53 protein-coding genes are annotated in these 45,162 nt (G+C 64.0%); 12 read left to right on the top strand and 41 right to left on the bottom strand.

Annotation, left to right across the window (positions count from 1 at the left end; translation table 11 throughout):
* Nucleotides 1-49 precede the first annotated feature (49 nt).
* Complete coding sequence (locus ACSBQT_RS16065) at nt 50-931, bottom strand: bifunctional methylenetetrahydrofolate dehydrogenase/methenyltetrahydrofolate cyclohydrolase (protein ID WP_410710517.1); 882 nt, start codon at nt 929-931, stop codon at nt 50-52.
* Entirely contained in the window at nt 931-2,205 is a 1,275-nt protein-coding gene (gene glyA, locus ACSBQT_RS16060; protein WP_410710518.1) for a serine hydroxymethyltransferase, read from the bottom strand. The genes ACSBQT_RS16065 and glyA overlap by 1 nt, the downstream gene beginning before the upstream one ends.
* 168 nt (nt 2,206-2,373) lie before the next feature.
* Between glyA and purU the strand changes: the two genes are divergently transcribed.
* From purU to putP, 6 genes are all read left to right on the top strand, one after another.
* Nucleotides 2,374-3,225 (top strand): formyltetrahydrofolate deformylase, encoded by an 852-nt coding sequence (purU, locus tag ACSBQT_RS16055; protein WP_410710519.1) that lies wholly within the window; start codon nt 2,374-2,376, stop codon nt 3,223-3,225.
* A gap of 205 nt (nt 3,226-3,430) precedes the next feature.
* Nucleotides 3,431-5,053, top strand: coding sequence for a phenylacetate--CoA ligase family protein (locus ACSBQT_RS16050; protein ID WP_410710520.1), 1,623 nt, complete (start codon nt 3,431-3,433; stop codon nt 5,051-5,053).
* The gene (locus ACSBQT_RS16045) at nt 5,040-5,462 is read left to right on the top strand and encodes a hypothetical protein (protein WP_410710521.1); all 423 of its coding nucleotides are present in this window, start codon (nt 5,040-5,042) and stop codon (nt 5,460-5,462) included. Before ACSBQT_RS16050 ends, ACSBQT_RS16045 begins: the two co-directional genes overlap by 14 nt.
* Complete coding sequence (locus ACSBQT_RS16040; protein WP_435002094.1) at nt 5,459-6,625, top strand: hypothetical protein; 1,167 nt, start codon at nt 5,459-5,461, stop codon at nt 6,623-6,625. Before ACSBQT_RS16045 ends, ACSBQT_RS16040 begins: the two co-directional genes overlap by 4 nt.
* Complete coding sequence (locus ACSBQT_RS16035; protein WP_435002093.1) at nt 6,622-7,776, top strand: hypothetical protein; 1,155 nt, start codon at nt 6,622-6,624, stop codon at nt 7,774-7,776. Before ACSBQT_RS16040 ends, ACSBQT_RS16035 begins: the two co-directional genes overlap by 4 nt.
* 119 nt (nt 7,777-7,895) lie before the next feature.
* A complete protein-coding gene (putP, locus tag ACSBQT_RS16030; RefSeq protein WP_410710524.1) occupies nt 7,896-9,416 on the top strand; it encodes a sodium/proline symporter PutP in 1,521 nt (506 codons plus the stop codon).
* Nucleotides 9,417-9,888: 472 nt separating this feature from the next.
* Here putP and rplQ read toward each other — a convergent pair whose 3' ends face one another.
* The 6 genes from rplQ to infA form a co-directional block, all read right to left on the bottom strand.
* Nucleotides 9,889-10,440 (bottom strand): 50S ribosomal protein L17, encoded by a 552-nt coding sequence (gene rplQ / locus ACSBQT_RS16025; protein ID WP_264801034.1) that lies wholly within the window; start codon nt 10,438-10,440, stop codon nt 9,889-9,891.
* A gap of 23 nt (nt 10,441-10,463) precedes the next feature.
* Nucleotides 10,464-11,462, bottom strand: a complete 999-nt coding sequence (locus tag ACSBQT_RS16020) for a DNA-directed RNA polymerase subunit alpha (protein WP_025777903.1) — start codon at nt 11,460-11,462, stop codon at nt 10,464-10,466.
* A 153-nt stretch (nt 11,463-11,615) separates the two neighbouring features.
* Nucleotides 11,616-12,020, bottom strand: coding sequence for a 30S ribosomal protein S11 (gene rpsK / locus ACSBQT_RS16015; RefSeq protein WP_025777904.1), 405 nt, complete (start codon nt 12,018-12,020; stop codon nt 11,616-11,618).
* A 51-nt stretch (nt 12,021-12,071) separates the two neighbouring features.
* Nucleotides 12,072-12,440, bottom strand: a complete 369-nt coding sequence (gene rpsM, locus ACSBQT_RS16010) for a 30S ribosomal protein S13 (RefSeq protein ID WP_025777905.1) — start codon at nt 12,438-12,440, stop codon at nt 12,072-12,074.
* Between the two features lie 212 nt (nt 12,441-12,652).
* Complete coding sequence (rpmJ, locus tag ACSBQT_RS16005; RefSeq protein WP_009884960.1) at nt 12,653-12,766, bottom strand: 50S ribosomal protein L36; 114 nt, start codon at nt 12,764-12,766, stop codon at nt 12,653-12,655.
* A 58-nt stretch (nt 12,767-12,824) separates the two neighbouring features.
* On the bottom strand, nt 12,825-13,046 hold the full coding sequence (gene infA, locus ACSBQT_RS16000) for a translation initiation factor IF-1 (RefSeq protein WP_009379245.1): 222 nt from the start codon (nt 13,044-13,046) through the stop codon (nt 12,825-12,827).
* Nucleotides 13,047-13,412: 366 nt separating this feature from the next.
* Between infA and ACSBQT_RS15995 the strand changes: the two genes are divergently transcribed.
* Complete coding sequence (locus ACSBQT_RS15995; protein ID WP_410710525.1) at nt 13,413-14,558, top strand: MalY/PatB family protein; 1,146 nt, start codon at nt 13,413-13,415, stop codon at nt 14,556-14,558.
* Nucleotides 14,559-14,616: 58 nt separating this feature from the next.
* Here the strand turns inward: ACSBQT_RS15995 and ACSBQT_RS15990 are convergent, their stop codons facing one another.
* On the bottom strand, nt 14,617-15,501 hold the full coding sequence (locus ACSBQT_RS15990; protein ID WP_410710526.1) for a PaaX family transcriptional regulator: 885 nt from the start codon (nt 15,499-15,501) through the stop codon (nt 14,617-14,619).
* Nucleotides 15,502-15,579: 78 nt separating this feature from the next.
* On the opposite strand from ACSBQT_RS15990, the gene ACSBQT_RS15985 reads away from it, so the two are divergent.
* Nucleotides 15,580-15,819, top strand: coding sequence for a hypothetical protein (locus ACSBQT_RS15985; protein ID WP_410710527.1), 240 nt, complete (start codon nt 15,580-15,582; stop codon nt 15,817-15,819).
* A gap of 9 nt (nt 15,820-15,828) precedes the next feature.
* On the opposite strand, the gene map is transcribed toward ACSBQT_RS15985, so the two are convergent.
* The 27 genes from map to rpsL all read right to left on the bottom strand — a co-directional run bounded on the left by map (nt 15,829) and on the right by rpsL (nt 33,286).
* Nucleotides 15,829-16,665 (bottom strand): type I methionyl aminopeptidase, encoded by an 837-nt coding sequence (gene map, locus ACSBQT_RS15980; RefSeq protein ID WP_410710528.1) that lies wholly within the window; start codon nt 16,663-16,665, stop codon nt 15,829-15,831.
* Nucleotides 16,662-17,228: an adenylate kinase gene (locus tag ACSBQT_RS15975; RefSeq protein ID WP_410710529.1), complete on the bottom strand. Its 567-nt coding sequence runs from the start codon at nt 17,226-17,228 to the stop codon at nt 16,662-16,664. The genes map and ACSBQT_RS15975 overlap by 4 nt, the downstream gene beginning before the upstream one ends.
* A 49-nt stretch (nt 17,229-17,277) precedes the next feature.
* The gene (gene secY, locus ACSBQT_RS15970; RefSeq protein WP_264801029.1) at nt 17,278-18,579 is read right to left on the bottom strand and encodes a preprotein translocase subunit SecY; all 1,302 of its coding nucleotides are present in this window, start codon (nt 18,577-18,579) and stop codon (nt 17,278-17,280) included.
* Nucleotides 18,580-18,925: 346 nt separating this feature from the next.
* On the bottom strand, nt 18,926-19,378 hold the full coding sequence (gene rplO / locus ACSBQT_RS15965) for a 50S ribosomal protein L15 (protein WP_101546948.1): 453 nt from the start codon (nt 19,376-19,378) through the stop codon (nt 18,926-18,928).
* 1 nt (nt 19,379) lies between these two features.
* Complete coding sequence (gene rpmD, locus ACSBQT_RS15960; protein ID WP_025777914.1) at nt 19,380-19,562, bottom strand: 50S ribosomal protein L30; 183 nt, start codon at nt 19,560-19,562, stop codon at nt 19,380-19,382.
* Nucleotides 19,562-20,245, bottom strand: coding sequence for a 30S ribosomal protein S5 (rpsE, locus tag ACSBQT_RS15955; RefSeq protein ID WP_216657189.1), 684 nt, complete (start codon nt 20,243-20,245; stop codon nt 19,562-19,564). Before rpsE ends, rpmD begins: the two co-directional genes overlap by 1 nt.
* Complete coding sequence (gene rplR / locus ACSBQT_RS15950; RefSeq protein WP_092015640.1) at nt 20,242-20,622, bottom strand: 50S ribosomal protein L18; 381 nt, start codon at nt 20,620-20,622, stop codon at nt 20,242-20,244. Before rplR ends, rpsE begins: the two co-directional genes overlap by 4 nt.
* A gap of 2 nt (nt 20,623-20,624) precedes the next feature.
* The gene (gene rplF / locus ACSBQT_RS15945; protein ID WP_025777917.1) at nt 20,625-21,161 is read right to left on the bottom strand and encodes a 50S ribosomal protein L6; all 537 of its coding nucleotides are present in this window, start codon (nt 21,159-21,161) and stop codon (nt 20,625-20,627) included.
* Between the two features lie 17 nt (nt 21,162-21,178).
* Nucleotides 21,179-21,577 (bottom strand): 30S ribosomal protein S8, encoded by a 399-nt coding sequence (gene rpsH, locus ACSBQT_RS15940; RefSeq protein WP_025777918.1) that lies wholly within the window; start codon nt 21,575-21,577, stop codon nt 21,179-21,181.
* Nucleotides 21,578-21,644: 67 nt separating this feature from the next.
* On the bottom strand, nt 21,645-22,214 hold the full coding sequence (rplE, locus tag ACSBQT_RS15935) for a 50S ribosomal protein L5 (RefSeq protein WP_039206325.1): 570 nt from the start codon (nt 22,212-22,214) through the stop codon (nt 21,645-21,647).
* The gene (rplX, locus tag ACSBQT_RS15930; RefSeq protein WP_139468550.1) at nt 22,214-22,582 is read right to left on the bottom strand and encodes a 50S ribosomal protein L24; all 369 of its coding nucleotides are present in this window, start codon (nt 22,580-22,582) and stop codon (nt 22,214-22,216) included. Before rplX ends, rplE begins: the two co-directional genes overlap by 1 nt.
* 2 nt (nt 22,583-22,584) lie before the next feature.
* Nucleotides 22,585-22,953 (bottom strand): 50S ribosomal protein L14, encoded by a 369-nt coding sequence (gene rplN, locus ACSBQT_RS15925; protein ID WP_025777921.1) that lies wholly within the window; start codon nt 22,951-22,953, stop codon nt 22,585-22,587.
* 144 nt (nt 22,954-23,097) lie between these two features.
* Nucleotides 23,098-23,385 (bottom strand): 30S ribosomal protein S17, encoded by a 288-nt coding sequence (rpsQ, locus tag ACSBQT_RS15920; RefSeq protein ID WP_410710530.1) that lies wholly within the window; start codon nt 23,383-23,385, stop codon nt 23,098-23,100.
* Nucleotides 23,385-23,636, bottom strand: coding sequence for a 50S ribosomal protein L29 (gene rpmC / locus ACSBQT_RS15915; protein ID WP_025777923.1), 252 nt, complete (start codon nt 23,634-23,636; stop codon nt 23,385-23,387). Before rpmC ends, rpsQ begins: the two co-directional genes overlap by 1 nt.
* 2 nt (nt 23,637-23,638) lie before the next feature.
* Entirely contained in the window at nt 23,639-24,055 is a 417-nt protein-coding gene (gene rplP / locus ACSBQT_RS15910) for a 50S ribosomal protein L16 (RefSeq protein ID WP_025777924.1), read from the bottom strand.
* Between the two features lie 3 nt (nt 24,056-24,058).
* A complete protein-coding gene (rpsC, locus tag ACSBQT_RS15905; RefSeq protein ID WP_139468552.1) occupies nt 24,059-24,874 on the bottom strand; it encodes a 30S ribosomal protein S3 in 816 nt (271 codons plus the stop codon).
* Complete coding sequence (rplV, locus tag ACSBQT_RS15900) at nt 24,874-25,260, bottom strand: 50S ribosomal protein L22 (RefSeq protein WP_025777926.1); 387 nt, start codon at nt 25,258-25,260, stop codon at nt 24,874-24,876. Before rplV ends, rpsC begins: the two co-directional genes overlap by 1 nt.
* Nucleotides 25,261-25,302: 42 nt before the next feature.
* A complete protein-coding gene (gene rpsS / locus ACSBQT_RS15895) occupies nt 25,303-25,584 on the bottom strand; it encodes a 30S ribosomal protein S19 (protein WP_025777927.1) in 282 nt (93 codons plus the stop codon).
* Nucleotides 25,585-25,599: 15 nt separating this feature from the next.
* Nucleotides 25,600-26,436, bottom strand: coding sequence for a 50S ribosomal protein L2 (gene rplB / locus ACSBQT_RS15890; RefSeq protein WP_025777928.1), 837 nt, complete (start codon nt 26,434-26,436; stop codon nt 25,600-25,602).
* A gap of 30 nt (nt 26,437-26,466) precedes the next feature.
* Nucleotides 26,467-26,766 carry a 50S ribosomal protein L23 gene (gene rplW / locus ACSBQT_RS15885; RefSeq protein WP_025777929.1) on the bottom strand — a complete coding sequence of 100 codons (300 nt, stop codon included), beginning with the start codon at nt 26,764-26,766 and terminating at the stop codon, nt 26,467-26,469.
* Complete coding sequence (rplD, locus tag ACSBQT_RS15880) at nt 26,763-27,416, bottom strand: 50S ribosomal protein L4 (RefSeq protein WP_264801027.1); 654 nt, start codon at nt 27,414-27,416, stop codon at nt 26,763-26,765. Before rplD ends, rplW begins: the two co-directional genes overlap by 4 nt.
* Before the next feature lie 5 nt (nt 27,417-27,421).
* Nucleotides 27,422-28,096, bottom strand: coding sequence for a 50S ribosomal protein L3 (gene rplC, locus ACSBQT_RS15875; RefSeq protein ID WP_101546942.1), 675 nt, complete (start codon nt 28,094-28,096; stop codon nt 27,422-27,424).
* An 11-nt stretch (nt 28,097-28,107) separates the two neighbouring features.
* A complete protein-coding gene (gene rpsJ / locus ACSBQT_RS15870) occupies nt 28,108-28,416 on the bottom strand; it encodes a 30S ribosomal protein S10 (protein ID WP_009379191.1) in 309 nt (102 codons plus the stop codon).
* Between the two features lie 510 nt (nt 28,417-28,926).
* Entirely contained in the window at nt 28,927-30,120 is a 1,194-nt protein-coding gene (tuf, locus tag ACSBQT_RS15865; RefSeq protein WP_410710531.1) for an elongation factor Tu, read from the bottom strand.
* 116 nt (nt 30,121-30,236) lie between these two features.
* Entirely contained in the window at nt 30,237-32,342 is a 2,106-nt protein-coding gene (gene fusA / locus ACSBQT_RS15860) for an elongation factor G (RefSeq protein WP_410710532.1), read from the bottom strand.
* Nucleotides 32,343-32,441: 99 nt separating this feature from the next.
* Nucleotides 32,442-32,912, bottom strand: a complete 471-nt coding sequence (gene rpsG, locus ACSBQT_RS15855; protein ID WP_039206341.1) for a 30S ribosomal protein S7 — start codon at nt 32,910-32,912, stop codon at nt 32,442-32,444.
* Complete coding sequence (rpsL, locus tag ACSBQT_RS15850) at nt 32,912-33,286, bottom strand: 30S ribosomal protein S12 (RefSeq protein ID WP_025777935.1); 375 nt, start codon at nt 33,284-33,286, stop codon at nt 32,912-32,914. Before rpsL ends, rpsG begins: the two co-directional genes overlap by 1 nt.
* Before the next feature lie 556 nt (nt 33,287-33,842).
* Between rpsL and ACSBQT_RS15845 the strand changes: the two genes are divergently transcribed.
* Together ACSBQT_RS15845 and katG are read left to right on the top strand one after the other, a co-directional pair.
* Nucleotides 33,843-34,319: a Fur family transcriptional regulator gene (locus ACSBQT_RS15845; protein ID WP_410710533.1), complete on the top strand. Its 477-nt coding sequence runs from the start codon at nt 33,843-33,845 to the stop codon at nt 34,317-34,319.
* Nucleotides 34,320-34,439: 120 nt separating this feature from the next.
* Complete coding sequence (gene katG / locus ACSBQT_RS15840) at nt 34,440-36,647, top strand: catalase/peroxidase HPI (RefSeq protein ID WP_410710534.1); 2,208 nt, start codon at nt 34,440-34,442, stop codon at nt 36,645-36,647.
* 106 nt (nt 36,648-36,753) lie between these two features.
* Here katG and ACSBQT_RS15835 read toward each other — a convergent pair whose 3' ends face one another.
* The 5 genes from ACSBQT_RS15835 to ACSBQT_RS15815 all read right to left on the bottom strand — a co-directional run bounded on the left by ACSBQT_RS15835 (nt 36,754) and on the right by ACSBQT_RS15815 (nt 43,219).
* Nucleotides 36,754-37,437, bottom strand: a complete 684-nt coding sequence (locus ACSBQT_RS15835; protein WP_410710535.1) for a hypothetical protein — start codon at nt 37,435-37,437, stop codon at nt 36,754-36,756.
* A 91-nt stretch (nt 37,438-37,528) separates the two neighbouring features.
* Entirely contained in the window at nt 37,529-39,040 is a 1,512-nt protein-coding gene (locus ACSBQT_RS15830; protein WP_410710536.1) for a sensor histidine kinase, read from the bottom strand.
* Nucleotides 39,037-39,753, bottom strand: a complete 717-nt coding sequence (locus ACSBQT_RS15825) for a response regulator transcription factor (RefSeq protein ID WP_410710537.1) — start codon at nt 39,751-39,753, stop codon at nt 39,037-39,039. Before ACSBQT_RS15825 ends, ACSBQT_RS15830 begins: the two co-directional genes overlap by 4 nt.
* Before the next feature lie 15 nt (nt 39,754-39,768).
* Entirely contained in the window at nt 39,769-41,961 is a 2,193-nt protein-coding gene (locus tag ACSBQT_RS15820) for an ArnT family glycosyltransferase (protein ID WP_410710538.1), read from the bottom strand.
* Complete coding sequence (locus ACSBQT_RS15815; RefSeq protein ID WP_410710539.1) at nt 41,954-43,219, bottom strand: glycosyltransferase; 1,266 nt, start codon at nt 43,217-43,219, stop codon at nt 41,954-41,956. The genes ACSBQT_RS15820 and ACSBQT_RS15815 overlap by 8 nt, the downstream gene beginning before the upstream one ends.
* A gap of 147 nt (nt 43,220-43,366) precedes the next feature.
* On the opposite strand from ACSBQT_RS15815, the gene ACSBQT_RS15810 reads away from it, so the two are divergent.
* Both ACSBQT_RS15810 and ACSBQT_RS15805 read left to right on the top strand, forming a co-directional pair.
* On the top strand, nt 43,367-44,053 hold the full coding sequence (locus ACSBQT_RS15810; protein WP_410710540.1) for a DUF1707 SHOCT-like domain-containing protein: 687 nt from the start codon (nt 43,367-43,369) through the stop codon (nt 44,051-44,053).
* Nucleotides 44,050-45,075 carry an ATP-dependent 6-phosphofructokinase gene (locus tag ACSBQT_RS15805; RefSeq protein WP_410710541.1) on the top strand — a complete coding sequence of 342 codons (1,026 nt, stop codon included), beginning with the start codon at nt 44,050-44,052 and terminating at the stop codon, nt 45,073-45,075. The genes ACSBQT_RS15810 and ACSBQT_RS15805 overlap by 4 nt, the downstream gene beginning before the upstream one ends.
* Nucleotides 45,076-45,162 lie beyond the last annotated feature (87 nt).

Genomic DNA, 45,162 nt, shown 5'->3' with positions numbered 1-45,162 from the left:
CAGCAACCTCGCGCGAGGTTGCTGGGCCGCCGTCAGGTAGCAATAGGGGTTAGTTGGCTGAGCGCTGGGCGGTGTCGACGACGTTCTTGAGCAGCAGAGCTCGAGTCATCGGTCCGACGCCTCCCGGGTTCGGTGAGACCCAGGACGCCACCTCGGCGACCGCCGGATCCACGTCTCCGACGATCTTCGACTTCCCCGTCTCCGGGTCCGTCTCACGCGAGACTCCCACGTCGAGGACGATCGCCCCGGGCTTGACCGCCTCCGCCTTCACGATGCGAGCCGCACCGGCGGCCGCCACGATGACATCGGCCTGAGCCAGCAGCTCATCGAGGTTGCGCGTGCCGGTGTGCGTCAGGGTCACGGTCGCATTGTGCTCACGCCGAGTCAGCAGTGCTCCGATGGACCGGCCCACTGTGACCCCGCGACCGATGACCACGACATGCTTGCCGGCCAGATCGATGCCGTTGCGGTTCATCAGCTCGATGACACCGCGCGGAGTGCACGGCAGCGGAGTGGTGATCTCCGAATTGACATTCAGTACGAGCCGGCCGAGGTTCGTCGGATGCAGGCCGTCGGCGTCCTTGGCCGGATCGATGGCTTCGAGGATCGTGTCCGTGTCGATATGGTCTGGCAGCGGAAGCTGCACGATGTAGCCGGTGCAGGCGTCATCGTTGTTGAGCTCGTCGATGACGGCCAACAGCTCTTCCTGACTCACCGACTCGGGCAGGTCACGGCGGATCGAGCTGATCCCGACCTCGGCGCAGTCACGGTGCTTGCCTGCGACGTACCACTTCGAACCGGGGTCCTCCCCCACCAGCACTGTGCCGAGCCCCGGCACGATTCCGGACTCTGCCAGGGTCGCCACCGCCTCGGTGAGTTCGGCCTTGATCTGCTTCGCGCAGGCTCTGCCGTCGAGGATCTGCGCACTCATCAGTACTGCTCCAGTCCTTCGTAGAGGGGGAAGTCGTCGCTGAGCTTCTTCACGCGTGCGGAGAGTGTCTCGACATCGGCACCGGGCTTGAGCGCCTCGGCGATGACGTCGGCGACCTCGGTGAACTCGTTGTCGCCGAATCCGCGGGTGGCCAGTGCCGGGGTGCCGATGCGCAGCCCCGAGGTGACCATCGGCGGACGCGGGTCGAAGGGCACGGCATTGCGGTTGACGGTGATGCCGACCGAGTGCAGAAGATCTTCGGCCTGCTGTCCGTCGAGGGCGGAGTTGCGCAGGTCGACGAGCACGAGGTGGACATCGGTGCCGCCGGTGAGCACTGTGGCTCCGGCGTCGGCGACGTCGGAGGCCAGCAGGCGCTCAGCCAGGATCTGAGCACCGCGCACGGTGCGTTCCTGACGTTCCTTGAACTCGGCGGAGGCCGCGAGCTTGAAGGCCACGGCTTTCGCGGCGATGACATGCATGAGCGGTCCGCCCTGCTGTCCCGGGAACACGGCGGAGTTGAGCTTCTTCGCGTACTCCTCCTTGCCGAGGATGAAACCGGAACGGGGCCCGCCGATGGTCTTGTGCACCGTCGAGGACACGACATCGGCGAACGGCACCGGGTTCGGGTGCAGACCGGCGGCGACGAGTCCGGCGAAGTGGGCCATATCGACCCACAGCTTCGCACCGACTTCGTCGGCGATATCGCGGAAGGCCTGGAAGTCCAGCTGACGGGGGTACGCCGACCAGCCGGCGACGATGACCTCGGGGCGGTGTTCGAGAGCCTTCTCGCGCACCTTGTCCATATCGATGCGGTAGGTATCGGGGTCGACCTCGTACGAGGCGACATCGTAGAGGCGTCCGGAGAAGTTGATCTTCATACCGTGGGTGAGGTGACCGCCATGGGCCAGGGACAGCCCGAGCATCTTGTCACCCTGACGGGCCAGAGCGTGCATGACAGCGGCGTTGGCCGAGGCACCGGAATGGGGCTGGACGTTCGCGTAGTCGGCGCCGAAAAGGCTCTTGGCGCGGTCGATGGCGAGGTTCTCCGCGACGTCGACGTGTTCGCAGCCGCCGTAGTAGCGCTTGCCGGGATACCCCTCGGCGTACTTGTTCGTCAGCACAGACCCCTGTGCTTCCAGCACGGCGCGGGGGACGAAATTCTCCGAGGCGATCATCTCGAGCGTCGACCGCTGGCGGCCCAGCTCGAGGTCGAGGACTTCGGCAATCTGCGGGTCGATGTCGGCAAGCGAAGCCTGCATCGAGTTTTCGGTCATGAGTACTCTCCTGTGGCATCCGATGATGGGAGCGAGGCGGCGCGCAAACCGCGGCCGTCACCCGGCACCATGCTAACAGCGACGCCGCCTGCGTCCGGGGCCGCAACCGCCATCCGGATGCCGACCCGGAATGGGTGTTGAGCGCAGCCACCGATTAGGATCGAGTCCATGAGCTGCGAATGGATCCTGAGAGTCACCTGCCCCGATTCGACCGGCATCGTCCATGCCGTGACCGGGGTGCTCGCGGGCTTGGGCGGCAACATCACCGAATCCCAGCAGTTCTCCTCCCCCGATTCCCGTCAGTTCTTCCTGCGCCTGCAGTTCTCGACGCCCGCGGAGACCTCGGCCCGGACCGTGGAAGACGCCCTCGCCGAGGTGGCTCCCCGGTTCGCGATGACCGTGAGCCTGCAGCCGGTGGAGAAGAGGACCCGCACCCTGATCATGGTGTCCAAAGCCGCACACTGCCTCAACACTCTGCTGTTCCGGCATTCGGCCGGTCAGCTGCCCATCGACATCGTCGGCGTCGCCGGCAACCATGACGATCTCCGTCCGCTCGCCGAATTCCACGGCCACGATTTCCACCATATTCCGATCACCCGGGACACGAAGGCCGACGCCGAGGCGAGGCTCTCGGCTCTCGTCGACGACCTCGATGTCGAACTCATCGTCTTGGCCCGGTACATGCAGATCCTCTCCCCCGAACTCTGCGACCGCCTCGAAGGGCGGGTCATCAACATCCACCATTCGTTCCTGCCGAGCTTCAAGGGCGCGAAGCCCTACCATCAGGCGCATGCCCGCGGCGTGAAGATCATCGGAGCGACCGCCCACTATGTCACCAGCGACCTCGACGAGGGGCCGATCATCGAACAGGACGTGGCCCGAGTCGATCACAATCAGGCGATCGCCGATTTCGTCCGGCATGGTCAGGACGTCGAGGCGGCGGTTCTCGCCCGGGCCGTCGCATGGCATGCCGAGGGCCGAGTCCTCATGGACGGCCACCGCACCGTCGTCTTCGACTGAGCCATCCCCTCGCCGAGGCGGCGCGCCCCTGTCCGGAGCCGCCTCGGTGAGTGGATCGGCCGTTCCGATCCACGACGCCGAAGTGATCCGTCGTTCGGTGGGCCGCCTCGGTGAGGGTCGATGTGCGGGACTCTGTCTGATGCGGTTCTGACACATCTTCGGATTTTCCATATCGCCGCTCCTGTTGCTGGGTTAGCCTCGGAACATGAGAGAGACCCACCTCACACCGGAAGCTGAACTCCGTCGTCTGCCGATCCCCCGCGGGCCGGTGAATCTGGCCCGACAGGCCGTGCTGCGCCTGGCGAACGTCGGACTCACCGCCGCCTACGGCGCCTACCGTGCCCACCCCGCGATCTGGCGGTTCACTGCCCGCCATTACAACCCGCGGCTCGAGCCCTTCGCGAAACTCAATGCGTGGATGATCTGTCAGCAGGCCTCCCTCGATGTGCCCGCATACCAGGACTACCTGGCGCGTTCCGGATTCGAATTCCGGTGGTGGGACCTCGAGGCCTACACACCGACGTCGAAGGACGAGTTCGTTCGCCGCTACAGCGAAGAGCATCGCTGCTGGGACGGGAGGATCGACCGCATCGGCACCGTCGTCGATGAGTCCTCGGGTTCCTCGGGCACCCCATTCAACTGGATGCGGTCGAAGAAGGAGCTCGACACGGTCCATAAGAACGTCGCCGGCTACGTCACGATGCTCTTCGACCACAAGGACCTGTTCTGCATCAACGCCTTTTCGATGGGGGCCTGGGCGACGGGGACGAATACGGGACTGGCCATGGCCAAGGTGGCGATGGTGAAGAACACCGGCCCGGATCTCGAGAAGATTCTCGACACGATGCAGCACTTCGGACCGAACCACACCTACCTCATCAGCGCCTATCCCCCATTCCTCAAACATCTCGTCGATCGGATGGACTCCGAACCCGAGAGATGGGCCGACTTCCGGCTCAACGGGTTCGTCGGCGGAGAGGCGATGACGGAAGGTCTGCGCGACTACCTCGAGGGGCGCTTCGACCGGGTGTACTCCGGGTACGGTGCCAGCGACCTGACGATCGGGATGGCAGGCGAGTCCGATCTCTCGGTCGTCATCCGTCGGGCGCTGGCTCATGATCTCGCCTTCCGCGCCGATGTGCTCGGCCCCGACGAGTCACGGGTGCCGATGGTCTTCCAGTACAACCCCTTGGAGACCTATTTGGAAACCACCGACGACGGGGAGCTGGTCGCCACGATCAACTCGGCAGCGGTGATGAGTCCGCGGCTGCGCTACAACATCGGCGACGAGGCCACGCTCATCGATTTCCCGACCATGGTCGAACTCACCCGGCGCCATCCGGAACTGGCGCGAGCATGTTCGGCGGCGTTCGCCGGCAATGGGATGAAGCTGCCGTTCGTGCTGCTGTTCGGGCGCGCGGATTCGACGATCTCGTATATGGGAGCCAACATCTATCCCCTCGATATCGAGAACGGGCTCTACCGCGACAATCCCCGGGCCCACCTCATCGAGTCCTTCCGCATCGAGCTGCGTGAGATCGCCGGTCATGAGCAGCGCCCGGCTCTGCACATCCAGCTGCGGGAAGAGGCCCCGTCCATGGACCTTGAGGCGCGGCAGGATCTGGCAGAGACGATCCAGGCCGGCGTGCTCGACCACCTGGCGTCGGTGTCGAGAGACTTCGCGCAGAGCTTGGAAGAGGACCCGACCACCGCGGAGATCCACGTCGAGATCCACGATCATGCCACCGGTCCGTTCGAAGCGGCGAACACGAAGATCAAGAACGTCTACGTTCAGAGAACACAGGAGGGCGACGATGCGATCGAATGATTTCTCTCAGGCTCCCCCGCAGGCCCGCGCCGAGGCGTTCTTCCTCGGCGCGAACCGCTACCGCAATCCGCTGGCGATGGTGGGCCAGCTGCGCAGGTGGCCGCGGGTGGCCAAGGGGCTGAAAGCCTCGGCCGGATATCTGTGGCACCGCAGCTATTACGAGTTCCCCGACAGGATCGGGCTGATGGTCGCGTTCGCCACCCATGACGACCTTCTGGCCTATGCTCGCACCCCCGAACATCGGGAGATCATGAAGTGGCTGGTCGGCAGCGGCAAGGACTCCCCCGCCCGAGGCGGCTTCATCCGGATCCTCACCGCTGACGAGTGGGGATACACCAACGGCGAGTTCCGAGCCGAGGACGGCCACCTGGGCATGATCGACGAATTCACGAAACTCAGCACCGAATGAGACCGCGACGGGTGACCTCCCGGGCCGAACTCGCCGAGTTCATCGACCTGGCCCCACGACTGGCGCGGACACGGAGTGAGCAGGACTATTTTGTGCCTCTCTTCGCCGCCGATATCCGCGACTGGTTCGCAGGGCGAGGGTGGTTCGACGAACCAGTCGAGCTGTGGCTCGTCGACATCGAGCCGGGGAAGGCGGTGGCCCGAGTCATGTGCCACCGGTCGGCCGCCTTGGCGGCCGAGCTGGGTTCCGCCGACGATTCCGTGCCGCCTCTGTTCTTCGGAGCCGTTGAAGCCGCCGACTCGGAGGCGCTGGGCGCAGTGATTGCGTTTCTGCTCGAGCGAGCCGGACAGGTGGGAGCATCACGGATCTTCGGCCCGGTCTCTCCCCTGCCGAACGTCACCGGCGGACTGCTCACCCACGGTGTCGACCATCCCGGCTTCTTCGACACGGTATGGAATCCCGATTTCTACTGGTCGACGTTCGCCGCGGCCGGGTTCGATGCCTGGGGGCCCGCACATACGTGGGAAGTGCCCGTCGGATCCATTCCCGCGGCCAGAGCAACCGCGGTCGCCCCTGCCGAATGGCATCGTCTCGGGCTGCGCCGCCGCCGTGTCTCTCGTCTGGGTCTGCGCGGTTTTGCCGACCGGCTGCTGCCGACTCTCAATGCGGCCTTCTCCGCTCTGCCCTATTACACCGACATCGCCTCCGAGCAGCTGCGCTCACAGATGCAGGGCCTGCCCGCCCTGATGGATCCGGATCTCATCGTCGATATCACCGGTGCGAACGATCTCGCCGACGCCCCGCCTCGCTGCTTCGCTCTCGTCATCCCCGACCCGGTGCCGATCCTGCGCCGCCACGGCGGCCGCCTCGGTGTGCGAACCGTCCTCGACCTGCTCCGGCACCGGCAGACGATCAAGGACGCCGTGCTCATCATCCAGGGCACCGACCCCTGCCATCAAGGTTCGGGCCTGCTCAGCCTTGCGATCCGCGAACTCAACTCCGCACTGGTCGCCAAGGGATATCGACGACTGCGGGTCACGTTCATCGCCGAGGACAATCCCGCCTCGGCAGCTGTCTTCGCCCGCTCCGGCGGCAGGCAGCTGCACCGGCTCGTGTTCGTCGACCGAACTCTGCTTTCATCCCCGCCCGAGGAGCGCCCTTGACACTGACCACCGCCCTCGTCGAATCTCTCTTCACCGTCGCCGCTTCCGCCCCATCCGCCCACAACACTCAGCCGTGGGTGCCCGAAATCACGGACTGCACACCGGAGGTCGCCGAGGTGCGGGTCGGCGTGGACCCTGCCCGTCTGCTGCCGCACGGGGACCCGCGCAGCGAGGATCTCCACCTGAGCATGGGCTGCTGGGTGGAGTCGCTGGCGATCGCCGCCGCCGAGGCGGGGGTGCGCACCGAATCGGTCACCGTCCGAGGGCGCGGCCCCACCGTGGACATCCGGGTGCGCCTCGCCACCGCGGAATCCACGGCGAACCCAACCGACACGGACACGATGCCGTCGGAAGGCGTTGCGTGGCCCAGGTTCGGTGTGGCCGACCTCCACCACCGTCAGGTCGACCGCGGACCCTTGGACCGGGCAGAAACCCGTTTCGCCGAGGCGGCCGAAACCTGCCGCAGTGCCATGGCCGGCACAGCGGTCGACCTGGTGGAGATCCCGGACTGCGCCTGGCGCGGATGGCTGCGTCGCGCCTCGCTGCATTCCTTCGGCGACCGGTCCGTGTTCGCCGAGACACTGAGGTGGCTGCGCTTCGATCCCGACGACCCGCGCTACCACCGGGATGGACTCACCGCTGCGTGTCTGCGCATCCCCGCCGCGGGTGCTCGAGCCGCGGCATTCCTCGATCGCCTCTGGCTGCATTCCTGGATCGCCGGTCTGGCATCGGCCGGGCTCACGCCATTTGCGGTGGCCGACTCCGCAATGAGGTCGTTCGCGAAGTCAGACCGCGGGACACGGATCGCTAAGTTTCCGCGTTCACTGCGACTACGCCTCCGCTCGACTGCTGCGACGAAACCCGCTGCGACACGTCGCGAACGACGACATCCTCACCATCTGATCCTGACCGTCCCCGATCGACCGGAGCTGTCGACCGCAGACGAAGTGGGGATCGGACGGATCCTGCTGCGGATCTGGCTGACGCTCGACCGGCACGGCCTGCGCGTCGACGTCCATTCCGAACTCAAGGACAGCCCGACCGTGCGAAGCGAGCTCGCGGACTTCATCAACAGTCGTCCGATCGCGGCTTTCTCGGTCGGGGCCTCCACGACACCGGTCCCCCGAGCACCCCGAGTGTCATCTGCCTAAACCTGCCGTCGGCGGTACTTCCCGGTGTATCCCGACAACAGGCGGGCGCACAGGGAATTCACACCTGCGACCTCTTGTGCTGTAAGGTCGGCTCGGCCTATCGAAGGAGCTGAGCTCAAATGTCGGAAACCACTTTCCGCACGATCGCGATCGTCCTCTACTTCATCGGCATGCTGGCCATCGGCTGGTTTGCCTATCGCAAGACGAAGAACAGTCTCGACGACTATATGCTCGCGGGACGTGGGCTGCGCCCCAGCGTTGCCGCACTGAGCGCCGGTGCCTCGGATATGTCGGGGTGGCTGCTCATGGGTCTGCCCGGCGCCATCTACGTCTCCGGTCTCATCGAAGCCTGGATCGCCATCGGCCTGACCATCGGCGCCTGGGTCAACTGGAAGATCGTCGCGCCTCGACTGCGCGCGTTCACGGAGAAGGCCGGCGACTCGATCACGATTCCCAGCTTCTTCGAACAGCGGCTGAAGGATCGGACACGACTGCTGCGCATCGTCTGCGGCATCATCATTCTGGTCTTCTTCACCTTCTACGTCTCCTCGGGCATGGTGGCGGCCGGCAAGTTCTTCGAGTCGAGCTTCGGACTCAACTACCTCGGCGGAATGCTCCTCGTCGCAGCGATCACGATGATCTACACCCTCTTCGGCGGATTCCTCGGCGCGACTCTCACGGATGTTGCCCAGGGTCTGCTGATGTTCGCTGCCCTGATTGCCGTGCCGATCGTCGCCGTCATCAACGCCGGCGGGCCGACGACGGTGATCAGCAACGTCTCCGCGATCGATCCCGGTCTGCTCAGCCTCTTCGGATCAGACGGCTTCTGGACCTTCGCGACGATCGCGTCCATCGTCTCCGCCCTGGCCTGGGGACTGGGCTACTTCGGTCAGCCGCACATCATCGTGCGTTTCATGGCCCTGCGCACTCCCGCCGATGCCACCGTCGCCCGGCGCATCGGCGTCGGCTGGATGGCGATCTCGGCGCTCGGCGCCGTCGCCACTGCCATCGTCGGCATCTCCTACTTCTCTCAGCACGCGGATATGGAACCCGCCGACGCCGAAACCGTGTTCCTCGACCTTGCGCAGATCCTCTTCCACCCGTTCATCGCCGGCCTCGTCTTGGCTGCGGTGCTCGCAGCGATCATGTCGACGATCTCCTCGCAGCTCGTCGTCACGTCGTCAGCACTCATCGAGGATCTGTTCAAGATCGTTGCCCTGCGAACCGGATCCACGCGCACGCTGCAGGACAAGACCTACGTGCTGCTCGGCCGCCTCGGCGTGCTCGTCGTCGCCGTCATCGCAGTGGTACTCGCGATCTCACCGTCGAACAGCATCCTCGACCTCGTAGCCTTCGCGTGGGCAGGCTTCGGCGCCTCCTTCGGGCCGATCGTCCTGCTCACCCTGTTCTGGAAGCGTCTGAGCAACTGGGGCGCTCTGTTCGGTCTGCTCTCCGGCGCGGTCGTGGCCTTCGTCTGGGGCCAGGTGAGCACTCCGATGACGGATGCGATCTACGAGATCATTCCCGGCTTCATCGTCAACCTCATCGTCGCCGTCGTCGTCAGTCGCTTCACCTACAAGCACGACGAAGCCGCAGACATCGAGTTCGACGAATCCGTGGAACTCTCCCGCGTGAAGTGAGCACCGACACGTGAGGTGAGAGTCGACGCGAACTGAACGAAGGCCGGGGCGTGGCTGCGCCCCGGCCTTCGTCATACCGAGCCATCAGTATGGCCCCTGGGCTAGCCACTGTCGGTGCGCTGACAGGATCGCGGTACGTCTGTATCTGCCCGTTCAATCAGAAGAGGCGCCGCCGGTCACTCGTATGGTGACATTATGTTGAGAGCCTCAGGTTGCGTACCGGGACAATCGCTTTTCGTTCCAATCATCTGAATCGAAACCGATGATTGGAACGAAAAGTGATCATTCACGCCGAGGCAGCCGCACAGGTGCGCGGAAACTGACCCCGCCGAGGCGGGCCGATCGATTCGCACATCGGCGCCGAGCGGCGCACAGGCGGTGAATACACTTCAGGCGGGCACCTGTGTCGGTGCCCGCCTGAAGTGTGTGGCTCACGGCTGCGGAGATCCGAGCCGTCAGCCGGTCGAGGAGCTTACTTCTCCTCGGCAGCCTCGGAGGACTCTTCAGCGGTCTCGGCGTCAGCCTCGACTGCCTCTGCCTCGACTGCGGCGTCTTCGGCCGGAGCCTCGTCGACGACCTCAGCCTCAGCCGGCGCCTCTTCTGCCGGAGCGGCAGCGGCGGCGGTGGCCTGTTCGGCTTCCTTCACGGTTGCCTGCTTCGGCGAGTAGGGCTCGAGGACCAGTTCGATGACGGCCATCGGGGCGTTGTCGCCGGGACGGGGGCCGATCTTGGTGATACGGGTGTATCCACCGGGACGCTCGGCCATCGTTTCGGCGATCGAGGTGAAGAGCTCGTGCACGATCGACTTGTCGGAGATCTGGCCGAGCACGCGACGACGTGCGGCCAGGTCACCCTTCTTGGCGTTCGTGATCATGCGCTCGGCAACCGGGCGCAGGCGCTTGGCCTTCGTCACGGTCGTCTTGATCTGCTTGTGCTCGAACAGCTGGGCAGCCAGGTTGTTGAGCATCATGCGCTCGTGTGTGGGCGAACCGCCGAGGCGGGGACCCTTGGTTGGGGTTGGCATTGTCAGTTACTCCTAGGTCTTAATCAGTACTGTTCGTCTTCGACGTAGGACTGGTCCTCATCAACGAGACCGGCTTCGAACCCGGCAGGACTGTCCTTGAGGCTCAGGCCGAGCTCGTTGAGCTTCGCCTTGACCTCGTCGATCGACTTCGAACCAAAGTTGCGGATATCCATCAGGTCGGCTTCGCTGCGAGCAACGAGTTCGCCGACGGTGTGGATGCCTTCGCGCTTGAGGCAGTTGTAGGAGCGCACGGTCAGGTCGAGATCTTCGATCGCCAGCGCCAGGTCGGCGGCGAGTGCCGCGTCCACAGGCGAGGGTCCGATCTCGATGCCTTCTGCTTCGACGTTGAGCTCTCGAGCCAGGCCGAAGAGTTCGACCAGGGTCTTGCCCGCAGATGCGATGGCATCGCGCGGGGTCATCGAGGGCTTGGTTTCGACGTCGAGGACCAGACGGTCGAAGTCGGTGCGCTGTTCGACACGCGTGGCTTCGACCTTGTAGGTGACCTTGAGAACCGGGGAGTAGATCGAATCGACCGGGATCCGGCCGATCTCTGCATCCGCGTTCTTGTTCTGAGCGCTCGAAACGTATCCGCGTCCGCGTTCGATGGTCAGTTCCATGTCCAGACGACCCTCACCATTCAGTGTGGCGATGTGCAGGTCCGGATTGTGGATCTCGACCCCGGCAGGAGCAGAGACATCGGCAGCGGTCACGGTGCCAGGTCCCTGCTTGCGCAGGTAGGCGACGACCGGTTCGTCGAATTCGGACGATACGACCAGGGACTTCAGGTTGAGGATGAACTCGGTGACATCCTCTTTGACTCCCGGCACGGTGCTGAACTCGTGGAGCACTCCGTCGATCCGGATGGATGTGACGGCGGCACCAGGGATCGAGGACAGCAGGGTCCGGCGAAGCGAGTTGCCGAGGGTGTAGCCGAATCCGGGCTCGAGCGGCTCGATGGCGAACCGTGAGCGGTTATCGGAGACGACTTCTTCCGTGAGCGTTGGGCGCTGTGCAATGAGCACGTGGGCTTCCTTTCAGCGAACATCCGCTATATGACGTTCGCACTGCACGTCATGGCCTCAAAGGCCATGAAGAACGGTTCGGGTTATCTGGGAATCCGTTCTGCGACCGATGTCGGGCTCTCACCCGTCATCCGTTGCAGTTCCACGGAAGGATCAGCCGCGGCGGCGCTTGGGGGGACGGCAGCCGTTGAACGGAACGGGGGTGACATCCTGGATGGTTCCCAGTTCCAGGCCGGCGGCCTGCAGCGAACGGATGGCGGTCTCGCGGCCCGAGCCCGGTCCCTTGACGAACACGTCGACCTTCTTCAGGCCGTGTTCCTGCGCCCGGCGAGCAGCCGATTCAGCAGCCATCTGAGCGGCGTACGGGGTCGACTTGCGCGAACCCTTGAAGCCGATCTCACCTGAGGAGGCCCAGGAGATGACAGCACCGGTCGGATCGGTGATCGACACGATGGTGTTGTTGAAGGTTGATTTGATGTGAGCCTGGCCGGCAACGATATTCTTCTTCAGCTTGCGGCGAGGCTTGCGCACTGTAGCGGCGCGTGACTTGGGAGGCATATGTCCTACTCCTGATCGAGGTGGTTGGCCTCAGCCAACCGAGTGAGCGTGTTACTTCTTCTTACCGGCCACGGTGCGCTTCGGTCCCTTGCGGGTACGCGCATTCGTCTTGGTCCGCTGACCGCGAACCGGCAGACCGCGGCGGTGACGCAGGCCTTCATAGCTTCCGATTTCGACCTTGCGGCGGATATCGGCGGCCACCTCACGACGGAGGTCACCCTCAACCTGGAATGTGCCCTCGATGTAGTCACGCAGCTGGACGAGCTCTGCGTCGCTCAAGTCCTTCACACGGGTATCAGGGCTGATTCCCGTTTCGGTCAGGGTCTGGCGCGCACGGGTGCGGCCCACACCATAGATGTAAGTCAAGGCGACTTCCACGCGCTTTTCACGCGGGATGTCGACTCCGGCAAGTCGTGCCATGGGTACTGTCTCCTGTTGTTGTTTCGGAGGTGCTGATGCAAACCTGTCCTTGGTCTCCCAAGGTCTCCGGCCCCCGACCGGAGGTATCGTCCTGTGTCCGTTCCCCGGAAGCTCTCACTTCACATGGGTCCGAACGCAGATGGCGAGGTTTGCGCGGGTGTGGTGCTGCTGAGGCTCCGCTGTGGAGCCCCGATCTGCTCGAAACGAGCTGCTCAGCCCTGGCGCTGCTTGTGGCGCGGGTTGGAGCAGATGACGATGACCCGGCCGTGACGGCGGGTAATCTGGCAGTTCTCACAGATCTTCTTGACGCTGGGCTTAACCTTCATCGTTTTTCCTTCTTTCGGTCCCTGCCCGGCCGGACAGGACGCGAATGATCGAAGATCCTTACTTGTAGCGGTAAACGATTCGTCCGCGCGAGAGATCGTATGGAGACAGCTCCACAATGACCCGGTCCTCGGGAAGGATGCGGATATAGTGCTGACGCATCTTTCCGGAGATATGTGCGAGCACCTTGTGCCCGTTGCTCAGCTCAACCCGAAACGATGCGTTCGGCAGAGCCTCGACAACGGTGCCTTCGATCTCAATGACCCCTTCTTTTTTGGCCATATCGTTCGCTAACCTCGTATTCCCGCGAAACCTTCGCGTTCGACGTAATCGTGTATCACCGACTCAATGCCGGTGACCCCTCGGTCTGCAGTCCTCGTCACCACATAAAAGAAGTGGATGGCAGAAGCCGCCCACATCTGAAGAAGGGTGAGTTGAATGAGAACAGACCAATCATCAACCCTACACTACGGAGAAAGAATCTTCCACACGGTGTTCGCTTCTGAGCGTGAAGTCCCTTACAATCCCATCTTCGCCGAGGCGGCGCACCGTTCCATGTCCCCTGACGACGAATGGACCGCACCTCGGTCGCCCCGACTGCTAGCGTGAGAACCGCACCCGACGCAGTCCCCGAAGAGGAGTACACAGATGTCCGATTTCGATGCCATCACCGAGGAGTCCCTGGTTGCGAAGGGCGGCCGCAAGTGGTCGTCCTTCCCCGGCTCCATCGGCGCCTTCATCGCCGAGATGGACTTCGGGGTGGCTCCCGCAGTGCGGCAGTCGCTGCAGACCATCGACGACCGTGACCTCTACGGCTATGCTCCCGCCGACCTGACCGCCGACCTGAGAACAGCGACCTCAGGCTTCTGCTCCGAGCACTACGGCTGGCGGATCCCCGTCGGTCACATCGAACCGGCCAGTGATGTGCTGGCCGCGTTCCTCGGCGTCCTCACCCACCTCACCCCGCCCGACACTCCGATCGTGCTGCCGACACCGGCCTATATGCCGTTCTTCGATGTCGCGCGAGTGACCGGCCGCGAGCTCATCGAAGTCCCGATGCTGCGATCTGAGTCCGGCTGGTCATTCGACCTCGATGCCATCGCCTCCGCTCTGACCCCCGGGGCGACGTTCGTCTTGTGCAATCCGCACAATCCGATCGGCAAGGTCTGCACCGAGGCCGAACTGCTGGCCCTCGCCGACATCGTGGAGAAGGCCGGTGCCCGGGTGTTCTCCGATGAGATCCATGCTCCCGTCGTCTATGCCCCCGCGCGGCACATCCCCTATGCCACTCTCACCGAGGCGACAGCCGCCCACACCGCCACCGCGACAGCCGCCTCGAAGGCCTTCAACATCCCCGGCCTCAAATGCGCCCAGCTCATCCTCACCTCCCCCAGCGACCGCGAGGTCTGGGCGAAGAAGGGGCAGTTCGTCTCGGGAGCCGCGTCGAACCCGGGGATACTCGCCACCACCGCCGCGTACACGCGTGGGAATGACTGGCTGAGCGAAGTGAACGGCTACCTCAAAGGCAACCGCGATCACTTCACCGATCTCGTCGAGTCACTGCTGCCAGGTGCCGCCTATATCGAGCCGGAAGGCACCTATCTGGCCTGGCTGGATCTGCGCGGCTATGGACTGGAGTCGGACCTGTCCGATCACATCCGATCCCGCGCCGAGGTGGCCGTGACCGAGGGTCGACTCTGCGGTGAGGTCGGGGCCGGACATATCCGCTTCAACTTCGCACTCCCCCGACCTCTGCTCACCGAGGCGGTCAAGAAGATCGCCCGGGTCCTCTGACCAGCATGGCCTGGGGCCTCTGACCGGCAAGTCCTAGAAGCTCCACACCAGACGCTGATCAGCCTTCGGGCAGCCATTCGATGAGCTCGAAGGATGAGCTGGCTCCCGCGCACTCGCGGATCAGCTGATCGAAGCGCAGATAGTATTCGAGATTGCACTGCTGCATCAGCGCCCGGAACCGCACGGCCGGCTGAGTTCCGTCGACGAGAGCTTTCGGCAGCAGCGGGTGGGTCATCACTGCACGGGCGACGTCGTAGTACAGATCGAAGAAGCTTCCCAGGCTCAGCCCTGCGCATCCCGTGCCGGGTGCCGAACCACTCGAACTCAATGCGTTCATGCGCTCTTCCAGCGGCGGCAGCTGGGCGAGAGCGGTGTCGAGTTCGAATGCCCGAGTCGTCATCCTGCGTGCCGCCGCGAGAGAGTCGGGCGTCAGCACTCCTGCTTCAGACCAGCATGGAACAGGGATGTCGGGCAGTCTCGTCGAGAGCAGAGTGGACTGGTCTGCGAAGCCGATGAGGATTCCCGGTCTCAGCTGTCTGTATCCCAAGCTCCGAGCAATGTACTGCAGTCGGTCGCGCAGCCCGCGTTCAGCCTCCGGAACCGAATACACGATGGTGTGGAAGCGCCCCACATAGTCGGGGAAGACGTGATCGCCTGCGATGTCACCGAAATCTGAGAGGATGTGTTCGCTCAGACGGTAGATGGAGACCCGCCCGATCCGTTCACTGCTGATGATGCCTCGTTGGACCATCCGCACGAGCTGATTGTGCACACTCGAGGAGGAATACCCGTGTTCGCGCAGCACGCTGACGATGACTGGCCCCGGCAGTCCACTGGCCTGCAGGTATCCGAAAGCGGAGATCACGTCGAAGGCGATCCTCGTTATCCGATACCGATCACCCACATCTGTCCGACGTTTCGGGACATTGTGGACACTCGTCATGGCCAGATCCTACCGTGAAAACACAAGGATCGGTGCCGACAGGACAGAGGTCGCAAGCAAGCGACGAGGAGCCACGACATGGATGACGAGAAGCACACACTAGATCAGCGCGCACATCAGACGGCCCGCACGTCCGGACTGCTGGCGGGAGCTATCACAGCATTCATCGCCTTCTGCGCATTCCAGATCTTCGGATTCACCATCGCCGAGACGGCCACATGGATGTTCGCACTCGCACTGATGGCGGCGTCCGGAACTTTCGCCGCAGTCTACTTCGTCGGCAGGTTTGCCCTGAGAAGGCAGATGCCGGCCGCCTGAGTTCTCCCCTCAGGCGTCTTTCGGAGCCACGGGAGTGATTCCGAACGGCGCCAACCCGGCCGCTCCCCCGTCGACGGCTGTGAGTACCCAGACTCCCCCGTCATGGCGGGCCACGCTGTGTTCCCAGTGGCTCGCCCGTGACCCATCCGCCGTCACGACCGTCCAGTCGTCGGCGAGAGTGCGTGTGTCCGCACCTCCCGTGGTGAGCATCGGCTCGATCGCCAGGCACATTCCGAGCTTGATCTTCGGACCGTTCGAGCGTGCCCGGTAGTTGAGGACCTCAGGCGCCATATGCATGGAGGTACCGATGCCGTGTCCCGTGAATTCCTCGACGAGGCCCAGGTGGGGGAATGATTCGGAGACGAAGTCATCGATGGCGTCGCCGATATCGCTGACCTTCGCACCGGTCGCGAACGCCGCGATGCCTGCCCACATAGCCGCCTCGGTGGCAGAGGACAGCTCGCGGTCGTCGGCAGTGCCTGCTTCGTCACCGCCGACGATTATCGTCAGCGCCGAGTCCCCGTGGAAGCCGTCGACGACGGCGCCGCCATCGATCGACACGATGTCCCCGGCTTCGAGGACGCGGGATCCCGGGATGCCGTGGACGATCTCCTCGTTCACGGATATGCACACGACCGCAGGGAATCCCTGATAGCCCTTGAAGTTCGAGCGGGCGCCGGCGGCGTCGATGACGGCTTCCGCAGCGGCGTCCACCTCGGCGGTGGTGGCTCCGGGAACGGCTGCGGACCGGGCCGCTGAGAGCACTTCTGCTGTCAGCTGCCCGGCCCGATGCATGAGCTCAAGCTCTGCGGGAGTCTTCAGCTCGATACGTGGTCCGAAGATCATCGAATTGTCGAGAGGATGCGTTCGGTGATGTCGTTGACTTCGCCGAGCCCGTCGACCTGGCGAAGCAGTCCGCGGCTGCGGTAGATATCGGTCAGCGGCTGAGTCTGCTCTTCGTAGACGTCGAGGCGATGGCGGATGACGTCTTCGCTGTCGTCGCTGCGGCCCTCGGTCTGCGCACGCGCGAGCAGACGAGCGACGACCTCGTCGGTGTCGGCCGTCAGCTCGACCACGTGCTCGATCGCCTGATCCTCGGCAGCGAGGATCCTGTCGAGTTCATCGACCTGGGCGCTGGTGCGAGGATATCCGTCGAGGAGGAAGCCTTCGGCTGCGTCATCCTGTGCCAGTCGATCGGCGACCATCGAGTTCGTGACCTCGTCGGGCACGTACTCGCCGGCATCCATGTAGCGCTTGGCCAGCTTGCCCAGCTCGGTCTCACCCTTCACATTGGCCCGGAAGATGTCTCCGGTCGAAATGGCCGGGACGCCGAGCGCCTCGGACAGGCGTGCGGCCTGGGTACCCTTGCCGGCGCCGGGAGGGCCGATCAGGATGATGCGTGAACTCATAAGGTGTCCTTCCAATGGGATGTCCGCTGAACGTCAGCGTCCGGTCGAATCAGCGCAACAGACCCTCATAGTGGCGCTGCTGCATCTGCGCGTCGATCTGCTTGACCGTTTCGAGGCCGACGCCGACAACGATCAGCAGTGAGGTGCCGCCGAACGGGAAGTTCTGGTTGGCGTTGATGAGCACCAGAGCGATCAGCGGAATGAGGGCGACGAAAGCCAGGTAGAGCGAGCCGGGGAAGTTGATACGGCTGAGTACGTAGCTGAGGTACTCGGCGGTCGGGCGACCGGCACGGATACCGGGGATGAAGCCGCCGTACTTCTTCATATTGTCCGCGACCTCTTCAGGATTGAAAGTGATCGCGACGTAGAAGTAGGCGAAGAAGATCGTCAGCAGCGCATACACGGTGATGTAGAGAGGATGGTCACCGCGGGTGAAGTAGGTGTTGATCCATTCGACGGCCTTGGATTCCGGGTCGAAGAACTGCGAGATCAGGCTCGGCAGGTAGAGCACCGAGGAGGCGAAGATGACGGGGATGACACCGGCCATATTCACCTTGATCGGGATGTAGGTCGACGTTCCGCCGAACATCCGACGGCCCACCATGCGCTTGGCGTACTGGACGGGGATCCTGCGCTGCGACTGCTCGACGAAGACGACGAGGGCGATGAGGACGAGTCCGACTGCCATGACGATGATGAAGATGTCGACGCCCTGCTCGCGGAAGATCGCACCGAGCGAGGACGGGAAGGCAGAAGCCACGGACGTGAAGATGAGCAGCGACATACCGTTGCCCACACCGTGCTCGGTGATCTGCTCGCCCAGCCACATGATCAGGCCGGTTCCCGCGGTCAGAGTGAGGACGAGGACGGCGATGCCCCACCAGGTGTCGTTGGCGATGAGGTCCTGGCAGCCTTCGACATTGCCGAACAGTGCGCCGGAGCGCACGGTCGCCACGAGGGTCGTCGAGTTGAGGATCGCGAGTCCGATGGTGAGGTAGCGAGTGTACTGAGTCAGCTTCGCCTGTCCAGAGGCGCCTTCCTTGTGGAGGGCTTCGAAGCGAGGAATGACCACTCGCAGCAGCTGGACGATGATGCTCGCGGTGATATACGGCATGATGCCCAAGGCGAAGATCGACAGCTGCAGCAGCGCGCCGCCGCTGAAGAGGTTGATCATGGCGAATCCGCCCTCATTGAGCTGAGGCGAAGCCACGCATTCCTGCACCTTGGTGTAGTCGATTCCAGGCGAAGGAATGAACGAGCCGAGTCGGAAGATGACAAGAATGCCCAGGGTGAAGAGGAGTTTCTTCCTCAAGTCGGGCGTTCTGAAGGCCCTCCGGATTGCGCCGATCAAGCGTCCTCCTCGTTGGGGGATGAAAAGTCAGAGTCGTGGTCGCGACCTGGCGATTGAGACAAATACCTGCAAAAGACTACCAGGGTATGCCCTCCAGGCCGAAACTGGCGAAGCCCTGCGGCGACTCTGCACAACCTGTATTCGAAGCGGTCACAGAGCGGTTTCAGACAGGGTTCGAGATGGCATCGGAGCGGTTTCGGGCAGTCGTCGAGAGGGCGTCTGGGCGGCACCGGCCCGGTATGCGGTCCACCGTTGCCGGCGTTCAGGAACGCAGAGGGGGCGGCCACCGAAGTGACCGCCCCCTTGACCAGCGTTGAAGCCGGGAAACCGTTCCGAGTGGAACGGATCAGGCCTCGTTGGTGCTTCCGCCTGCAGCCTTGATCTTCTCGGCTGCGGAGCCGGAGAACTTGTCTGCAGTGATGTTCAGAGCCACGGTGATCTCACCGGTGCCGAGAACCTTGACGGGCTGCTTTGCGCGCACAGCGCCCTTCTCCACGAGATCGGCGACGGTGACGTCTCCGCCCTCGGGGAACAGGCTGGACAGCTTGTCGAGGTTGACAACCTGGAACTCCACCTTGGCGGGGTTCTTGAATCCACGCAGCTTGGGCAGACGCATGTGCATCGGGGTCTGGCCGCCCTCGAAGCCGTGCGGAACCTGGTAGCGGGCCTTCGTGCCCTTGGTTCCACGTCCGGCAGTTTTACCCTTCGAAGCCTCACCACGACCGACGCGGGTCTTGGCGGTCTTGGCTCCGGGAGCAGGGCGCAGATCGTGCAGCTTCAGCGAGTCGTTGTTCGACATATCAATCGACCTCTTCCACAGTCACGATGTGGCGGACAGCGTTGATCATTCCCCGGATCTCGGGGCGATCTTCCTGCACCACAACGTCGTTGGTCCGCTTGAGACCGAGCGAACGCAGCGTGTCACGCTGGCTCTGACGGTATCCGATTGCGGACTTGCGCTGAGTAATCTTGAGCTTTGCCATCAGGACTTCGCCCCACTTTCAGCAGCTGCTCGCAGCAGTGCGTGCGGAGCAACTTCGTCGACGGGCAGGCCACGGCGTGCCGCAACCTCTTCCGGACGTTCAAGGCCCTTCAGCGCGGCGATCGCGGCGTGCACGATATTGATCGCGTTCGCCGAGCCCAGCGACTTGGACAGGACGTCCTGGACGCCTGCCGCATCGAGGACCGCACGAACGGGTCCGCCGGCGATGACACCGGTACCCGGAGCGGCCGGACGCAGCAGGACGACGCCTGCGGCTTCCTCGCCCTGGATGGGGTGCGGAATGGTCTTCTGGATGCGCGGAACGCGGAAGAAGTTCTTCTTCGCTTCCTCGACACCCTTGGCGATGGCGGCAGGAACTTCCTTCGCCTTGCCGTAGCCCATGCCGACCATGCCGTCGCCGTCTCCGACCACGACGAGAGCCGTGAAGGAGAACCGACGTCCACCCTTGACGACCTTCGACACGCGGTTGATTGTGATGACGTGTTCGATGAACTGGTTCTTGTCTTCACGGTCGTTGCGACCGCCGCGTCCACGGCCTTCGCCGCGTCCGCGACCCTGACCGCCCTGTCCACCCTGGCCGCGGCCACGGGAGGAACGGTCACCGCTGTTGTCGGTGCGGGTCTCAGCAGTTGCCTGCTGTTCCTTGTTCTCTTCAGTGCTCATAGGGCCAATCCTCCTTCACGGGCACCTTCGGCGATTGCCTGCACACGGCCGTGGTAGGCATTGCCTCCACGGTCGAAGACGACGGAATCGATTCCGGCGTCCTTGGCGCGCTGAGCAACCAGCTCGCCCACCTTGCGGGCTTTGCCGGTCTTATCGCCTTCGAATGTCCGCAGGTCGGCTTCCATGGTGGAGGCCGAGACCAGGGTCTTGCCGACGGTGTCGTCGATGACCTGGACGAAGACGTGGCGCGTGGAGCGAGTCACTGACAGGCGAGGGCGCTCGGTCGTGCCGCTGACATGCTTGCGCAGTCGAGCGTGACGACGCTTGCGAGCAGCTGCCCTGCCTTTGCCGTAGCTTTCCTTCTTGCCAAAGGCCATCTTTACTTACCAGCCTTTCCGACCTTGCGACGGACGATTTCGCCGGCGTAGCGCACACCCTTGCCCTTATAAGGCTCGGGCTTGCGCAGCTTCCGGATGTTGGCAGCGGTCTCACCGACGAGCTGCTTGTCGATTCCGTGGACAGCGACCTTGGTCTGACCGTCGACGCTGAAGGAGATTCCCTCCGGCGGCTCGACGACGATCGGGTGGCTGTAGCCGAGAGCGAACTCGAGGTTCGATCCCTTGGCCAGGACACGGTAACCGGTTCCGACGATCTCGAGGGCCTTGGAGTAGCCATCGGTCACACCGACGATCATGTTGTTGATGAGCGTACGGGACAGTCCGTGCAGAGAACGCGATTCGCGCTCTTCGTCCGGACGGGCAACCGTGATGACACCGTCTTCGAGCGATACGGTGATCGGCTCGGCGATGGTGACGGACAGCTCGCCCTTAGGTCCCTTGACGGCGACATCCTGGCCGTCGACCTTGACCTCGACGCCGCTGGGAACGGAGATCGGGTTCTTGCCAATACGTGACATGTTCTTCTCTCCTTCCTTTACCAGACGTAGGCGAGGACTTCCCCACCCACACCCTTCTTGGCGGCCTGACGGTCCGTCAGGAGGCCTGACGAGGTCGACAGGATGGCGATGCCGAGGCCGCCGAGAACCTTGGGCAGGTTCGTGGACTTCGCGTAGACGCGCAGTCCCGGCTTAGACACTCGACGCAGGCCGGCGATCGAACGTTCCCGGTTGGGTCCGAACTTCAGGTCCAGGAGCAGAGTCTTGCCGACCTCGGCGTCTTCGACGCTCCAGCCGGTGATGTAGCCCTCGGTCTTGAGGATCTCGGCGATGTTCGACTTGAGCTTCGAGAACGGCATGCTGACGTCCTCGTGATAAGCCGAATTGGCGTTGCGCAGACGCGTAAGCATGTCTGCGACTGGATCAGTCATTGTCATTTGGGCACTTGCCCTTCCTCGTTACGGTTTCCGCCCACGTACTGTGCTTGGACCTGCAACGTAGCGATTATTTTTGTTTGAACGGGAACCCGAGGTGACGCAGCAGTGCACGTCCCTCGTCGTCGGTTGCCGCGGTGGTGACGACGGTGATATCCATACCGCGGACGCGGTCGATACGGTCCTGGTCGATCTCGTGGAACATGGACTGTTCGGTGAGGCCGAAGGTGTAGTTACCGTTTCCGTCGAACTGACGATCCGAGAGTCCGCGGAAGTCGCGGATACGCGGCAGTGCCAGAGTGATGACGCGGTCGATGAACTCCCACATCCGGGCTCCACGCATGGTGACGTGGGCGCCGATGGGCTGACCTTCGCGCAGCTTGAACTGTGCGATGGACTTGCGGGCACGGGTCACGACAGGCTTCTGACCGGTGATCAGAGTCAAGTCGTTGATCGCGCCTTCGATCATCTTGGAATCGCGTGCTGCGTCACCCACACCCATGTTCACGACGACCTTGGTCAGTCCGGGAACCTGCATGGGGTTGGCGTAGTTGAACTCTTCCTGCAGCTTCGCAACGATCTCTTCGCGGTAAATCTGCTTGAGACGCGGTGCGGGACGGCTGGTGGTTGTTTCCGTCATCAGATCTCCTCCCCGGTGCGACGCGAGATGCGAACCCGAACGGTCTTGGTGCGACCGTCGCGCTCGACGCTCTCTTCGCGGTATCCGACGCGGGTGGGCTTGTTGTCCTTGGGATCAACGAGCGCCACGTTGGACACGTGGATGGGGGCTTCGTGGGTCTCACGGCCACCAGCGGTGCCGCCGGCCTGAGTCTGCGTAGCCTTCTTGTGCTTGATCACGCGGTTGACGCCCTCAACGAGGACGCGGTTGCGTTCGGGGTAGACGGCAAGGACCTTGCCCTGCTTCCCACGATCGCCACCACGGGACTGCCGAGCGCCGGCGATGACCTGGACGAGGTCGCCCTTCTTGATCTTGAGCTTGTTCGCCATGCTCACAACACCTCCGGTGCCAGGGAGACGATCTTCATGAACTTCTTGTCGCGGAGTTCGCGTCCCACGGGCCCGAAGATACGGGTTCCGCGCGGTTCCTCATCGTTCTTGAGGATGACAGCTGCATTCTCATCGAACTTGATGTAGGAGCCGTCGGGACGACGACGTTCCTTGGCAGTGCGAACGATGACGGCCTTGACGACGTCACCCTTCTTCACATTGCCGCCAGGGATCGCATCCTTGACGGTCGCCACGATGGTGTCACCGATCGAGGCGTAGCGCCGACCGGAGCCACCCAGGATCCTGATTGCCAGGATCTGCTTGGCGCCAGTGTTGTCGGCGACTTTGAGTCGCGACTCTTGCTGAATCACTATTTTCTCCTGTCGTCGCGCTGGTTCTCACGCCTGAGCGCGAGCCTTGCGGAACGGATTCATTGACATTTCACCCCGTTCCCGGTAGCCGCCCGCGGCCTGCAGGAGGCCGCGGGCGGGACCGGGTGGGTGGGGTGGCGTTGACTACTTGGCGCGTTCGACGATTTCGACGAGCCGCCAACGCTTCGCGGCCGAAAGGGGCCGCGTCTCGGACACGAGGACGAGGTCGCCGATGCCGGCGGTATTCTCTTCGTCGTGAACCTTGTATTTGACCGACTTGCGCATGACCTTGCCGTAGAGGCGGTGCTTCATGCGCTCCTCAACCTCGACGACGATGGTCTTGTCCATCTTGTCGGATACGACGTAACCACGTGCGGTCTTGCGGGAGTTGCGTTCCGCAGCAGTGGCCTCGGTATTCGTGGTCTCCGCCATCACTTGCTCTCTTCCTTGGCATCAGCGGGGTTCGGACGGATGTCCAGCTCCCGTTCGTTGAGCACGGTGTAGATACGAGCGATGTCGCGACGCACGGCCTTGAGGCGACCGTGGCTCTCCAGCTGGCCGGTGGCCGACTGGAAACGCAGGTTGAACAGCTCGGCCTTGGCCTTCTTGAGCTCCTCCTGCAGACGCTCGTTGTCGTAACCGTCAAGCGCGTCGATGGAAAGGTTCTTCGAACCGATTGCCATTCTCACTCACCACCTTCGCGGGCCACGATACGGGCCTTCAGCGGAAGCTTATGGATCGCCAGGCGCAGAGCCTCGCGAGCAACTTCCTCGGACACACCGCCGAGTTCGAACATGACTCGACCGGGTTTGACATTGGCGATCCACCACTCCGGCGAACCCTTACCGGAACCCATGCGGGTTTCGGCAGGCTTCTTCGTCAGCGGGTGATCAGGGTAGATGTTGATCCACACCTTGCCGCCGCGCTTGATGTAGCGGGTCATGGCAATACGTGCGGCCTCGATCTGACGGTTGGTGACGTAAGCCGGCTCGAGAGCCTGGATGCCGTAGTCACCGAAGGACACCGTCGTGCCTCCCTTGGCGGCGCCGCCCCGGTTGGGATGGTGCTGCTTGCGGAATTTCACTCGACGAGGGATCAGCATTTCTCAGCCCTCCGATCCGGCCTCAGCCGCGGGGGCTTCGGCGCTGTTCTCAGTATTACGGGCCTGGTCGCCACGGCGCGGTGCGCCTTCCTGACCACGTCCGCGGCCTCCACGACCGCGCCCACGGCCACGCGGGCCACGAGCAGCAGGAGCCTTGGCCTGCTCGGCGGCAAGCTCCTTGTCGGTCATGTCGCCCTTGTAGATCCACACCTTGACGCCGATGCGTCCGAAAGTGGTGTGGGCTTCGTGAACGCCGAAGTCGATGTTCGCGCGCAGGGTGTGCAGCGGCACACGACCTTCGCGGTAGAACTCGGACCGGCTCATCTCAGCACCGCCGAGGCGGCCGGAGCACTGCACGCGGATGCCCTTGGCACCTGCGCGCTGGGCGCTCTGGATCGCCTTGCGCATCGCGCGGCGGAAGGCCACGCGGCTGGCGAGCTGCTCGGCAACACCCTGGGCGACGAGCTGAGCGTCGACCTCGGGGTTCTTCACCTCAAGGATGTTGAGCTGAATCTGCTTGCCGGTGAGCTTTTCGAGCTGACCGCGGATGCGGTCTGCTTCGGCTCCGCGACGGCCGATGACGATGCCCGGGCGTGCGGTGTGGATGTCGACGCGGACACGGTCACGCGTGCGCTCGATGTTGACCTTCGAGATGCCGGCCCGTTCGAGGCCGGTGTTCATCATCTGGCGGATCTTGACATCTTCGAGCACGTAGTCGCGGTAGCGCTGCCCCGGCTTGGTCGAGTCAGCGAACCACTTCGACTTGTGATCCGTGGTGATTCCGAGTCGGAATCCATTCGGATTGATCTTCTGGCCCATTAACGGTTCCCCTTCCGGCTCTTGCGCTGAGGCAGGTCGTCACCGCTGGCCAGGACCACTGTCACGTGGCTGGTGCGCTTCTCGATGCGAAAAGCGCGACCCTGGGCACGCGGACGGAACCGCTTCATGGTCGGCCCCTCGTCCACGAAGGCTTCGGAGATGACCAGTTCGTTCTCGTCGAACGCAACGCCTTCCTCGTCGGCCCGGACACGCGCATTGGCGATGCCGGAGGCCACGAGCTTGTAAATCGGATCTGATGCCGACTGTTCTGCAAACTTCAACACTGCAAGTGCTTCGGTCGCCTGCTGACCACGAATGAGGTCGATGACGCGCCGAGCCTTGCGAGGCGTAACGCGCAGGTACCGCGCCTTAGCCTTGGCTTCCATCGCTTCCTTCTCTCTTCTCTAGGATCGAAAGAGTGCCCCGCGTCAGCGGCGGCGACCCTTGCGATCGTCCTTTTCGTGGCCACGGAACGTCCGTGTCGGTGCGAACTCGCCGAGCTTGTGTCCGACCATCGACTCAGTGATGAAGACGGGGACATGCTTGCGTCCGTCATGTACTGCGATGGTGTGTCCCAGGAAGTCCGGGATGATCATCGAGCGACGAGACCATGTTTTGATGACATTTTTGGTGTTCTTCTCGTTCTGACGAGCCACCTTCTGGAAGAGGTGTTCGTCGACGAAAGGACCCTTTTTGAGGCTACGAGGCATAAGTCAGTACTCCAATCAGCGCTTCTTGCCGGTCCGGCGACGGCGCACGATGTACTTGTCGCTCTCTTTGTTCGGCCGGCGTGTGCGGCCCTCCAACTGACCCCACGGGCTGACTGGGTGACGACCACCCGAAGTACGGCCCTCGCCACCACCATGCGGGTGGTCGATCGGGTTCATCACGACACCGCGGACGGTCGGGCGCTTGCCCTTCCAACGCATGCGGCCTGCTTTGCCCCAGCTGATGTTCGACTGCTCGGCATTGCCGACCTCGCCGATCGTCGCACGGCAGCGCGCATCGACGTTGCGGATTTCGCCCGAAGGCATCCGCAGCTGTGCGAAACGGCCGTACTTCGCCACGAGCTGCACGGACGAACCGGCAGAACGAGCGATCTTGGCACCGCCACCGGGACGCATTTCAACTGCGTGCACCACGGTGCCGACTGGGATGTTGCGCAGGGCAAGGTTGTTGCCCGGCTTGATGTCTGCACCCGGACCGGCTTCCACCTGAGCGCCCTGCTTGAGGTTCTGCGGGGCGATGATGTAGCGCTTCTCTCCGTCTGCATAGTGCAGCAGAGCGATGCGAGCCGTACGATTCGGGTCATATTCGATGTGCGCGACCTTCGCCGGAACGCCATCTTTGTCATGGCGGCGGAAGTCGATGACACGGTACTGACGCTTGTGACCGCCGCCCTGATGGCGGGTGGTCACGCGTCCCTGGCTGTTGCGGCCGCCGCGCTTGGGCAGCGGGCGCAGAAGCGACTTCTCCGGTGTAGACCGGGTCACTTCGACGAAGTCGGCGACCGACGAGCCACGGCGGCCCGGGGTCGTCGGCTTGTGCTTACGGATTCCCATGAGTCTTGTCCTTCTTTGACGAAGGATCGCTTAGAGCGATCCACCGAAGATGTCGATCGATCCGTCCTTGAGGGCGACAATGGCACGCTTGGTGTCCTTGCGCTTTCCCCAACCGGTGCGGGTGCGGCGGCGCTTGCCCTGACGGTTCAGGGTGTTGACCTTGGCGACCTGCACATCGAAGATCGTTTCAATGGCTTGCTTGATCTCGGTTTTGTTCGAGTCCTGGTCGACGAGGAAGGTGTACTTGCCTTCGTCCATCAGGCTGTAGGTCTTCTCCGAGACGACCGGTGCGACGATGATGTCGCGCGGGTCCTTGAAGTTCAGACTCATGATGCGTCCTCCGATTTGCGGTTTCCGCTCAGGAACGCGGCCAGAGCTGCCTCGGTGAACACGATGTCATCGGCGAGCAGCACATCATAGGTGTTGAGCTGATCGGCGGTGAGCACGTGGACGTGGGGCAGGTTGCGCACGCTCAGGTAGTTGAGCTCGTCGTCACGATCGAGCACCACGAGGGTGTTCTTGCGTTCGGACAGACCGGCCAGTGCGGCCTTCGCCTGCTTGGTTGACGGGGCGTCGCCAGTGACCAGGTTCTTCATCACGAAGACCTGATCGAGGCGTGCACGATCCGACAGGGCTCCGCGCAGAGCGGCGGCCTTCATCTTCTTGGGGGTCCGCTGTGAGTAGTCGCGCGGGACCGGTCCGTGCACGATTCCACCGCCGTTGTACTGAGGAGCGCGGATCGAACCCTGACGGGCGTTGCCGGTTCCCTTCTGACGGTAGGGCTTGCGACCGCCGCCGCGAACTTCGGAGCGGGTCTTCGTCTTGTGCGTACCCTGACGGGCCGCAGCCAGCTGTGCAACGACGACCTGGTGGATCAGGGGCACATTGGTCGGCACGCCGAAGACCTCGGCGGGCAGATCAACGGAGCCGGCCTTGGCACCAGCGGCATCGATGACGTCGACTGTCTTGACATCAGTCATGACGTTCAGGCCTCCTTCGCGGCCGAGCGAACGAGGACGACTCCACCCTTGGGGCCGGGAACGGCGCCCTTGATGAGCAGGAAGTTGTTCTCGTTGTCCACGGCGTGGATCGTGAGGTTCTGGGTGGTGTGCTTGACAGCGCCCATACGGCCGGCCATGCGCATACCCTTGAACACGCGACCAGGTGTCGCGGCTCCGCCGATCGAACCTGGCTTGCGGTGGTTGCGGTGCTGACCGTGGGAGGCACCGACACCGGAGAAGCCGTGACGCTTCATGACACCGGCGGTTCCCTTGCCCTTGGTCTTCGCGGTCACATCGACCTTGAGTCCGGCTTCGAACGTGTCGACGCCGAGTTCCTGGCCGAGTGCGTAGTCAGCAGCATCAGCAGTGCGCAGCTCGACGAGGTGACGGCGTGGGGTCACGCCGGCCTTCTCGAAGTGGCCTGCAGTCGGCTTGTTGACCTTACGAGGATCGATCTCGCCGAACGCGATCTGCACAGCGGGGTAACCATCGGTTTCCTCGTTGCGGACCTGAGTTACGACGTTGTTTCCGGTGGCCACGACGGTCACCGGCACGAGGTTGTTCTGCTCATCCCAGACCTGGGTCATGCCCAGCTTGGTTCCCAGAAGGCCCTTGACCTTGCGGGTGGTCGGGAGAGCGGATGAACGAGTGTTCGCCATTGCTGCCTCCCTTAGAGCTTGATCTCGATGTTGACGTCGTCAGCGAGGTCGAGACGCATCAGCGAGTCGACTGCCTTCGGCGTCGGGTCGACGATGTCGATCAGACGCTTGTGCGTGCGCATCTCGAAATGCTCACGGCTGTCCTTGTATTTGTGCGGCGAACGGATGACGCAGTAAACGTTCTTCTCCGTTGGCAACGGCACGGGGCCCACAACAGTCGCACCTGCGCGAGTGACGGTGTCCACGATCTTGCGTGCAGCACTGTCAATCACAGCGTGGTCGTACGACTTGAGCCGAATGCGGATCTTCTGTCCCGCCATGGCGTCGTCTCTTTCTTTAGTTGCTTCCGGCCATCAACTCGCAGAGCGTCTGTGACTCGCTGCCGTCTGTGCCGGCTGACCATGACCGACCCCCGAGGTCGGGCGTGTCGGCTAATCCTGGCGGAGAAATTCTCACTTCTCCCCCAAGCGCCGACGGCGCTTCTACTCACTGGCTGCTCGGTCCGAACCCGCATGGTGCAGATTCATCGATCCGATAGTGTTTCGGGCTGTTCGCGGTATCACTACCGCAGTGCAGGGGTCAACGCCCAAAACGCAACCTCACTATCTTGGCATAGAGCACTTCATCCGCGCAATTCCGGGAACGGTTCCTGTGAGGGAACTCTCAAGGACGGAGCGAATCCGATTCGTGCCGGTCGTCCATCAGCCGCCTTTCGATGACTCCCCCGTCTGCAGCATCTGGCCGGTTGCCGGCGGGTGCGGCCCGAACATGCGGAAGGGCCGCAGTTCCGAAGAACTGCGGCCCTAGCCGGTGGTACTCAGTGAGTCAGATCAGGCGTTGATCTTGGTGACTCGACCGGCGCCGACGGTGCGTCCACCCTCGCGGATAGCGAAGCGGAGGCCGTCCTCCATAGCGATCGGCTGGATGAGCTCGACCGACATGTCGGTGTTGTCGCCGGGCATGACCATCTCGGTGCCCTCAGGCAGCGTGATGACGCCGGTGACGTCCGTGGTCCGGAAGTAGAACTGCGGACGGTAGTTCGAGTAGAACGGGTTGTGACGTCCGCCCTCGTCCTTGCTCAGGATGTAGACCTGAGCTTCGAACTTGGTGTGCGGGGTGATCGAACCCGGCTTCACGATGACCTGACCGCGCTCCACGTCTTCGCGCTTGGTGCCACGCAGAAGCAGACCGACGTTCTCACCTGCACGGGCATCCGGCAGGGTCTTGCGGAACATCTCGATAGCGGTGACGGTCGTCTTGGACGACTTCTCCTTGATGCCGACGATTTCGATTTCGTCGTTCGGCAGGAGGACGCCGCGCTCGACACGACCGGTGACGACGGTTCCACGACCGGTGATCGTGAAGACGTCCTCAACGGGCATGAGGAACGGCTTGTCGACATCGCGCTCCGGCTCGGGAACGTTCTCGTCGACGGCTGCCATGAGTTCCTGGACGCTCTTGACCCACTTCTCGTCGCCTTCCAGCGCCTTGAGAGCGGAGACGGCAACGACAGGAGCGTTGTCTCCGTCGAATTCCTGGCTGGAGAGCAGATCGCGAACCTCGAATTCGACGAGCTCGAGGAGCTCTTCGTCATCGACCATGTCGGACTTGTTCAGAGCCACGACGATGTAGGGAACGCCGACCTGACGCGCGAGCAGCACGTGCTCACGAGTCTGGGGCATCGGGCCGTCGGTGGCGGCAACGACGAGGATCGCACCGTCCATCTGAGCGGCACCGGTGATCATGTTCTTCACGTAGTCGGCGTGACCCGGGGCATCGACGTGAGCGTAGTGACGCTTCTCCGTCTGGTACTCAACGTGCGAGACGTTGATGGTGATGCCGCGCTCCTTCTCCTCAGGTGCGTTGTCGACCTGGTCGAAGGCGCGAGCCTCGTTGAGATCCGGGTACTGATCCGCCAGGACCTTGGTGATCGCAGCGGTCAGGGTGGTCTTTCCGTGGTCAACGTGGCCGATGGTGCCGATGTTGACGTGCGGCTTAGTCCGTTCGAAACTAGCCTTTGCCACTGGGTTCCTCCTCGTGGTTGTCAAAAGATATGCGGTTCATATCTTAGACCTTTTGTTGGTTATCTTTCATTCCGGCGACCATGTTCTTGATCACCGGGGCGACCGGAATTCGGAGATTACTCTCCGCCGCGCACCTTCTGGATGATCTCCTCGGCAACAGCCTTCGGGACCTCCGCATAGCTGGAGAACGTCATCGAGTACACCGCACGGCCCTGGGTCTTCGACCGCAGATCACCGATGTAACCGAACATCTCCGAGAGCGGGACCACAGCCTTGACGACCTTCACACCGGAAGCATCGTCCATCGACTGAATCTGTCCACGCCGGGAATTCAGGTCGCCGATGACGTCACCCATGTATTCCTCAGGGGTACGCACCTCGACGTCCATGACCGGTTCGAGAAGAACCGGGTTCGCCCGCTGGACGGCCTCCTTGAAGACCATCGAACCGGCGATCTTGAATGCCATCTCCGAAGAATCGACATCGTGGTAGGCGCCGTCGACCAGAGTGGCCTTGACACCCACCATGGGGTAACCGGCGAGGGCACCGAACTGCATGGCGTCCTGGATGCCGGCGTCGACGCTCGGAATGTACTCGCGCGGAACGCGTCCGCCCGTGATCGCATTCTCGAACTCGTAAATCGTATCGCCTTCGACCTCGAGGGGCTCGAAGGTGACCTGGACCTTCGCGAACTGTCCCGATCCACCCGTCTGCTTCTTGTGGGTGTAATCGTACTTCTCGACAGTGCGACGGATGGTCTCACGGTAGGCGACCTGCGGCTTGCCGACGTTCGCCTCGACCTTGAACTCGCGACGCATGCGGTCGACGAGGATGTCGAGGTGCAGCTCGCCCATTCCGCGGATGACGGTCTGTCCGGTCTCGTCGTCAAGCTCGACCTGGTAGGTCGGATCTTCCTTGACGAACTTCTGGATGGCCGAGGACAACTTCTCCTGGTCGCCCTTGGTCTTCGGCTCGATGGCCACGGAGATCACAGGCTCCGGGAAGGTCATCGATTCGAGAGCGATCGGGTTCGCCGGGTCGCTGAGGGTGTCGCCCGTCGTGGTCTCCTTGAGACCGATGAAGGCGTAGATGTGGCCGGCGAATGCCTCTTCGACAGGGTTCTCCTTGTTGGAGTGCATCTGGAAGAGCTTGCCGACGCGCTCCTTCTTGCCCGACGAGGTGTTGAGCACCTGCTCACCGGACTTGACGTGACCGGAGTACACGCGCACATAGGTCAGCGAGCCGAAGAACGGGTGGGATGCGACCTTGAAGGCCAGAGCCGAGAACGGCTCGTCCGTCGAAGGCTTGCGGGTCAGCTCCTCTTCGTCGTTGCTCGGGTTGTGTCCGATCATCGGAGGCACGTCGAGCGGCGAGGGGAGGTACTCGATGACCGCGTCGAGCATGGGCTGCACGCCCTTGTTCTTGTACGCGGAACCGCACATGACCGGGAAGGCCTCGGACTTGATGACGAGTTCGCGGATGCCGGCCTTGACGTCAGCGGTCGTGAGCTCTTCGCCCTCGAGGTACTTCTCCATGAGCTCTTCCGAGCTCTCGGCGACGTCCTCGACGAGCTGCGCACGGTACTGAACAGCCTTGTCCTTGAGATCCTCGGGGATCTCGACCTCGGTCATGTCCTGACCCATCTTGGTCTCATCGGGCCAGATGTAGGCCTTCATCTCAAGCAGGTCGACGACACCGGCGAAGTCGCTTTCGGCTCCGATCGGCAGCTGGATGACCAGCGGCTTCGCGCCGAGGCGCTCCTTGATGGTGTCGACGGTGAAGTAGAAGTCAGCACCGAGCTTGTCCATCTTGTTGACGAAGCAGACGCGCGGAACATCGTACTTGTCGGCCTGACGCCACACGGTCTCGGACTGGGGCTCAACGCCCTCCTTGCCGTCGAACACAGCGACGGCGCCGTCGAGGACGCGCAGCGAACGCTCGACCTCGACCGTGAAGTCAACGTGACCGGGGGTGTCGATGATGTTGATCTGGTTGTTGTCCCAGTAGCAGGTCGTCGCGGCCGACGTGATCGTGATGCCGCGTTCCTTCTCCTGGTCCATCCAGTCCATGGTGCCGGCGCCGTCGTGGGTCTCACCCATCTTGTAGTTCACGCCGGTGTAGAAGAGGATGCGTTCGGTCGTAGTTGTCTTACCGGCATCGATGTGGGCCATGATGCCGATATTACGGACCTTGTTCAGGTCGCTGAGCACGTCAAGTGCCACGGTGTCTCTCTCTCAATCGATGATTTGCTCGACTCCCCCGTACAGCTGGCCGACGGAACTCGCGGACGAGGTCCGCCGACCGGCGCACAGGGCAGGCGATTACCAGCGGTAGTGGGCGAAGGCCTTGTTGGACTCGGCCATCTTGTGAGTGTCCTCGCGGCGCTTGACTGCTGCGCCGAGGCCGTTGCCGGCGTCCAGGATCTCATTCATGAGTCGTTCGGTCATGGTCTTCTCACGGCGCTGGCGGGAGTATCCCACGAGCCACCGCAGAGCCAGGGTGGTCGAACGAGCCGGACGAACATCGATCGGCACCTGGTAGGTCGCACCGCCGACACGGCGGGAGCGGACCTCGAGGGACGGACGGATGTTGTCGAGAGCCTTCTTCAGGTTGACAACGGGGTCGTTGCCGTTCTTCTCGCGGGTGCCTTCGAGGGCACCGTAGACGATCCGCTCTGCGGTCGAGCGCTTGCCGTCGAGCAGGATCTTGTTGATCAGCTGCGTGACGAGCGGTGAGCTGAAGACCGGGTCAACGACGATCGGTCGCTTGGGTGCAGGACCTTTACGTGGCATTACTTCTTCTCCCTCTTCGCACCGTACTTGCTGCGGGCCTGCTGGCGACCCTTGACACCCTGGGTGTCGAGCGAACCGCGGACGATCCGGTAGCGAACACCGGGCAGATCCTTGACGCGGCCACCGCGCACGAGCACGATCGAGTGCTCCTGCAGGTTGTGTCCCTCGCCCGGGATGTATGCGGTCACTTCGATCTGGCTCGAAAGCTTGACACGAGCGACCTTGCGAAGAGCCGAGTTCGGCTTCTTGGGGGTAGTGGTGTACACACGGGTGCACACTCCACGACGCTGCGGGCTGCCCTTGAGGGCAGGAGCGTCCGATCCTGCTGTATTGACATGCCGTCCCTTGCGGACGAGCTGTTGGATAGTCGGCACTAAGCGTTCTCCATTTGCTTCTCGATAGACCTAATTCCCAATGTCGGCCACGACCGCAGTCGTCTCTGTGAACCGTGGGACATATCCGACCGGACACCGGGTGAAGCTTGGCTCCCGATGCCAGTAACCACGCGAGTCATCGACCCCTGCGCCCGGGTGTGTCGCAAGGACACGGAAGCGCAGCGACGACTTCTCGGCGGCCTGCAGCGACGACTTCTCTCAGGGATTCCGGGCCTCACAGAACACCCGGCAGGATCGATCGACGACGCAGATAACACAATCAGTCGCCTACCAGAATATCTCTCTCGAGCACGTCTGGTCAAAATGGCGATCATCCATCTTACCCCGCCCTGCCGCGGAAATCACGCAGCGCATCGCTCGCCCTGACGATCACGCCTCTCACCTCGGACGACGCCGAACAACCACATCGCCCTCAACTGCAGGCGAACCGCACCACCCGGACACCGGCACTCACAGCGCGACCCACCGGCCGCCTCGGCGAGGACCTGCCGTCACTTTCCTTGACTCGTTCAAGAGAAGCAGGCATTCTGGTGCTGTGAACGGGACGAAGCATGAACACGACGAAGACGCTGCCGCGGCTCTGCGGCAGACGTCGCTGCGTGTGACGAAACAGCGGGTCGCAGTCCTCGACGCCGTGCAGGATCACCCGCATGCGGACACCGAGACCGTGATCCGCTCGGTCCGGGAATCGCTGCCGGCGGTCTCCCACCAGGCTGTCTATGACTCGCTCCACACTCTCACCGAGGTAGGGCTCCTCCGCTGCATCAAGCCTTCGGGCTCTGTGGCTCGGTACGAACGCCGCATCGGGGACAATCACCATCATCTGGTGTGCCGGTCATGCAGTCTCATCGTCGATGTCGACTGCACGATCGGTCAGGCTCCGTGCCTGACGCCGTCCCACGATGCCGGCTTCGTCATCGATCAGGCCGAAGTGACATTCTGGGGCCTGTGCCCTGGCTGCGCGGCCGCCGGTGCCCAGCGCACCGGCGACGATCAGTTCTCGGCCGTGTGACCCCCGCTTCCGTTCATCACCACCCGTCCTCTTCCGAGGACACGACTATGCCCTTTCTGCGAGGGTTGCCCATCCCGTCATCCGAGTCGTCGAACGCGACTCGACTGTGAAAGGAACACGATGACCCAGACGACCACCGGCGGCTGCCCGGTCGCCCACACTTCCACGGATCCGGCTGCGGCGCCGGATTCGGACCAGCTGGTCAACCCCGTCCAGGGCGATGCCAACGCTCAGTGGTGGCCCAACCGCCTCAACCTCAAGATCCTCGCCAAGGGCCAGCCCGCCCGCGACCCGATGGATCCGGACTTCGACTACGAGGCCGAATTCAACAGCCTCGACTACTTCGCCCTCAAGCAGGACATCGCCGACCTGCAGAAGGACAGCAAGGACTGGTGGCCCGCCGACTTCGGTCACTACGGACCGTTCATGATCCGCATGGCCTGGCACTCGGCCGGCACCTACCGCGTCCAGGACGGCCGCGGAGGCGGCGGCGAAGGCCAGCAGCGCTTCGCTCCGCTCAACTCGTGGCCCGACAACGTCGGACTCGACAAGGCTCGCCGCCTGCTCTGGCCGATCAAGAAGAAGTACGGCAAGAAGATCTCGTGGGCCGATCTGTTCATCCTCGCCGGCAACGTGGCGCTCGAGTCGATGGGCTTCAAGACCTTCGGCTTCGCCGGCGGCCGCCAGGACGTCTGGGAACCCGACAACGACGTGTACTGGGGCTCGGAGACCGAGTGGCTGGGCACCGACAAGCGATACGCGGGCAACCGCGAGCTGCAGAAGCCGCTCGCCGCGACCACGATGGGCCTCATCTACGTCAATCCTGAGGGCCCGGAGGGTGAGCCCGACCCGGCGAAGGCCGCGATCGACATCCGTGAGACCTTCGGTCGGATGGCGATGAACGACGAGGAGACCGTCGCCCTCATCGCCGGCGGGCACACCTTCGGCAAGACCCACGGCGCAGCGCCCGAGTCCCACAAGTCCGCCGATCCCGAGGCCGCTCCCATCGAGGAGCAGGGCCTGGGCTGGAAGAGCGACTTCGGCACGGGACACGGCAACGACACCGTCGGCAGCGGACTCGAGGTCACCTGGACCTACCACCCGACACGGTGGGACAACGAGTTCTTCCACATCCTCTTCGCCTATGAGTGGGAGGTGTTCGAGAACGAGGGCGGCCACGTGCAGTGGCGTCCGAAGGACAACGGCGGCGACGACATGGTGCCGATGGCCCAGGGCGACCAGCGTCGCGAGCCGCGCATGCTCACGACCGACCTGTCGCTGCGCGTCGACCCGGTCTACGAGAAGATCTCGCGTCGCTTCAAGGACGATCAGGGCGCCTTCGAGGACGCCTTCGCCCGCGCATGGTTCAAGCTCACGCACCGTGACATGGGCCCGCGCGATCGCTATCTCGGCCCCGAGGTCCCCGACGAGGATCTCATCTGGCAGGATCCGGTTCCGGCCGGCACCCAGCTCGACGAGAGCCAGCTGGAGGCGGTCAAGGCCGCTGTCCGCGATTCGGGTCTGAGCGTGTCCCAGCTGGTGTCGACCACCTGGGCGGCCGCCTCGTCGCACCGTGTCTCCGACATGCGCGGCGGAGTCAACGGCGGTCGTCTCCGCCTCGAACCCCAGCGCAGCTGGGCCGTCAACGAACCGGCCAAGCTCGCCTCGGTCATCGAGGTGCTCGAGGGCATCGCCGAGAGCACCGGCGCCTCCTTCGCCGATGTGGTCGCGATCGCCGGCGCCGTCGGCGTCGAGACGGCGGCGAAGAGCGCCGGTCACGACATCACCGTTCCGGTCTCGACCGGACGCGGCGACGCCTCCCAGGAGCAGACCGACGTCGATTCGTTCTCCTACCTCGAGCCGACTCACGACGGATTCCGCAACTACCTCATCGACGACCTGCCGATGAAGGCGGAGTACCTGCTCCTCGACCAGGCCAGCCTGCTCGGACTCACCACCACCGAGCTCACCGTCCTCATCGCCGGCCTGCGGGTGCTCGGTGCCAATTACGAGGATTCCGATCTCGGCGTCCTCACCGACCGTCCGGGTGAGCTGACGAACGACTTCTTCGTCAACCTGCTCGAACTCGGAAACACGTGGAAGCCGGTCGGCGAGTCCGACACGGCCACCGTCTTCGAGTGCTTCTCCGCCGACGGCGAGAAGCTGTGGACCGGCAGCCGGATCGACCTGCTCTTCGGAGCCAACTCCGAGCTGCGCGCCATCGCCGAGGTCTACGCCTCCGATGATGCGAAGGAGAAGTTCGTCTCCGACTTCGTCAAGGCGTGGACGAAGCTCGTCGAAGCCGACCGCTTCGACCTCAAGCGCTGAGGTCCGCCCGCGGCGAGCTCAGTGGTCTGAGAGGTCCCCTGAACTCACGGCACGAAGCCCCCACCGATTGCGGTGGGGGCTTCGTCGTATCCGGGAGTCCTGTTCGTCACTCGTCCCGGCCGAGGACGGCGAATCCGGTGAACATCTCATCGAAGTGCGTGACTGCCGCGTTCTCGATCGTCGTATCGTTCGTATCCGCCGAGGTTATGTCGGCGTTCGAATCCGATCCGTCGGCATCCGTATCGGATCCCGAGCCGGCAGACGAACCGTTCTGTGTGCTCCCGTCGGAGCCGGTTCCGCTCGAATTCGTCCCGTCCGAGGCGGGTCCGTCCGAGCTGGATCCGTCGGAGCTGGATCCGTCGGAGGCACCGCCGGAATCGGCGCTGCCGCTCTGACTTCCCGCCATGCCGTCGGACTGCCCACCGGGCATTCCTCCGTCCTTCGGCTGACCGCTCGGCGCGCCTCCGCCGCCTTGCTGGCCGCCCATTCCGCCGGGTCCGTTCTGGCCTCCTGGACCCTGGCTCGTCTCCGAATCGTTCGACGCTGTTGCCGCCGACACCCCGATCGCTCCCCCGGCGAGACCGCCGACGACGAACAGGGCCGAACCGGCGAGCACCGCTGGGACGAGCGGGACTCTCCGCTTCTGCTTCCGCGGTCCTGCGGTGCTGCCGAACTGTGTACTCTGCGCAGACTGTTCGTAGGGGTTCACCCACGGCCGCGGTCCGGCCGAACTCTCCGCGCCGTCGTGGTCCCGGATGCCGTCGCGGTCGGTGTTGTGGTTCTCGGTCATGGAATCTCCTCTGGTTGTCAGTGATTCCACTTTCGGTCCGTGCGCTGTAGCCCTTCCCAGCCGCGCCTGTGACCAGCCTGTGCGATTCGACTCAGGCAGCGGGCAGGCGCAGTTCGAAGGTCGTTCCTGCTTCCGTGCTCGACATCGAAATGCTGCCGTGCATGAGATCGACGAGACCGGCGGCGATCGCCAGCCCCAGCCCCGAGGAACCTCCCTTGGCTCCGTCCTGCCGTGCCCGCGAGGGGTCCCCACGCACGAAGCGGTCGAAGACCCGGTCCCGAATCTCGTGTGGGATGCCCTGACCGTCGTCGCTGATGCGGATCGACACGACGTCGCTCGGCAGCTGCCCCGACACCGGTTTCCGCAACGCCTGCGCCTCAACGTGCACGGTGGTGCCCGGGGACGTATGCACGCAGGCGTTCGTGAGTACGATCGACACGACCCGACGGACCTGGTCAGCCGCTCCGCGCACCTCGAGGGCCTCCGGTGGCACGTCGAGGGAGATCCTGTGGTCGGGATTGACCACATGGGCATCCTCGACGAGCTCGACGAGCAGCGATGACACATCGACCGTGTCCTCGCTCGTCGGCTGACGACCGGCCTCGAGTCGGGCGAGGAGAAGGAGATCGTCGACGAGGGAGGACATCCGCATCGCTCCTGAATCGATCTTGCCCAAGGAGGTGGCCACCTCGGCGGGCAGAGCATCACGGTACGGGCGGGTGAGGTCGGCCCAGCCGCGGATCGTCGCGATCGGCGTGCGCAGCTCGTGGGAGGCATCGGCGACGAAGCGGCGCATCTGCTCCGTGCCCCGGTAGCGCTCGTCGAGGGCGGTCCCGACATGGTCGAGCATCCGATTGACCGCAGCCCCGACATCGCCGACCTCTGTCCCGGGAATCGCGAGTTCGGACGGTACGCGCAGCGCGAGCTCAGGCTTTCCGGCACTGAGCTCGAGGTCCGTGACCTCACGCGCGGTGCGGGCGACGTCCCTGAGATCACGCAGCTGGCGATGGATGATCACGGCCATGAGACCGGCGGTGATCAGGACGCCGATGAGAACGACGACCGAGGTCGTCCATGCGGTGCGATCCAACGCGGCATCGACGCTGCCCTGCGGAACCCCGTAGACGGTCCTCGTTCCGTTTTCCTCGAAGGCCACGACTCGATAGACGCCGAACCCGGGCACACGCACGGATTCGTGGCTGGCCTCGCTGGTCCCGGGCTCGACCGACAGCAGAGCCTCGATCGCGTCCGTCGACAGGGACCGGGGTCGGTTCAGCCCCGCCTCGGCGATGAGCCCCTCTCCCCCACCGCCGGAGTCGACGACGGCGAGCGCGCCGTCACCGACTCCCGGCTGGAAGAGGAAACGCAGAGCCGAGTCGACCGCCGACGTCGATTCGGTGCCGGGTCCCGCACCCGGACCCGACCCTGGTCCCCCGCTGCGCGCATGCGAGGTCATCGACGTCAGCTGCTCGTCGAGGTCGGACATCAGAGAGGTGCGCACACTCAGCCACGAGGCTGTGCCGATTCCGGCACCGACGAGCAGAAGCACGAGGCCGGCGAGGACGATGAGCCTCGTCTGCAGCCGCCACCGCCGCAGTCTCACTGCTCCGCCCGCAGAATGTAGCCTGCCCCGCGCTTCGTGTGGAAGAGGTTCGGCAAGTCCGGGAACGGCGCGTCGATCTTCTTCCGCAGGTAGGACACGTAGAGTTCGACGATGTTGCCGTTGCCGCCGAAGTCGTAGTCCCAGACTCGGTCGAGGATCTGCGCCTTCGACAGGACCGCCCGAGGATTGCGCATGAACAGAAGCAGCACCTCGAATTCACGGGCGGTGAGCTCGATCGGCCGGCCGTCACGGGTGACTTCATGCGAACGCTCGTCGAGTTCGAGGTCGCCGACTCGCAGCACATCCTCGTCGTCGGCCGGTCCCGCCGGGACGCTGCGCCGCAGCCGAGCTTCGATCCGTGCGATGACCTCGTCGAGGTTGAACGGCTTCGTCACATAGTCGTCCCCGCCGAGGCGGAGGCCGGTGAGGCGGTCATCGACCTCATCCCTTGCGGAGAGGAAGACCACCGGGGTGTCGATGCCCTCTCCCCTGACCTTCTCGATGACGGCGAAACCGTCGAGGTCGGGCAGCATGACGTCGAGGACGATCGCGTCGAAGTGCTCGCTGCGGGCCAGCGCCACCGCCTCACGACCCGTGCCGACCCCCTCGGCTTCCCACCCGCGAACCCTGCAGGCCATGACGAGGAGCTCAGCGAGATTAGCTTCGTCGTCGACGATGAGGATTCGTGCCGGCGGGTTCTCTGTCGGAGTCATGGATCGATTATCCCCTCAATCTGCGCTGAGATCGTAGAGCGAAACGGAGTCGACGGTCGTCGCCTCATAGTTCGACTCGACCCAGGCCGCGATCTGAGACGAGGCGGAGTCCGAGTCCCCTCCGCCGGGGCCCTGACCACCACCGGAACCCGATCCGATGTAGTAGTGGATCTTGCCGTCGGACACGAGCTGTTTGAACTCGGCGAGGGTGGGCGATGGATCGGTGCCGTTGAACCCGCCGATCGCCATCACGGGCTCTTCGAGCGCGAGTTGGTATCCCGCCGCCTGATTCGCCCCCGTCGTCGCAGCCACCCACGTGTAGTCCGCGGCATCCTCTTCGAGCAGCTGCGTGAGTTCGTCGGAGGGTTCGGATCCGTTGAGCAGACCGCCCATCCCGCCTCCTCCGCCGGGCATCCCCCCGGTACTGCCCTTGCCGGCTTCGGAATTGCGTGTCCCACCGGGCGTGCCACCGGTCGTGCCATCCGTGCCGCCGGCGCCTCCGCCGGGTCTGACGCCGCCGCCGGGCATTCCGCCACCGCCGGGTCCACCGCCCATGCCCGAGCTCGTGCCGGCGATCGTGACGATCGATCCCTGCGTCGTCCCGGCGATCGTGCGCACGGCCAGCTGAGCCGGAATCGCAGCGCTGCCGAGGATGGCCAGCGCGACGAGCACCGAGGCGAGCGCCGTGCCGATCCGCCGGTGCGCGGTGACGATGAGGACCAGAGCGCCGAGGATCGAGACGATGAGCACGCACCAGCGCAGGACGCCCGGGACCCCGGTCATCTGCGAGCTGATGATGAACTGCCACGCTCCGGTCAGGGCCCAAGCCACCGCCAGCAGCAGACGTGGGAGGAATCCGTCACGGGCGAGCAGCACCGCGACGCCGAGGCCGATGACGGCGGCGATCGCGGGAATGAGCGCAACCGTGTAGTACTCGTGGACGATCCCGTTCATATTCGACAGCACGAGCCACGTGACGATCAGCCATGCACCCCACATCAGCAGTCCCGCGCCGAGGCTGCCCCCGCCGATTGCGCCGGACGCGCGCACCGCGAGGCCGGCGTCCTTCTCACTGTCAGTGACGGTGTCCGGGATGGTGTCCGTCGAACGTGTTCCGGTCGGAACGGTTCCGTCCGTGACGGTGGGGACACGGCGACGGCGGGCCGCCTCGGCGAGGATGAGGAGAACGATCGTCACGATCAGGAGGAACAGTGCGGTGGGCAGGAACCACGACACCTGCTGGCCGAAGCTGCCGGTGTACAGGCGGGTGACGCCCGTCTCGCCCCATCCGCCGCCCTGGCCGCCGCCTCCTCCGCCGACGGACCCGGTCTCGTTGCCGGTCAGCCGTCCGAAGCCGTTGTAGCCGAAGGTGAGCTCGAGGAAGGAGTTCGACTGCGAGCCGCCGACGTAGGGTCGGGAGCCTGCAGGGGTGAGCTCGACGAGGGCGATCCACCAGCCGGCGCTGACGATCATCGACCCGAGCGGGACGAGCAGCCACAGCAGACGGCGTGGCCAGGAGGTGCGGGCGAAGAGCACCCAGGACACAGCGAGGCCTGGGACGATGAGGAGGACCTGGAACTGTTTGGTCAGGAACCCCAGGCCGAGGCAGACTCCGGCGAGAATGAGCCAGCCGGCGATGCGGCGGGACGGGCGTCGCCGGTGGGCCTCGGTGAGCGTGCGCAGGGCGTGCTGGGTCGCGACGACCGCACCGATCATCAGGGTCACGAGCAGCGCGTCCGGGTTGTTGAACCGGAACATCAGCGCCACGACCGGGGAGACGGCGAAGATCACGCCGGCCCCCAGAGCGGCGGCCTTCTCAAGCCCTGGTCCGACATGGGATCGCAGGCTCAGCCGCACCGAATGGACGATGAGGAGCACACTCACCCCGGCCAGGAGGACCTGGGACAGGAGCATCGAGAACGAAGAGAAGCCGAAGACCCGGGCGCTCAGGGCCATCAGCCACAGGGAGGCCGGGGGTTTGTCGACGGTGATCGCGTTCGCCGAGTCGAGGGAGCCGAAGAGGAACGCCTCCCAGTTCTCCGATCCGGCCTGCACAGCCGCCGCATAGAAGGAGTTCGCCCAGCCGTTGGCCGTGAGGTTGGCGAGGAACGCCGCGATCGTGCCGAGTGTGAGCACGGTGAGTGTGATCGGGTACCAGTGCCGTCGCAGTCCGCGGGTGCGGGCATATCGGGTGGGGGTTTCAGACATGGTCGATGTCCTTGTCGTTCGGGAGCGCCGTTCCGGCTGCAGTAGTCGTGGTGGCGGGGTGAACGCTCTGGTGGGAACCGCGGGCGAAGACCCATGTGCGCATGAGCACGAACCGGACCACAGTGGCGGCGAGGTTCGCCGCCGTCAGCACGGCGAGCGTGCCGACAGTTGCCCAGGGTCCGGTGAATCCATCTGCGACGGCCAGACCTGCCGAGGTGAAGGCCAGGCACAGGCCGAAGGCCGCCAGACCCTTCAATTGGGAGGTCAGTCGGCGGTGCGGGGATCTCACCCCGAAGGTGTGGCCCCGGTTGAGGGCGGTGTTCGCGATCGTCGAAAGGAGCAGCGCAATGATGTTCGCCGTGGGTTCCGAGACGAATTGGATGCCGAGGAGGAACAGCACGGCGTAGAGCACGGTGCTGATGATCCCCACGTCGATGAAGTGGAGGATCTGCGCCCCGGTGTTCGGTGCCGGGACTTCGTGACTGGTCCGGATGCGTCCGCCCGTGCGCAGCCGGACGATGCCCTTGATGTCCTTCCACGCCGTGCTGACCACGTCGACGGAGGAGTCGGGGTCATCCGTCCAGTCCGTGCCGAACTCGTGGATGCGGTACCCGGCCCACTCGGCGAGAGCGAGCAGCTCCGTGTCGAAGAACCACTCGCTGTCCTCGACCTGCGGGAGCAGGTCTCTCGCCGCACCCTGCGACAGCGCTTTGAAACCGCATTGAGCGTCGCTGAACCTGACACCGAGGCTGAGCTTGAGCAGTCGGTTGTAGCAGCGGGAGATGATCTCGCGCTTGATGCCCCGCTCGACCGCAAGACCGGGCTGCAGACGGGACGCGATGGCCACATCGGCCAGTCCCGAGCGGATCACCTCGACCATCGGCTCGAGGACTCGGATGTCGGTGGCGAGATCGACATCCGTATAGGCGACGATATCCGCCGTCGAGGACTGCCACACCCGGGACAGTGCGCGCCCGCGGCCTTTCTGCTCGAGCCGCACGTATTCGACGTTCGGGTGTTCGGCCGCCAGCGCTGCGGCGATTCTCGGGGTCGAATCGGTGCTCGCATTGTCGGCGATGATGATCGTGACCTCGATTCCGCGACCGGTATCGGCGGCGAGGAGAGTCTCGATCGAGACGGCCAGCGAAGCCTCCTCGTTGTAGACCGGGACGACGAGGTCGACGGTCGTGGGCGTTCGCAGGGACGGGGCTGCTGGGTGCGCTTCGGGATGGTTCCCGGCGCTGCTCTCGTATCTCATGGGGACCACATTCGCGTCCCCGCTTAGGCCCACCATCGGTCGCAGCTGTGGCCCGGCTGTGGACGGGCCGACACGGCACAGCGCCCTGTCCGACCGCCTCGTCGGAAGGCCCGGTCCGTGCGGGTGATTCCCGCTACACTGGTGGCCATGGCCGAAGATGACTCCCCTGCCCCGAAGCGCCGGATCCGTGCCTCCGACAAGGACCGCGACGAGGTCCTCTCCGTGATCACGGAGGCGGTGACGAACGGACGCCTCGACCCCGAGGAGACCGCGCAGCGGCAGGATGATGCCATCTCTGCGAAGTTCCTCGACGACCTCATGCCGCTGATCGACGATCTGCCGGAGGGCCACCGCCTCCACCAGAGACTCGCCCGCCAGACCGGTCACGATCAGGAATCGGGCCCGGGGTCGGCTCTGCAGCGACGGGCACCGACCGAGCTCAGCCCGGCCGTCGATCCGGGTTCCGCCCCGCCTACGAACTCGGTGGCCATTATGTCCGGTCGAGAGATCGACGTGGCGCCGGGCACCGGACAGGTCACCACCTATGCGCTCATGGGCGGGGACAATATCGATCTGTGCGCCGTCATGGGACCGGGTGTGACCGTCGAACTGGTGTCCTACTCGATGTGGGGCGGCAACGACATCTACGTCCCGCCGGGTGTGCGCATCCGCGACGAGACGATCAACATCATGGCGGGCAATGAGGTCCGTCAGTCCGCGCGAGGCGACGGATCGAACGGCACCGTCGTCCTCAAGGGCTTCTCACTCATGGCCGGACACGATGTCCATCTGGCCAAAGGCTACCGAGCAAAGGATCAGGGTCAACTGGAATGAAGATCGGCGTACTCACATCGGGCGGAGACTGCCCAGGCCTCAACGCTGTCATCCGCGGCATCGTCCGCAAGGGAATCCGCACCCACAATGCCTCATTCGTCGGCATCCGCGACGGCTGGCGAGGTCTGTTCCACGACGACATGTTCGACATGACCATGCTCGATGTCCGAGGCCTCTCCGGTCGCGGCGGCACCATCCTCGGCACCTCACGCACCCATCCCTATGAGGACGGCGGTCCCGAGCGCATGCGCGAGGTCATGGCCGCACACGGCATCGATTCGCTCATCGCCATCGGCGGCGAAGGCACTCTCGCTGGGGCCTCGCGGCTGGTCAGCGAGGAGGGTCTGCACATCGTGGGCGTTCCCAAGACCATCGACAACGACCTCGGCAACACCGACTACACCTTCGGCTTCGACACCGCTCAGTCCATCTCCACGGAAGCGATCGACCGGCTGCGCACCACGGCCGAATCGCACCACCGCTGCATGGTCATCGAGGTCATGGGACGCAACGTCGGCTGGATCGCCCTGCACGCGGGCATGGCAGCAGGCGCCCATGCGATCCTCATGCCCGAGTTCCCCGTCGACTTCGACCAGATCGCCGAATGGGTGACCTCGGCCAAAGATCGCGGGCGTGCACCGATCGTCGTCGTCGCGGAGGGGTTCGTTCCCGAGGGGTTCGATTCCCAGGTCGCCGACCACGGTGTGGACAACAAGGGCCGCGTCCGCCTCGGCGGGATCGCGAACTACCTCGCTCCCAAGATCGAAGAGATCACCGGAATCGAATCCCGGGCCACGATCCTGGGACACCTGCAGCGAGGTGGCTCCCCCACCGCCTACGACCGCGTACTGTCCACGCGGCTGGGCATGGCGGCGGTCGACCTCGCCCAGCATGGCCACTGGGGGAAGATGGCCAGCCTCAAAGGCACGGACATCGTCTCCGTGGAGATGTCCTCGGCCGTGCACAGTCTCAAATCGGTGCCGCTGCATCGCTGGGAAGAGGCGCAGGTGCTCTTCGGCTGAGACCACGGCAGCTTCATCGAGAAACGGGTGGAGTGGCGAGGAAAAGGTGAGGGAACACACCCATGTCTCGACACCCCACCCGTTTCT

The sequence above is a fragment of the Brevibacterium sp. H602 genome (genome assembly GCF_051172395.1).
Taxonomy (GTDB): domain Bacteria; phylum Actinomycetota; class Actinomycetes; order Actinomycetales; family Brevibacteriaceae; genus Brevibacterium.
The sequence above is the reverse complement of the archived record's forward strand: the minus strand, read 5'-3'. Positions and strand labels throughout refer to the sequence as shown.

Bases quoted from the DNA above. Each gene is read 5' to 3' on its own strand.
- rpsJ (WP_009379191.1), bottom strand. From the start codon at position 28,416: ATGGCGGGACAGAAGATCCGCATTCGGCTCAAGTCGTACGACCACGCT.
- ACSBQT_RS15810 (WP_410710540.1), top strand. From the start codon at position 43,367: ATGGCCGAAGATGACTCCCCTGCCCCGAAGCGCCGGATCCGTGCCTCC.
- ACSBQT_RS15975 (WP_410710529.1), bottom strand. From the start codon at position 17,228: ATGAGTTCACGCATCATCCTGATCGGCCCTCCCGGCGCCGGCAAGGGT.
- rplV (WP_025777926.1), bottom strand. From the start codon at position 25,260: ATGGAAGCCAAGGCTAAGGCGCGGTACCTGCGCGTTACGCCTCGCAAG.
- ACSBQT_RS15995 (WP_410710525.1), top strand. From the start codon at position 13,413: ATGTCCGATTTCGATGCCATCACCGAGGAGTCCCTGGTTGCGAAGGGC.
- rpmD (WP_025777914.1), bottom strand. From the start codon at position 19,562: ATGGCAAAGCTCAAGATTACTCAGCGCAAGTCCGCAATCGGATACCGT.
- katG (WP_410710534.1), top strand. From the start codon at position 34,440: ATGACCCAGACGACCACCGGCGGCTGCCCGGTCGCCCACACTTCCACG.
- rpsE (WP_216657189.1), bottom strand. From the start codon at position 20,245: ATGAGCACTGAAGAGAACAAGGAACAGCAGGCAACTGCTGAGACCCGC.
- rplX (WP_139468550.1), bottom strand. From the start codon at position 22,582: ATGGCGAACAAGCTCAAGATCAAGAAGGGCGACCTCGTCCAGGTCATC.
- ACSBQT_RS15805 (WP_410710541.1), top strand. From the start codon at position 44,050: ATGAAGATCGGCGTACTCACATCGGGCGGAGACTGCCCAGGCCTCAAC.
- glyA (WP_410710518.1), bottom strand. From the start codon at position 2,205: ATGACCGAAAACTCGATGCAGGCTTCGCTTGCCGACATCGACCCGCAG.
- rpsS (WP_025777927.1), bottom strand. From the start codon at position 25,584: ATGCCTCGTAGCCTCAAAAAGGGTCCTTTCGTCGACGAACACCTCTTC.
- rplD (WP_264801027.1), bottom strand. From the start codon at position 27,416: ATGACTGATGTCAAGACAGTCGACGTCATCGATGCCGCTGGTGCCAAG.
- ACSBQT_RS15815 (WP_410710539.1), bottom strand. From the start codon at position 43,219: ATGAGATACGAGAGCAGCGCCGGGAACCATCCCGAAGCGCACCCAGCA.
- ACSBQT_RS15990 (WP_410710526.1), bottom strand. From the start codon at position 15,501: ATGACGAGTGTCCACAATGTCCCGAAACGTCGGACAGATGTGGGTGAT.
- ACSBQT_RS15985 (WP_410710527.1), top strand. From the start codon at position 15,580: ATGGATGACGAGAAGCACACACTAGATCAGCGCGCACATCAGACGGCC.
- map (WP_410710528.1), bottom strand. From the start codon at position 16,665: ATGATCTTCGGACCACGTATCGAGCTGAAGACTCCCGCAGAGCTTGAG.
- purU (WP_410710519.1), top strand. From the start codon at position 2,374: ATGAGCTGCGAATGGATCCTGAGAGTCACCTGCCCCGATTCGACCGGC.
- ACSBQT_RS15820 (WP_410710538.1), bottom strand. From the start codon at position 41,961: ATGTCTGAAACCCCCACCCGATATGCCCGCACCCGCGGACTGCGACGG.
- rpsQ (WP_410710530.1), bottom strand. From the start codon at position 23,385: ATGGCGGAGACCACGAATACCGAGGCCACTGCTGCGGAACGCAACTCC.
- rplF (WP_025777917.1), bottom strand. From the start codon at position 21,161: ATGTCACGTATTGGCAAGAACCCGATCTCCGTTCCCAGCGGCGTCGAG.
- putP (WP_410710524.1), top strand. From the start codon at position 7,896: ATGTCGGAAACCACTTTCCGCACGATCGCGATCGTCCTCTACTTCATC.
- rpsC (WP_139468552.1), bottom strand. From the start codon at position 24,874: ATGGGCCAGAAGATCAATCCGAATGGATTCCGACTCGGAATCACCACG.
- ACSBQT_RS15835 (WP_410710535.1), bottom strand. From the start codon at position 37,437: ATGACCGAGAACCACAACACCGACCGCGACGGCATCCGGGACCACGAC.
- ACSBQT_RS16040 (WP_435002094.1), top strand. From the start codon at position 5,459: ATGAGACCGCGACGGGTGACCTCCCGGGCCGAACTCGCCGAGTTCATC.
- ACSBQT_RS16065 (WP_410710517.1), bottom strand. From the start codon at position 931: ATGAGTGCGCAGATCCTCGACGGCAGAGCCTGCGCGAAGCAGATCAAG.
- rplB (WP_025777928.1), bottom strand. From the start codon at position 26,436: ATGGGAATCCGTAAGCACAAGCCGACGACCCCGGGCCGCCGTGGCTCG.
- rpsM (WP_025777905.1), bottom strand. From the start codon at position 12,440: ATGGCACGACTTGCCGGAGTCGACATCCCGCGTGAAAAGCGCGTGGAA.
- rplR (WP_092015640.1), bottom strand. From the start codon at position 20,622: ATGGCCTTTGGCAAGAAGGAAAGCTACGGCAAAGGCAGGGCAGCTGCT.
- rpsH (WP_025777918.1), bottom strand. From the start codon at position 21,577: ATGACAATGACTGATCCAGTCGCAGACATGCTTACGCGTCTGCGCAAC.
- rpsG (WP_039206341.1), bottom strand. From the start codon at position 32,912: ATGCCACGTAAAGGTCCTGCACCCAAGCGACCGATCGTCGTTGACCCG.
- rpsK (WP_025777904.1), bottom strand. From the start codon at position 12,020: ATGCCTCCCAAGTCACGCGCCGCTACAGTGCGCAAGCCTCGCCGCAAG.
- ACSBQT_RS16045 (WP_410710521.1), top strand. From the start codon at position 5,040: ATGCGATCGAATGATTTCTCTCAGGCTCCCCCGCAGGCCCGCGCCGAG.
- rplE (WP_039206325.1), bottom strand. From the start codon at position 22,214: ATGACGGAAACAACCACCAGCCGTCCCGCACCGCGTCTCAAGCAGATT.
- rplO (WP_101546948.1), bottom strand. From the start codon at position 19,378: ATGTCGAACAACGACTCGCTGAAGCTGCACGATCTGCGCCCTGCTCCC.
- rplP (WP_025777924.1), bottom strand. From the start codon at position 24,055: ATGCTGATCCCTCGTCGAGTGAAATTCCGCAAGCAGCACCATCCCAAC.
- rpmC (WP_025777923.1), bottom strand. From the start codon at position 23,636: ATGGCAATCGGTTCGAAGAACCTTTCCATCGACGCGCTTGACGGTTAC.
- rplQ (WP_264801034.1), bottom strand. From the start codon at position 10,440: ATGCCAACCCCAACCAAGGGTCCCCGCCTCGGCGGTTCGCCCACACAC.
- rplW (WP_025777929.1), bottom strand. From the start codon at position 26,766: ATGAGTCTGAACTTCAAGGACCCGCGCGACATCATCGTCGCACCGGTC.
- rplC (WP_101546942.1), bottom strand. From the start codon at position 28,096: ATGGCGAACACTCGTTCATCCGCTCTCCCGACCACCCGCAAGGTCAAG.
- infA (WP_009379245.1), bottom strand. From the start codon at position 13,046: ATGGCCAAAAAAGAAGGGGTCATTGAGATCGAAGGCACCGTTGTCGAG.
- rpmJ (WP_009884960.1), bottom strand. From the start codon at position 12,766: ATGAAGGTTAAGCCCAGCGTCAAGAAGATCTGTGAGAACTGCCAGATT.
- ACSBQT_RS16050 (WP_410710520.1), top strand. From the start codon at position 3,431: ATGAGAGAGACCCACCTCACACCGGAAGCTGAACTCCGTCGTCTGCCG.
- ACSBQT_RS15825 (WP_410710537.1), bottom strand. From the start codon at position 39,753: ATGACTCCGACAGAGAACCCGCCGGCACGAATCCTCATCGTCGACGAC.